Source organism: Oceanicella sp. (genome assembly GCF_056449545.1).
Genome location: NZ_JBWOMN010000009.1, coordinates 1 through 47,051, shown reverse-complemented (window position 1 = coordinate 47,051; position 47,051 = coordinate 1). Strand labels below are relative to the sequence as shown.

The following is a 47,051-nucleotide window of genomic DNA, read 5'->3' as shown; positions in this document are numbered from 1 at the left end:
AGCCCATTTCATGGGTGACGCAGATCATGGTCATGCCGTCGCGCGCGAGGTCGGTCATCACGTCGAGCACCTCGGAGATCATCTCCGGATCCAGCGCCGAGGTGGGTTCGTCGAACAGCATGATCCTGGGCTCCATGCACAGCGACCGGGCGATCGCCACCCGCTGCTGCTGGCCGCCGGACAACTGGCGGGGGCGCTTGTCGGCCTGTTCGGGGATGCGCACCCGTTCGAGATAGCCCATGGCCAGGTCGCTTGCCTCGGCCCTGGTCATGCCGCGGGCGCGAACCGGGCCGAGGGTGAGGTTTTCCAGCACCGTCAGATGCGGGAACAGGTTGAACTGCTGGAACACCATGCCGACATTGGCGCGGATGGCGTCGAGGCTGGCGCGGCTGTCGTCGAGGGTCACGCCGTCCACGGCGATGGTCCCGGTTTCGTGTTTCTCCAGCCGGTTGATGCAGCGGATCAGCGTCGATTTCCCCGATCCCGAAGGGCCGCAGACCACCACGCGTTCGCCCAGTCCCACGTCGAGGGACACGTCGCGCAGCGCCTGGAAATCGCCGAACCGCTTGGATATCCCGGCGATCGAAATGATCGGCGGCGCCGTGTCGTCCTGCATGTGGCCTCCGTCCCTGATGATGCGCAGATGATCATCTTGTTGCGCGTCAAGCAATGACTTTAGTTTCTTGCAAATATCAAACACCCACGCGATGATGCGTTGAATGCAGGAACAGGGGTGGAACAGATGAAATTTCTCAAGACGATCGCGACCGGGCTTCTGGTGTTGGGGCTGGCCGCGCAGGCGCAGGCGCAGTCGGCGCTTCAGGACATTCTCAACTCCGGCGTGCTGAAGGTCGGGACCACGGGCGACTGGAACCCGATGACCATGAAGGACCCGGCCACCAACACCTACAAGGGCTACGACATCGACGTGATGACCGAACTGGCCAAGGATCTGGGCGTGAAGGTGGAATTCGTGCCCACGGACTGGAAAACCCTGGTGAGCGGCGTCACCTCGGGCAAGTATCACCTCACCGGGTCGGCCTCGATCTCGCCCTCGCGGGCCAAGGCGGCGGGGTATTCGACCAGCTATTTCTCGCTGGCGACGGTGCCGCTGATCCTGGTCAAGAACGCCGACCGGTTCAAGGACTGGGGCGATCTCGACAAGGCGGGCGTGACCGTGGCGGCGACGCTGGGCACCACCCAGGAAAAGCAGGTGAAGCAGTATTTCCCCAATGCCGAGCATCGCATCGTCGAGGCCCCGGCCCGGGATTTCCAGGAGGTCCTGGCCGGGCGCGCCGACGCGCATATCACCTCCAATGTCGAGGCCAACAAGCTGGTGGCCAAATATGCGCAGATGATGATCGTGCCGGTGTCGGCGCCGCGCTCGCCGACGCCCATCGCCATGCTGCTGCCCCAGGCCGATCAGGTGTGGATCAACTACGTGAACACCTGGATCGCGCTGAAGACCGAGCGCGGCTTCTTCGCCGAACTCGGCAAGAAGTGGCAGTTGCTGAATTGACCGCGACGGGGGGCGGCGCGCCGCCCCCCGAGCAGGGGGTGACGGTCCGCGCGATCCCGGTCGGCCTGCATTGCGCCAGGCGGCGCATCCTGCGGCGCCGCAAGCGGCTCGCCTGGCGCGAAATCATGCTGCCGGGGGCTGTTGCGGGTCGGCGCAATGCCGCCGAACCTGCCGAATGGGCGCCGCGCCTGCGCGACCGGCTCGGGCCCCGTCATGCGGCTTGATCTGGCGACATGGCCCGAGGTCGAGGCCTGTCTGGATCGCGGCGCGGGGGCGATCCTGCCCGCCGGCTCGATCGAGCAGCACGGCCCCATGGGGCTGATCGGCACCGACGCGTTCTGCGCCGAGGCGGTGGCGCTGGGCGCTGGCGAACGTCTGGGCGCCATGGTCGCCCCGACGCTGCGCTACGCGCCGGCGCCGTTCAACACGGCGTTTGCGGGCACGCTGTCGATCTCCGAGCCGCTGTTCGAGGCGCTGGCGCGCGAGGTGGTCGAGGGGCTGCTGGCGCAGGGGTTTCGCCGGGTCTACGTGATCAACGGCCACGGCGCCAATCTGGCCCCGCTGGCGCGGGTGGCGGCGGCGGTGGCGGACCGGCGTCCGGGCGGCGCGCTGCGGCTGCGCAGCTGGTGGGACTATCCGGCGGTGAACCGGCTGCGCGACGCATATTACGGCGACTGGGAGGGCATGCACGCCACGCCCTCGGAAATCGCCGTCACCCAGGCGACCCGGCGCATCGTGGCGCCGGGCGCGGCGCAGGATCCGCCGGCGCCGCTGCCGCCGGGCTACGCGCGGGCCCATGCCGGGGATCGTCACGGGCCGCCCGACGCGCATCGCGCCCGGTTTCCCGACGGGCGGGTCGGGTCGCATTCGGCGCTGGCGCGGCCCGAACACGGGCGCGCGCTGCTTGACGCCGCCATCGCGGCGGCGGCCGAGGATTGCGCCGCCTGGTTCGCCGGCTAGATCCCGGGGGCGGGGTCTGCCGGGGGCCTGCCGGGCGGGGGCGCTCAGCCGCGCCCGACGAAGGGCATCTTGGTGGCCATGATGGTGACGAACTGCATGTTGGTTTCCAGCGGCAGCTCGGCCATGCGCAGCACCATGTCGGCCACATGGGCCACGTCCATCAGCGGTTCGGGCTTCATTGATCCATCGGCCTGGGGCACGCCGCCGGCCATGGCCGCGGTCATCGCCGAGGCGGCGTTGCCGATGTCGATCTGGCCGCAGGCGATGTCGAAGGGCCGCCCGTCCAGCGACAGGGTCTTGGTCAGCCCGGTGATGGCGTGCTTGGTGGCGGTGTAGGGGGCCGAGCCGGGGCGCGGGACATGCGCCGAGATCGAACCGTTGTTGATGATCCGCCCGCCCTGGGGCGCTTGCGCGCGCATCGCCCGAAACGCCGCGCGGGCGCAGAGGAACGCACCGTCGAGATTGGCCCCCAGCACCTTGCGCCAGTCCTCGACGCTGATCTCGTCGATGGGCGCGCCCGGGGCGTTGGTCCCGGCGTTGTTGAACAGCGCGTCGATGCGCCCGAACCGGGCGATCGCCGCGTCAAACAGCGCGTCCACCGCCGCCGGGTCGGTGATGTCGGCGGGATGAACCAGCGCGCGGGCGTGGCCGTTAGCGGTGTCCTCCAGCGGGTCGCGCCGGCGCCCGGCCAGCGCCACGTTCCAGCCGGCTTTCAGGAATGTCTCCGCCGTCGCCTTGCCGATGCCGGTGCCGGCGCCGGTGATCACGATGGTTGCGCTCATGTCTCAGTCTCCCCAGATGCCGCGCGCGTCCCGCGCTTGCCGCGCACTCTGGCGCCTGCGCGGCGATCTCTCAAGACGCGGCGTGATCGGGGGGCTCGATCGCGGGGCCTGATCGGGGGGCGCCGTCAACGCGCGCCTTCACGGTTCGCCCGGCCACCTGGCTGAGCACCACCTCCACCGCCAGCGCCAGCGCGAAGAAGAAGACGATCCAGACCAGGATCATCGGCGAGGTCCCGGACAGGTAATAGGCGCCGAGCCCGACGGCGCCGCCATTGGCCCCGATGGCGAGCAGCAGCACCGGCAGCGAGGCGCCGGTTTCGCCCCGCAGCCGCAGATGCCCCACATGCACGCTCAGATGGATGAGCAGCATCGACAGGGCGCCGATGGAGGCGATCGCCGACAGGTCGAAGAACATCGCCATGGCGGCGATCAGGATCGAGGAGATCACCAGCCCCTCGCGGCTGTGGGCGATGGGTTCGGCGAAGGCGCGGGGCAGTTCGCCCATCTTCGCCAGCTGGTAGGTGACGTTGGTCACCGCGTAGAGCGCGGCGTTGATCGCCGAGGCGGTGGCCAGCAGCGCCGCCAGCGCCACCACCTGAAAGCCGCGTTCCCCGAACACCGGCTTGGCGGCCTCGGCCAGCGCCAGATCCTGCGCCGCGACGACCTCTGCGGGGGTCAGGTTGCCGAACACCACCACGGCGATGGCCACGTAGGTGAGCATCACCAGCAGGATCGCGGTCATGATGGCGCGGGGCAGGGTGCGGGCCGGGTCGCGCATGTCCTCGGCGGCGTTGGCGACGACGCGAAAGCCCTCATAGGCGAAGAAGGTCACCGCCACGCTGAAGAAGATCATCGAGGCCGGCGGGTAGGTCTGGGGGGACAGCCGTTCGGGCGTCACATAGGCCAGGCCGACCAGCGCAAAGCCCAGCAGCACCGCCATCTTGGCGGCGACCACCAGGTTTTCGATGGCGGTCATGGCGCGGGCGCCGTTGAGGTTGATCAGCATGAACGCGCACACGATCCCGGCGGAAAGCGCCGGTGTCGCCAGCGGCGCGGAGTCGAGCGAGAACAGCGCCGCGGCGTAGGATCCGAAGGTGCGCGCCACCAGCGCGGTGGAGACCAGCGCGCCGATATACATCATCACGCTCATGGCGCCGGAGAACCGCCCCGGCCCGTAGCCCTGCACCAGATATTCCACCAGCCCGCCCGCCGCCGGGTAGCGCGCCCCGAGCCGGCCCATGGAATAGCCGCTGAGCAGGGCGATGACGCCGCCGATGACGAACGAGATCCACACCGCGCTGCCGGCGATCGACCCCGCCTGCCCGAGCAGCGCGAAGATGCCGGCGCCGACCATGGCGCCGATGCCCATGGCCACGGCCGACCAGAATGTGACTTCGTCGCCGGAGCGATGCATGCGCGGTTCTTTCGGTCAGGGCGCCGGGGGCGCAGGGGTTGAAGGCGCAGGGGTTGAAGGCGCGGGGGTTGAAGGCGCAGGGGTCGGCGGCGTCGCGCGGCCGCGCCAGGCGTCGAATCGCCGGCGGCCGGATTCAAGCAGGTAATACAGCACCGGCGCCACCAGCAGGGTCAGGAAGGTGCCGACGATCATGCCGGCGATGGCGACGATGGCCAGCGGCGACAGGCGTTCCAGCCCCACCGCCCATTCCAGCGCCACCGGGGTCATGCCCACCGCCGCGGCGCTGGCGGTCATCAGGATCGGGCGGGTGCGCATCTCCACCGCCTGCAGCAGCGAATCGCGCAGGTTCTTGCCGCTGTCCTGCGCCCGGCGGGCGAAGTCGATCAGCAGGATGCCGTTGTTCACGGCGATGCCCATCAACAGGATCAACCCCATGAAGGCGGGCAGCGAATTGTGCTTGTCCGCCAGCATCAACCCCCAGGCGGCGCCGATCACCGCCAGCGGCAGGCTGGCGAACACCGCGATCGGGTCGAGAAACGAGCGGAAGGTGATGATCAGCATCAGGAACAGCAGCGCCAGCCCGATCCCCAGCGCCCGGATCATGCGGCCGAAGGATTCCAGCGACTGCTTGTATTCGCCCTCGTAGCTGAGCGCATAGCCGCGCGGCAGCGTCAGATCGGCCAGCGCCGCGACGACGTTGTCGTGCAGATGCACGAGGTCGATGTCGCCGCGATAGCCGAGCAGGTTGATCGTCGGAATCATCATCTGGTGGGTTTCGGAGGTGGGGGCGAAGATGATCTCCGGCGTCGCCATGGTCGACAGCGGCACGAAGCGCCCGCCGCCGACGCGGATCGGCAGGGCGGCGATGTCCTCGGTCGCGACGCGCTGGTCGGCGCGCAGGCGCACCTGCACCGGCACGGCGTTTTCGCCGGGCACCCGCAGGGCCCCGCCGGAGACGCCCTTCACCTGCGCCGCGACCTGGGCGGCGATCTCGCCGGCGGTGATGTCGTAGAGCCGCGCGCGCACCGCGTCGATATCGAGATTGAGCCGCGCGCCGCCGCCCTGCCAGCTGCGCTCGACCCCGGTCAGCCCGCGCACATGGCGCAGCCGCGCCAGCGCCGCGTCGCCGATGCGGTCAAGCGTCAGCGGGTCCGGGCCGGAGATCATCACGTCGACGGTGGCGCGGATCGATGACACCGGGGTGGCGCCGAATTCGAAGACATTGACATGGGTGAGCCCGGGGATGCGGTGCAGGCGGGCGCGCAGCGCCGCCTCGATGTCGTAGATGCTGCGATCGCGCCGGAAGCGGTTCACCAGGTTGACCGTGGTCGCGCCTTTCTGGAACACCTGATCGCCGCCGATGGATTTCACCCCCGGCTCGGCGCCGATGGCGGTGGCGGTGTTGAGGATCCAGTCGGCGGGGATTTCGGCGCGCAGCGCGGCTTCGATGCGCTCGGCGATCTCGGCCATGCGGGGGGCGTCGGTGTCGGGCTCGGCCTCGAAGCTGATCTTGAACACGCCGGTGTCCATCAGCGGCATCAGTTCGCGCCCGAGGGTCTGCATCTGGGGCAGCGACCCGGCGAACATCAGCGCGAAGAAGGCCAGCACCGTCAGCGGCCGGCGCAGCGCCGCGGCCAGCAGCCCCACATAGAAGCGTCTCACCGGCGAGATGACGAAGCGGTCGAACGGGCGCAGCAGCCAGCCCAGCGGGTCCCGACGCTTTTCGCCGCGCATCAGCCACGGGACCAGCAGCGGGATGATGGTCACCGACACCAGCAGCGACGCCGCCAGCGACACCGCCAGCGTCACCGTCAGCGGCCGCAGGATCTGTTGCGAGAACCCGCCCACGAACATGATCGGCAGCAGCACCGCGATGGTGGTGAGCGTGCCCGAGGCGTCGGCGCGCAGGATTTCCGACGTGCCGTTCACGGCGGCCCTGAACCCCGCCTCGCCGGTTTCGCGCATGCGCCGTTCGATGTTCTCGATCACCACGATGGCGTCGTCGGCAAGCAGCCCCACGGCGATGATGACCGCGGTCAGGGTCACCATGTCGAATTCGAAGCCGATCAGGCGCATGACCAGGAAGGTGATCAGATAGGTGAAGGGGATCGACAGCGCGGTGATGAAGGCGGCGCGGGTGTCGCCCAGAAACAGCAGGATCACCGCCAGGGTCATGAACAGCGCGTCGCGCAAGGCGCTCAGCATGTTGTCCACGGTCAGGTTGATCAGCCGTCCCTGGGTGTCCGCGATCCCGATGCTGAGCATGGGGAAATCGGCGCGCAGCCCCGGCAGCGCCGCGCTGACCGCGGCGATGGTGGCCTCGGCGGTGCCGCGTTCGCCGCGCAGGATCGCCAGGGCCACCGCCGCGCGCATGTTGCCGCGAAACAGCGAAATCGGGTCGGCGGCGCCCCAGCCCACCGCACCCAGATCGCGCACCCGCACATGGGCGCCGCCGGGCAGGGGGACCAGCGCCTCGCCCAGATCGTCGGGCAGCGCCGCCAGCCGCCGCGCGGTCAGCAGCAGCCGCATGCCGTCGCGCTGCACCAGCCCGGCCGGAAACGACAGGTTGGAACGGTTCAGCGCCGCGGCGACCTGTTCGACGCCCAGCCCGTAGGCCTCGAGCTTGTTGCGGTCGAGATCGACCGTCACCCGGCGCTGATCGCCGCCGAACACCTCCGCCTCGGCCACCGAATCGATGCGCAGCGCCGCGTCGCGCAGCGGGTTGGCGACGATGCGGCGGATCTGCCCGAGATCGAGGTCGTAGCCCTCGGCCGCGGTGACCGCGAGGGTGATCGCCGGGCGCGCCGCTTCGGTGATGCGGAACACCAGCGGCGCCCGGGCGCCCGCGGGCAGGGCGCCGGTGACGCGGGGCAGTTCGGCGATGACCCGGTTCGCGGCCTCCTCGATGGACACGCCGTAGTCGAATTCCACCCGCACCGCCGACACCTCGTCGCGCGAGGTCGACGTCACCCGCCAGGCGCCGTCGATCGCAGCCATGCGCACCTCCACGGGGTGGGTCGTCTCGCGCGCCACGTCATCCGCCGCGGCGCCGGGCCATTGGGTGACCACCGAGACCATGGGCCGGTTCACGTCCGGGAACAGGTTCAGGGGCATGGTGACGTAGCTGTAGATCCCGGCGAGGATCACCAGCAGGTAGAAGGTCAGGATCGCGTGACCCTGGGACAGCAGCTGTTTCATGACCCTAGCGCCCCGCCGCGGCGTCGGGCGCGGTCAGGTTGGGCGCGGCGGGGCTGGGCGCGTAGGCCGGCTGCACCGGGTCGCCGTCGTGCAGGCGCAGCAGCTGGGTTTCCTGGGCCACCGCCACCAGATCGTTCTCGGCGATGTCGCCGGCGACCGCGACGCCCTCACGCCCGCTGGCGATGATCTTCACCTGCAGCCGTTGCAGCCGCCCCGGCCCGTCATCCGCCGCCGGCACGATGCGAAACACCGTGGCGCCGGTCCCGTCGGGGGTCAGGATCAGCGCGCTGCGCGGCAGCACCAGCGCCCCGGGCCAGCGGTCGAGGATCACCCGCCCCGGCGCCCGCGCGCCGCTGGGCAGGCCGAAGGGGATGGCGTCGAGATCGGCTTCCGCGGTGCCCATGGACAGCGCGTCGAGCGACGGAAACACCCGGCTGATCTTCACGGTGACGGTCTGGGCGCCGTGGGCGACGACGATGTCGCCGCCCTCGCGCAGCCGTTCGGCCACCGCCTGGGGCACGGTGACGCGGATCTTGGCGCCCGTTGCGGCGGTGATGCGGTAGATCGCCCGCCCCGGGGTCGCCAGATCGCCCGGTTCCTGCAGCCGCGCGGCGATGATCCCGTCGCGCGGCGCCAGGATCGTGCCGTATCTGAGCCGGGTCTTCAGGGCCTCGATCTGGCCGCGCAGCTGGTTGACGCGCTGGGTGGCGGTGCGCAGCGCGGTGCGCACCCGGTCCACCCGTTCCTGCGTGGCGAAGCCGCGGGTCAGCAGGGTCTCCTGACGCTTGAATTCCTTTTCCTGCAGCGCCTGTTCGTCCTTGGCCGCCTGATGGCTGGCCTTGAGCGCGGCGATGTTGTCGTCGATTTCCTGGGTGTCGAGCTGCGCCAGCAGCCAGCCTTTCCTGATCGCCTGGCCCTCGCGCGGGCCCATCTGGGTGATGACGCCGGTGATCTGGGGGGTGATCGCGATCTCGGACCGGGAGCTGAGGGTGGCGAGCGCCGGGAATCCGTTGGTGAGGTCGCGCTTTTGCACCCGGGCGCTGCGCAGCGCCCAGGGAAACAGCGTCGGCGGCGCGGCGTTTTCAAGCGCCGCGACCCGTTTGGCGTGCAGCGTGACGCCGCCGAACGCCAGCCCGCCGAGGACCGCGAGCGACAGGATGACGGCGAGCGCCTGTTTCGCGCGATCTGAGGCCATGGCGTTGTTCTCCGGCGAATTCACGGGCGATTCGGGGTCGGTTTCGGGCGTGGGCATGGGCCCGCGATGGGGCTGCGGCCACGCTTCTAGCCGACCGGGGCGCCAGCATGCCATGTTCTGGATCAAGTGTCGCGCACAGGATGCGCGAACCGGTTTTCCGGGGCTGGGCGCGCCGAAGACCGGCGTCGCCGCGGCCTCAGCCGAACAGGAAATCCCCGGCGTCGAGGTCATCCGCGTCGATTCCGATCAGCTTGATGACGTCGCCGGAGTCGCCGTAGACCACCAGCGCATGCGCGCCCCGCTGGGTGATCTGGATCTGGCCGAAGCGCTGCGCGCCGCTGTCGACGACGATCCTGTCAAGGCCGTCCTGCCAGCCGCGCAGCGTGTCGCGCCCGTCGCCGGGACGGAAATGGAATTCATCCGCCCCGTCGCCGCCAACCAGCGTGTCGCCGCCGGCGCCGCCGAACAACGCGTCGCGCCCCGCGCCGCCTTTCAGCCGGTCGCCGCCGGCGCCGCCGTACAGCCTGTCGTCATCGGCGCCGCCGACCAGCAGGTCATGGCCCGCGCCGCCCTTCAGCCGGTCCTCGCCCGCGGCGCCGAACAGCTGGTCGCCCCCGGCGCCGCCGAACAGCAGGTCGTGGCCCTCGCCGCCGAACAGCGCGTCCTTCCCCTGGCCGCCATACAGCCGATCGCCGCCGATTTCGCCGAACAGGCGGTCGCGCCCGGCGCCGCCCCTGATCTCGTCTTTTCCCTGGCCGCCGAAAAGCCGGTCGTCGCCATCGCCCCCGAACAGGGTGTCCTTGCCGCGGCCGCCGCGCAGCAGGTCGTCGCCGTCATCGCCGAACAGCTGATCCCCGCCGGCGTCGCCGAACAGTTCGTCATCGGCGCCGGCGCCGCGGATCACGTCCCTGCCGCCCAACCCGTGCATGCGTTCCGCATCGCCCCCGCCCAGCAGGCGGTCGTCCAGATCGCCGCCGCGCAGATCGCGAAAGCCGTCCGCATTGGCGCGATATCCATACAGCGCCGCGCCTGCGGCGATGTCCCTGGGGGTCAGGCCCAGCCGTTCGGACATGACGGCGTGCATGACGGTGTTCGGGTCGCGATCATGTTCGAGTCCGATCGCGTGGCCGATTTCGTGCAGCGCCACGGCATACATGCTCGAACCGGCGATGAAGCCGTCGCCGCCGCGGCGGGCGTTCGAGCCCCAGCTTTCCTCCGCGTCAAAGCGGATGGCGGCGCGCGAGAGTTCGCCGGATTGAGACCTCCAGACCGCCTCGCCAAGCGTGTTTCCGGGGCCGTCGATGCGCTTCCAGCCGATCTGGATTTCGGCGTTGGCGTTGGCGTCCGACACCTCCCTGAACCGGATGTTCAGCACGGAATCCCAGGATTCAAAGGCCTGACGCACGAGCCGCATGTTCTCGGGTCGGGTGAAGCGAAAGTCGAGTTCGTTGAATGCATTGGAAAAACGGCTGAAATTCCACGTGATCACGCCTGTCCATTTCAGCATGTCATTCGCCGTCATCCGTGGTCGCGCCCCGATCCGGGCGATCGCCGATCATCGAGGCCGCAATGCGTGGCCCTGACAGGGCATATGCGCGCATTTTGCCAGGGGGCCAGAGTGGTGGAGCCTTGGCGCGTTGTAAATGGGCCTGCGCGAATTGCGAAACAGGCGCCGCCATGGCCCTGCGCGCCCGAGGTGGTTTGCGCCGCGCCGGAAGGTCTGGACATCGCGGACGCGGTGCTGTTCATCGGGAATGTCGGCAATCTGCTCCGCCCCGCCGGTTTCGACCTTGGCGACGCGCGCAAGGTGGTGTCCTGTCGATGACCGAGAGCGAGGACAAGCCGATCAGATATTCCGACATGGTCCACGCCGCCGACCTGACGCCGCCGACCGGGACCGACCCGCCGCCCTATCTGGATTTCGACGTGGAACGAGGCATGGATTGCGCGCGGCGGTTGAACCCGAAGACCAGGATTTCGCAGCCGCCGGCGATCGCCGGCGACGCCAGGCTGGCGGGGCGGGGCGAGGGCGACGGCGCGCTCGCCCCCGTCAGACCTCGCGGCGATCGGCGAAGCGGCGGAGGACGATCCGGGCTTCGTCGTCGGGAAGACCGGTTTCGGCGGCATGCGCGGCGTCGATGGACGGGCGGGCGGGCCATCGCCCCGCATTCGCCAGGCATCTGGTAGGGACCTCATGGAAAGCTTTCTGATTCTCGGGCTGCTGGTGGGCATGAGCCACGCCTTCGAGACCGACCACCTGGCGGCGATCGGGGCGCTGGCCTCTTCGGGGGGGGCCTCGCCGAAACGGCTGGCGCTGCTGGGGGCGAGCTGGGGCATGGGCCACGCCACCACGCTGCTGCTGATATCCCTGCCGGCGATCCTGTTCGGGGCGATCCTGACCGATCGCATCGCCGCCGGGCTTGAATTCGGCGTCGGGATCATGCTGATCGGGCTCGGCGCGCATGTGGTCTGGAAACTGCGCCGCGCGCGCATCCATTTCCACCTGCACGACCATGGCGACGGGCGGCGGCATTTCCACGCCCACAGCCATGCCGGGGCGCGGGCGCCGCATCGCGACAACCCCCATGACCACAGCCACAGCGCCCGGTTTTCGCCGCGCGCCTATCTGATCGGGCTGGCGCATGGCGCCGCCGGTTCGGCCGGGCTGGTGGCGCTGGCGGCGGCGGCGACCCAGAACGCGGTGACGGCGATCGCCTATGTGCTGGTGTTCGGGGTCGGGTCGATCCTGGGCATGGCGGCGCTGACTTTCGCCGCCAGTTGGCCGCTGGGCAAGGCCGAGACCGGCGCGGCGCGGCTGTTCGGGCTGCTTCAGGCGGGGGTGGCCTGCGTGGCGATCCTGGTCGGGGTCGCGGCCATGGTCGCCGCCTATCCGATCATTGCGGGGCTGGCGTGACTTGCGCATCCTGCGGCAATTGCGTGCGCAAGGTCTGCAAGCCCCGCGTCCCGGCGCCGCTGGCGCGCGTCTGAGCCCGGGGGCTCAGAACCATGGCTGATCCGGATCGGGCAGCGGGATCGCCGCCAGCAATTCCTTCGCATAGGCGCTGCGGGGCGCGTCGAACAGCGTCGCGGTGTCGGCGGTTTCGACGATCTCGCCGCGATGCATGACGATGATGCGCCGGCACAGGCGGCGGATCACCGACAGGTCATGGCTGATGAAGGCCAGGGTCAGACCCAGCTCGCGCACCAGGTCCTCCAGCAGGTTGAGCACCTGCGCCTGGCTCGACACGTCGAGCCCGGAGACGATTTCATCGGCGAGGATGAAATCCGGGCGCAGCGCGATGGCCCGGGCGATGCCGACGCGCTGGCGCTGGCCGCCGGACAGTTCGTGGGGATAGCGCCGGGCGAAGCCGCGCGCCAGGCCCACATGATCGAGCGCGTCGCCCACCCGCTCCGCGACGCGATCCATGCCGTGCAGGCGCAGCGGCCCGGCGATGATGCCGCCGATGCGACGGCGCGGGTTCAGCGACGACATGGGGTCCTGGAAGATCATCTGGAACCGCTTGCGGGTCGGGCGCAGCGCGGTTTCGTCCAGATGCGTGATGTCGCGCCCGTCAAAGCGGATGGCGCCGCTGTCGGGTTCCAGCAGCCGCAGCAGCGCGCGGCCCAGCGTCGATTTCCCCGATCCCGAGCCGCCGACGATCCCCAGGATCTCGCCCCTGGGGATGTCGAAGCTCAGGCCCTTGAGCACCTCGACGCGCGGCGCCGCGCCAAGCAGCGGCTTGCGCGCCATATCCGCGAAGGACAGGCGCAAATCGCGGATTTCATAGAGCGGCGCGGTCATGGCGCGGCCCGATCGAAGGCGGCGATCTCGGCCCTGACCGCGTCGATCACCGCCTGGGGCACCGGGCGCAGGCTGCTGGCCGGGTCGGTGTATTTGGGCGTGGCCGCCAGCAGCGCCGCCGAATAGGGATGCGCGGGGCGGGCGAAGAAGCTGGCGATGTCGGTTTCCTCGATCACCTTGCCGGCGTAGAGGATCGACAGGCTCTGGCAGATCTTCGACGCCACGCCCAGATCATGGGTGACGAACAGGATCGCGGCGCCGTGGCGGCGCTGCATCTCGCGGATCAGGCGCAGGATCTGCTTTTGCACCACCACGTCGAGCGCCGTCGTCGGTTCGTCGGCGATGATCAGTTCGGGTTCCGCCGCGAAGGCCGAGGCGATGAGAATGCGCTGGCGCATGCCCCCCGACAATTCATGCGGGTAGGATCGCATGGCGCGCGCGGGGTCGGGGATATGCACCTCGTCCAGCAGCTCCAGCGCCCGGGCCTGCGCGTCGCCGCGCCGCCAGCCGAGGATGTCCACCAGCCGGTCGGTGATCTGGGGCCCCACCCGGCGCGAGGGATTGAGCGCGGTCAGCGGATCCTGCGGGATCAGCGCCGCGCGGGCGCCGATGCGCTTGCGCCACAGCGCCGGGGGCAGGGTCAGCAGGTTCTCGCCGCCGAGCCAGATCTCGCCCGAGGTGATCTGGATCGCCCGGGGCAGCGTGCCGAGCACCGCCTTGCCGATCATCGACTTGCCGGCGCCGCTTTCGCCCACCAGCCCGCGCGCCTCGCCCGGGTCGAGGTCGAGCGACACCGCGCGCAGGATCCGCGGGCCGTGGCGCAGCCGGGCCGACAGGTTGCGGATGCGCAGGAACGCTTCGGTCATCGCAGCACCGGATCGAAGCGGTCTTTCAGCCCTTCGCCCAGCTGCGAAAAGCTCAGCACCGTCAGGAACAGCGCCAGCAGCGGAAAGGCCAGCACCCACCAGGCCTGATGGATCGACAGCCGCCCCTCGGCGATCATCCCGCCCCAGGTGGGGAAATCGGTGGAGATCGACAGGTTGACGAAGGACAGGATCGCCTCGACGATCACCGCGACGCCCATTTCCAGCGTCAGCATGGTGACGATGGTGGACAGCACGTTGGGCAGGATCTCCGCCAGCATGACGCCGGGCCGCGAACGCCCGGCAACCTGGGCCGAGGCGACGTAATCCATGGCCGACTGGTTCATCGCCTCGGCGCGCACCACGCGGGCGAAGCGGGTCCAGTCGATGACCACGATGGCGATGACGATCGACCACAGCCCGGGGCCGAGCACGGCGATCAGCAGGATCGCGAACAGCACCGGCGGGAAGGCCATCCAGATCTCGATCAGCCGCGACACCGCCAGATCCACCCAGCCGCGGCAATAGCCGGCGACCAGCCCCAGCGTCGCGCCCACGATGCAGGTGGCGGCGCCGGCGACCAGCGCAACCGTCAGGGCCACGCGGGCGCCGTAGACGATGCGCGACAGCACGTCCCGGCCCAGCGAATCCGCGCCCAGCCAGAATCCGGGTTGCGCGCCGTCGGCCCAGAACGGCGGCAGGCGCATGGCGAACAGGTCCTGGGCCAGCGGGTCCTGCGGCGCGATCCACGGCGCCAGCAGCGCCGCCAGCGTCAGCAGCGCCAGCCAGCCCCCCGACAGCCACAGCCGCAAGCCCAGTCCCCGGCGCGGGGGCGATTGCGGATCAGCCATGCCGCAGCCGCGGGTTCAGCAGCGCATAGGTCATGTCCACCGCCAGATTGACCCCGGTGAAGATCAGCGCGAACAGGATGACGATGCCCTGGATCAGCGGCAGGTCGCGGTTGATGATGGCGTCGATCGCCATGTTGCCGAGCCCCTCGTAGGAAAACAGCCGCTCGATGATCACCGTGCCGCCGATCAGAAAGGTGAACTGCACCCCGACCAGGGTCAGGGTGGGCAGCAGGGCGTTGGGCAGGGCCTCGCGGATGATGACGTGGTTCTCGCCATAGCCCTTGGTGCGCGCCAGGGTCACGTAATCCAGATGCATGGTTTCCTTCAGGGATTGCTTGAGCAGCTGCGCGACGATCGCCGCCAGCGGGATCGCCAGCGCCAGCGCCGGCATCAGCATGTGGCTGACCAGATCCAGCCAGATGTCAAAGCGCAGGCGGATGACGCTCTCGAACAGGTAGAACGGGGTGAGGAATTCGAAATCCAGCCCCGGCGACACCCGGCCCGAGATCTGGAACACCGGCCACAGCACCCCGAACAGCAGGATCAGCGCCAGCCCCCACAGGAAATCCGGCGTCGACAGCGCCATGCCGTTGGCGATGTCGATGGCGGCCTCGGTCTTCGTGCCGCGCATGCGGGCGCCGGTCAGCGCCAGCGCGCCGCCCATGACCAGCGCGATCACCAGCGCCATCGCCGACAGCTCCAGCGTCGCCGGAAGCCGGCCCAGCACCAGCGCCGCCACCGGCTGGCGGGTGGAAATGGACATGCCGAAATCCCCCCGCAAGACGCCGCCCAGCCAGATCACGAATTGTTCGAAAATGGATTTGTCAAAGCCGTAGAGCGCCTTGAGCCGCAGGATGTCGTCCTCCGACGCCCCCGGCGGCAGCATCATGGCGATGGGGTTGCCGGGGGCCACGCGGATCACCACGAACACCACCACCGCCGCCCCGAACAGGGTGACCAGCGTGCTCAGCAGGCGCAGCAGGATGCGTTTCAGGATCAGCATGGGGTCTTTGCGCAAATGCGGGGGCGCGGGCGCGCCGCGGCCCCCGGGGTTTCGGCGGCGTCAGGCGCGGGTCATCAGATGCGGCAGCAGCGCGCCCGAGGCGTGCGGCGTCACCTTCACCCCCGCGGCGTGCAGGATCGGCTGCACGTATTGCAGCAGCGGAATCACTTCGGCGTCCTCGGCGATCCAGCGATCGACCGCCTTCCAGCCCTCGATGCGCCTGGCCTCGTCCTTCTCGCCCCAGAGCGGCAGGATCATGTCGAAGGTCTTCTGCCCGTCCCAGACCGAATGCGGCGAGGGGCCGAACATGGCGAAGCCGGTCGAGGTGGTCGGATCGCCCACCGCGTTGCCCCAGTTGTAGAAGGCGGCGGGGGCGAGCGCGTCGGCGGCGCGCAGTTCGTAATGCTTGGCGACCTCGTAGATTTCGATCTCGGCCTCGATCCCGACCTTGCGCCAGAGCCCGACGATGGCCTGGACGATCTCGTAATCCTTGGGCTTGAAGCCCTTGGTGGTCTGGATGACGAAGCGCACCGGATTGTCCGTTGAATAGCCCGAATCCGCCAGCAGCTTTCTGGACAGCGCCGGGTCGTAGGGAACCTTGACCGAAGGATCATGGGCGGCGTATTCCGGGGTCTGCAGCGTGTCGATGGCGACCCCGTAGCCCGACAGCAGGCGGTCGATGATCAGTTGCTTGTCGATGGCGTGGGCGGCGGCCTTGCGCACGTTGGGGTCGGTCATGACCTCGATGTCGTTGATGAAGATCATGCCGATGTCCGACACCGGATGCGCCACGCCGCCAAGCCCGGCCCGGGTCTTGAGCCGGTCGTATTCCTCATAGGCCATTTCCAGGGTGACGTGGGAATTGCCGGATTCGATCTCGGCCACGCGGCTGGCGGCGTCGGTGACGAACTTGATGGTCACGGTCTTGAAGTCCGGCGCGCCGCCCCAGTAGTTTTCGTTGGCCTTCAGGCGCACATAGGCGTTGCGCTCGAACGCCTCGACCATGTAGGGGCCGGTGCCGATCGGGGCGGCCTCGAAGCCCTCGGCGCCGACCTTCTGGTAATAGGCCTTGGGCAGCACGTAACCGGTGAGAAACGCCATCCACTTGAAGATGGTGGGTTCGTATTCCTTGACCTTGGCGGTGATGCGGTTGCCGTCGATGGCGAAATCGCCGATCTTTCCCCAGATGAACTGGATCGGGTTGCCGCTTTCGGGATCGCCGGCGCGTTCCAGCGACCAGACCACGTCCTCGGGCGTGAAGGGCGCGCCGTCATGCCAGGTCACGCCCTCGCGCACCACCATGTAGATCTGGGTCGCGTCGTCGTTCCAGCCCCAGTCGGTGATCAGCCCGGGGGCGAAGGACAGGTCCGGGTTCTGGTGGATGAACATGTCGAACACCGACTGGAAGATGCCCTGGATCGTCGGGTTCACCGCCGACAGGCCGACGGTGGGATCCCAGCTTGGCAGGTTGACGTTGTAGGCGATCACCAGGTCGTCGATCTTCTGGGCGAAGGCGGGCGGCGCGAAGGCGGTCAGCGTCAGGCTGGCGGCGGACGCCATGAGCAGGCCGCGGCGAGAGATGTTGGTCATGAGTCTGGGCTCCCTGTGGTTTTGTCTTGGTTTGCTTTTCATTTTCCGGCCAGTTTCCGGGCGAGCAGAAAGCCCGGCCCGGCCCCGGTTCCGGCGCCCGGCCAGACGGCGGCGCCGGTGTGGAACAGTCTTTTTATCGGGGTGGTTCCGTCGGCGTGGCCGCGCGCCGGGCGGAACAGGAAATGCTGCGACGGGTGGTGGCTGCCGCAGATCTGGTCGCCGCCCACGAGGTTGGGGTTGTCGGCCTCCAGATCCAGCGGCGTGACGATGCGCCGCCCGAGGATCTTGGCCCGCGTGCCCGGGGCGTGGGTTTCCAGAATGTCGAGCGCGCGGTCGGCGAAAGGCGCCGCGGCGCCCGCCCAGTCGGCGGCGGCGATGGTTCCGCCGGCGTCGCCCCTGATGTCGCCCGGCGCCATGCGGATCTGCAGCCAGAGCACATGCTTGCCGTCGGGCGCGCGGGACGGATCGACCGCGGTGGGCTGGCCGCACACGATCACCGGTTCGTCGGGCAGCAGCCCGGCGCGCGCCTGCTGGTAGACCCGCGCCATCTGATCCATCGAGGGCGCGATATGCACATAGGCGAAATCGCGCAGCGCCGGCCCGGCGGTCCAGTCCGGCAGGTCCGACATGGCCAGATGCAGCATCATCGTGCCCGGCGCATGCCGGAACGTCGCCAGCGCCGCGTCGTAGCGCGGGACGCCGGCGCCGCCGGTCAGCCGGGCCAGCGCCCCGGGCGCCACATTGGCGATCACCGCGCGGTCGGCGGCGATCCGTCGCCCGTCGGCCAGCTCGACCCCCGAAGCGCGGCCGTTTTCGTGCAGGACGCGCGCCACCGGCGCGTTGCATTCGAGGGTCCCGCCGCGGGTCTCGATCATGCGCTGCATGGCGGTGACGATCGTGTCGGCGCCGCCCTTGCCCAGCACCATGCCGAAGGCCTGGTTGGCCATGGCCTCCAGATACGGGAACATGGCGCCGCCGGCGATGTCGGGGGCGAAGTCCAGATGCATCCCCCAGGCCGCGAGCATGGCCTTGACGCGGTCCGATTCAAAGGTCTCGTCCAGCCAGTCGCGCGGCGAACTGATCAGGAACCGCATCAGGTCGAGCCCGCCCGCGAGCCCGGGTCGGCGCAAGTATCCCGCGGCTAATAATGCTAATGCATGTAAATTCATCGGACCGTTGAGCAGCTTGAAGATGCTCTCGCCCCTTGCCGGGAACCCGGCGCCCAGCGCCTGCCAGGCGGCGGCGTCGGCGGCGGACAGGGCGGCGATGCGCGCGGTGGTGGCGGCCGCGTCATGGCTGACGCCAAGCCAGGACCCATCGGGGAACACGCTGGCGAAAGGGTGCGCGGCGGGGGCGAATTCCAGCCCGTGGCGGGCCAGTTCCTCGCCATATTCCTTGTGAAACGCCGATCCCGCGAACAGCGACAGGTTCATCGCCGCCCAGTCATGGCGGTAGCCGGGCAGGGTCAGTTCGCTGGTCTTGACCGCGCCGCCCGGCGCGTCCGCGGTTTCGAAGATCGCCACGCGCCACCCCTTGACGGCAAGATGCGCCGCGCAGGCGAGGCTGTTATGCCCCGCGCCGATGAAAATGGCGTCTGCGTGGTCCGTGGTCATGTTTTCGCGCCCCCCTCTTCACTGGATAATTGCAAATGCATATAAACTTGTCTAGTGTTGAGTCGAAGGCGGACACCCCGCTTCGGGACATCAGCCAGCACGGGAGAGGGCGCATGAAGGCATCGGACATCGTAGGGGATCTGGGCAATCTGCTGTTGTCGGGTCAGGTCGAGGTGGTGGATTGCACCGGGGTGCTCGGGCCGCGCACGCCGATCATCCAGCTGCCGCCGGATTTCGCCAGGAACACGCCGAAGGTCGAGATCCACAAGATCTCGGAATACGACGAGGACGGGCCGTTCTTCGCCTGGAACTGGATGGTGCTGGGCGAACATTCCGGCACCCATTTCGACGCGCCCCATCACTGGATCACCGGCAAGGACCATCCCGACGGCTTCACCGACACGCTGGACGTGCAGCGGCTGGCGGCGCCGGTCAACGTCATCGACTGTTCGGCGCAATCCGCCGCCGACCCCGACTTTCTGCTCGACGCCGCCGGCGTCAGGGCCTGGGAGGCCGAACACGGCGAGATCCGCGAAGGCGAATGGGCGGTCATGCGCAGCGACTGGGATTCGCGCGGCGACGACGAGGCGGCGTTCCTGAACGCCGACGAGGCCGGCCCGCATTCGCCGGGGCCGACCGTCGACTGCATCGAATACCTGATCGGCAAGGGCGTCGTCGGCTGGGGCACGCAATGCATCGGCACCGACGCCGGGCAGGCCGGGGGCATGGACCCGCCCTATCCGGCCCATAACCTGCTGCACAAGAACAACCGCTTCGGGCTGGCCTCGCTGGCCAATCTGCGCAGCCTGCCGGCCAAGGGCGCGATCCTGATCGCCGCGCCGCTGAAGATCGAGCACGGCACCGGCAGCCCGATTCGGGCGCTGGCGCTGGTCCCCAAGGGCTAGGGCGCGGTGGCCGACCCCGAGATCATCTTCATCGGCGCGGGCGTCAATTCGCTGGTGGCCGCGGCGATGCTGTCGGCCAGGGGGCGGCGGGTGCTGGTGCTGGAGCGCGCCGCGCGCCCCGGCGGCTGCATGCGCAGCGACGAGCTGACCCTGCCGGGGTTTCGCCATGACGCGATGGCGGCGACTTTCGTGCTGTTCCTGACCTCGCCCGCCTTTGGCGCGCTGGGCGCCGATCTGGCGCGCCACGGGCTGGAGTTCTGCCGCACGGCCCAACCCACGGCGGTGCTGCGCCCCGATGGTCGCGCGCTGGTTCTGAGCACCGATCGCGAGGCCAACCGGCGGGCGATGAACGCGCTGGCGCCGGGGGACGGCGACGCGCATGTGGCGGATGTCGCGGCGATCGAGGCGGACGCGCCGTTCCTGTTCGCGCTGCTCGGCGGGGCGCTGTGGTCCTGGCCCACGGCGCGGCTGCTGGCGGCGCAGGCGTGGCGGCGGGGTCTGCGCGGGCTCGCCGCCTGGGGCGGGCGGGCGCTGGCGCCGGCGCGGGGCTGGCTCGAAACCAGCTATCGAAGCGACGACGTGCGGGCGCTGTGGGCGCCTTGGGCGCTGCATGTGGGGCTGACCCCGGAAAGCGCCTGTTCGGCGCAGATGGGCAAGGTCGTGGCCTTCGCGCTGGAGGCCGCCGGCGCGCCGGTGGTCAAGGGCGGCGCCGGGCGGGCGGGCGACGCCTTCCGCGCGCTGATCGAGGCGAATGGCGGCGAGGTTCGCTGCAACACGGATGCGGACCGCATTCTGGTGGAAAACGGCCGCGCCGCGGGGGTTGTGACCGCCGGGGGCGAGGAGATCCGCGCCAGGCATGTGGCGGCCTCGGTGGCGCCGGGGCAGCTTTACGAGCGGCTGCTGCGCGATTCGGCCGGCCCGGACCAGCGGCGCGCGGCGCGGGATTTCCGCCACGGGCGCGGTGATTTCCAGCTGCATTACGCGCTGGACGGCGACCCGGACTGGATCGCCGAGGGGCTGGCGGACGTGGCGCTGATCCATCTCAGCGACGGCCTCGACGCGGTGTCCAAATCCGCCAACGAGGCCGAACGCGGCATGCTGCCCGAAACCCCCACGATCTGCGTCGGCCAGCCGCACCGGCTGGATCCGTCGCGCTGTCCCGCGGGCAAGGCGATCCTGTGGCTGCAGATCCCCGACGCGCCGCGCGCGATCAAGGGCGACGCGGCGGGCGAGATCGCATCCGGCCCCGATTGGGACGAGACCGTGCGCGAGGCCTTCGCCGATCGCATCGAGGCGATCCTGGCGCGCCATATTCGCAATTTCCACGCCATCAAGCTGGCGCGCCGCGCCCTGTCGCCCGCCGATCTGGCGGCGATGAACCCCAATCTGGTGGGCGGCGACCCCTATGGCGGCGCCTGTTCCATAGATCAGTTCTTCATCTGGCGGCCCTTCGCGGATTCAGTGAACGACGCCACGCCGGTGCGCAACCTGCACCATATCGGCGCCTCGACCCATCCCGGGCCGGGGCTGGGCGGCGGATCGGGGTTCAATCTGGCCAAAAGGCTGGGGGCATGAGCGCCAGGGGGGAACGGCTGGCCAGCCCGGCGGCGGGCGCGAACGCCGCGGCGCCGCGCCTCGGCGAGATCGGGCTGGACAATTTCGCGCCCTATCTGATGAACCGGATCATGGGGCGCTACAACGCCAGCCTGCGCGACGAGATGGCCAAGCTGGGGCTGACCACGCCGCAGATGCGATCGCTGGCGGTGCTGTCGGTGATCGACGGCCTGCTGATCCGCGACCTGTCGGTCTATGCGGTGGTCGAGCCCTCCACCCTCAGCCGCGCCGTGGATGCGCTGTGTCGCGACGGGCTGGTGCGCCGGGAAACCGACGCCGAGGACAGCCGCGCCACGCGCCTGTTCCTCACCAATGCCGGGCGAAATGCCTATGAGCGCCTGTGGCCGCACATGTCGGCGTTCTACGAACAGATGTTCGATGGCATCGGGCGGGACGAGCGCCGCGCCTTCGTCGGCACGCTGCAGGCGATTCTGGCCAACATAAGAAAACACGACTTCTAGGGAGACGACACCATGACGAGAACCAAGAAAAGCTTGATGCGAAGGGCCGTTCTGGTCGCCGGCGCCGCGGCGCTGTCGATGGCGGCGGTCGCGCGGGCCGAACCGGTCCCGGGGATGCGGGGCATGGACCATGTGGGGCTGACGGTGCCGGATCTGGCGCAGGCCGTCGATTTCTTCACCGGGGTTCTGGGCTGCGTCGAGGCCACCAGCTTCGGCCCGTTCCGCGACGACGAGGGCACGTTCATGCAAGACCTGCTGGACGTGGACCCCCGGGCGGTGATCAACCGCATCACCGAGCTGCGCTGCGGCAATGGCGCCAATGTCGAGCTGTTCGACTACGCGGCCCCCGACCAGGCCAGCCCGACCTTGCGCAACAGCGACATCGGCGGCCATCATCTGGCGTTCTATTTCGATGACATCGCCGCCGCAAAAGCCTATTTCGACGCCAATGGCATCCGCACCCTGCTGGGGCCGCTGCCAATCGAGGAGGGGCCGGCGGCGGGCCAGACGATCCTGTATTTCTTCGCGCCCTGGGGATTGCAGATGGAGGCGATCTCCTATCCCGACGGCATGGCCTACGAGGCCGGCGGCGGCCCGGTCCTGTGGTCGGCGCGCGACCCGGCGAAGTGAGGTAGCGGGCGCGTGGCGGAGCGGTCATTCAAGGCGGAGGTCGAACACCTGCGGCTCGGCGCCGGCGAAACCTTCACCGGCGAGGGCATCCTGGCGATCACCAAGGCGCTGCTGGAAAGCGGCGTCGGCTATGTGGGCGGCTATCAGGGCGCGCCCATAAGCCACCTGATGGATGTGCTGGCCGACGCGCAGGACCTGCTGGGCGAACTGGGCGTGCGCTATGAGGCCAACGCCTCCGAAGCCGCGGCCGCGGCGATGCTGGCGGCCAGCGTGCATTACCCGATCCGCGGCGCGGTCACCTTCAAGGGGCCGGTGGGGGTCAACGTCGCCTCGGACGCGCTGGCCAACCTGGCCTCGTCGGGGGTCACCGGCGGGGCGCTGATCATCGTCGGCGAGGATTACGGCGAGGGCTCCTCGATCATGCAGGAGCGCAGCCACGCCTTCGCGATGAAATCCCAGTTCTGGCTGCTGGACCCGCGCCCCAACCTGCCTTCGATCGTCAGGGCGGTGACCCGGGGTTTTGAATTGTCCGAGGCTTCGAACACCCCGGTGATGCTGATGGTGCGCATCCGGTCCTGCCACGTCACCGGCAGTTTCGAGACGCGCGACAACCGCCGGCCGCCGCTGAGCGTGCGCGACGCGCTGGCCGCGCCGCGCCGGGATTTTTCCCGCGTGGTGCTGCCGCCCATGTCCTACGCCCACGAACAGGACAAGGTGAAGACCCGCTGGCCGGCGGCGCAGGATTTCATCGCCGAACACGGGCTGAACGAGGTGTTCGGCCCGGCGCGCGCCCCGGTGGGGATCGTCATGCAGGGGGGCATGTATAATGGCGTGATCCGGGCGTTGCAGCGCCTCGGGCTCGCCGATATCCATGGCGCCAGCGATCTGCCGCTTTACGTGCTCAACGTCGCCTATCCGCTGGTGCAGGACGAATTCCTCGATTTCTGCAAGGGCAAGGAGGCGCTGCTGGTGGTCGAGGAGGGCCAGCCCGAATTCATCGAGCAGGCGCTGGGCGCCATGCTGTATCGCGCCGGCGCGGCGACGCGGCTGTTGGGCAAGGACCTGCTGCCCCGGGCCGGGGAATACACCGGGCAGGCGATGCTTGACGCGGTGACCGGTTTCCTGCGCGACAACGCCCCTGACATGCTGCCCGGACGGGTGCGCGCCCCCAACGCCGCGGCGCCCGGGATCCCGGACCTGTCTTCGGTGGTGCCGATCCGCCCGCCGGGGTTCTGCACCGGCTGCCCGGAACGCCCGATCTTCGCGGCGCTGAAGCTGGTGGAGCAGACGCGCGGCCGCCACCAGATCACCGGCGATATCGGCTGCCACCTGTTCGCCTGCCTGCCGCCGTTCGAGATCGGCGGCTCGACCATGGGCTACGGGTTGGGGCCGGCCTCCAACGCGGCCTTCGACGGGGGCGGGGCGCGGCGCGCCATCTCGATCATCGGCGATGGCGGGTTCTGGCATAACGGCCTGTCATCCTCGATCGGCAACATGGTCTACAACCGTTCGGATTCCGTGGCGATCATCGTCGACAATTTCTATTCGGCGGCCACCGGCGGGCAGGACGTGCTGTCGTCGCGGGCGCGCAACCCGAGCAAATCCACCAACAACCCGATTTCCAAGGCCCTGGAGGGCGTCGGCGTCAAATGGGTGCGCCAGATCGACCGCACCTATGACGTGCCCGCCATGCGCGCGGTGATCGAGGAGGCCCTGAGCACCGATTACGACGGGCCCAAGGTGATCATCGCCGCCTCGGAATGCATGCTGAACCGCCAGCGCCGGGAAAAGCCCCAGCGCGCCGCGGCGATGCGCGAGGGCCGCCGGGTGGCGGTCCCGCGCTTTGGCGTGGACGAGGACATCTGCACCGGCGATCACGCCTGCATCCGCCTGTCGGGCTGCCCCTCGCTGTCGCTGAAGCGGCTCGACGATCCGTTGCGCGACGACCCGGTGGCCAGCATCGACCAGACCTGCGTCGGCTGCGGCAATTGCGGCGAGGTGGCGGATGCGGCGATCCTCTGCCCCTCCTTCTACCGCGCCGAGGTGGTGCATAATCCCGGCGCGCTGGAACGCTGGTGGGGCGCGGCCCAGGCGCGGCTGATCGGCTGGCTGCAAACGCGGCGCGGCGCGGCGCGGCTGAATTTCGGAGACACGCGGATTTGACCCGGCATGACCGCAGTCAGGCGGGCGCGGACGACCGCCCGACGCCCGGGTTCGACGGCATCCTGAAGCTGGCGGTGATGGCCGTGGGCGGGCAGGGCGGCGGCGTGCTCACCAACTGGATCGAATCCATGGCCCGCGCCGCGGGCTGCGCCTGTCAGGCGACCTCGGTGGCCGGGGTGGCGCAGCGCACCGGGGCGACGATCTACTATGTGGAGATGGCCGCCGCCGGCGGGGGCGGCGCGCCGGTGTTTTCGCTGGCCCCGGCGGCCGGGGACGTGGACATCGTCATCGCCGCCGAGATGATGGAGGCCGGGCGCGCGGTGATGCGCGGCTTCGTCACCCCGGACCGCACCACGCTGATCGCCTCGACCCACCGGGCGCTGGCGGTGTCCGAAAAGACCGCGCCGGGGGATGGCATCGCCGATTCCGACGAGGTGCGCGCGGCGCTGGAACTGGCGGCGCGCCAGCTGGTGCTGCTGGATCTGGAGCAGGTGGCGCTGGACAACGGCTCGGTGATCTCGGCGAGCCTGTTCGGGGCGCTCGCCGCCGCCGGGCGGCTGCCTTTCGCGCGCGAGGCGTACGAGGCGGCGATCCGCGCCGGGGGGCGGGGCGTTGAGTCGAGCCTGAAAGCTTTCGCCGCCGCCTATGATCTCGCCCGCGCGACGGCGCCCGACGCGCCGGCGCGCCCCGACGCGCCGGCGGAGGAGACCGCGCCCGGCGTCACCGGTCCGGCGGCGCTGCTGGACGGCTGGCGGGCGTTGTGCGCGCGGGTCGCGACCCTGCCCGAGGCAGCCCGGCCCATGGTGGAAGCCGGGCTGCGAAAGGTCGTGGATTTTCAGGATGTCGCCTATGGCGCCGCCTATCTCGACCGGATCGAAGGGGTGCTGGCGCGGGACGACGCCGCGCGCGGGCATGTCCTGACCCGCGAGGCCGCAAAGCACCTCGCCAACGCCATGGCCTATGACGATCTGATCAAGGTCGCCGACCTCAAGACCCGCGCCGCCCGCTTCCGCCGCATCGACCGGGAGATGGCGCTGCGCCCCGAACAGCAGTTGCGGCTGACCGAGTATTTCCACCCCCGGGCCGAAGAAATCATCGGCCTGATGCCGCCCCGCCTCGGCGCCTGGGTGGAGGCCGACGCGCGCCGCGCGGCGCTGATCGGGCGGTTGCTTGGCGGCGGGCGTCGGTTGCGCTCCAACCGGATTGTCGGGTTTCTGGCGCTGCACGCCCTGGGCGGGCGCCGGTCCTGGCGGCTTAAAACCCTGCGCCATGCGCGCGAGACGGCGCATATGGAGGCCTGGCTGGCGCTGGCCATGGGTCATGTCGCCGAAAACTACGATCTGGCGGTGGAACTGCTGCGCTGCCGCCGGCTGATCAAGGGCTATTCCGACACCCACGCCCGCGGGCTGTCGAAATTCGACCGCGTCTGCGGGGCCGCCGCCCTGCTGGCCGGGCGCGAGGACGCCGCCGACTGGATCCGCCGCCTGCGCGACGCGGCGCTGCAGGACGAGGCCGGCGCGGCGCTGGACGGGGCCCTGCGCACCGTGGGCTCGTTCGTCGGGGAGGGCTGACGCGGCGATCGCGACTCCGGCGCGGTTCGCGCCGCGCCGGCGGTCAATCGGCGCGCGCGTCCAGCAGGGTCAGGATGCGGGCGCAGTTCTCGACCTGCCCGTTGCAGCAATCCTCCAGCATGAAGCCGATCAGATCGTTCATCGCCGAAATATTGGCTGAATGGAGGATTTCGCGCTGGCGCCGTTCGGATCCCAGCAGGCCGGCGCGGCGCAGGATCGCGAGATGCCCCGAAAGCGTCGAGGGCGGGATGGCGAGCCGGCGGGCGATGTCCCCGACCGGCAAGGCGCGCGGCGACTCGCGCACCAGCATTCTGTAGATCGCCAGGCGCGTTTCCTGCGCCAGCGCCGCGAAAGCCTCGATCGCCCTGTTCTGATCCATAATTTGACATTACCCGAAATATCGAAACTTGACAATGCGCCGGGTTTGTTCGATATTTCGGCGAATACCGAATTGAATTGCAGCCGGGACGCCGCCGCCATGACCGACAGTGCCAGCGATCAGTGGGCGTGCGCCCCGCGCATCGACGATGTGCGGGACGCGGCGGCGGCGCTTGGCGGGGTGGCGATCCGCACGCCGTTGCTGGAAAATCCCGATGTCAACGCCATGCTGTCCGCGCGGCTGCTGATCAAGGCCGAGACCGCGCAGCGCACCGGCGCCTTCAAGTTTCGCGGCGCCTATAACCGCATGCGCCAGCTGACCGACGACCAGAAGGCGCGCGGCGTCATCGCCTGTTCCTCGGGCAATCACGCGCAGGCGGTGGCGCTGGCGGCGCGGCTGCTGGGCACGACGGCGCTGATCGTCATGCCCGCGGACGCGCCGCGAACGAAAATGGCCCGCACCCGCGAATTGGGCGCCGAGATCGTCACCTATGACCGCGCCGCCGAAACCCGCGAGGCGGTCGCCGAGCGGGTTCATGCCGCATGCGACAGGGTCATGACCCCGCCCAACGAGGACCTGCGGGTGCTGGCGGGGGCGGGGACCGTGGCGCTGGAGGTGCTGGAACAGGGCGCCGCGCCGGACATGATCCTGACGCCCTGCGGCGGCGGCGGCCTGACCGCGGCGAGCGCGATCGTCATGGCGGCGCTGTCGCCCGCGACCCGGGTCTTCGGCGTCGAGCCCGAAGATTTCGACGACACCGCGCGGTCGCTGAAGGCGGGGCGGCGGCTGGCCAATCCGAAGGGCCGGACAACCATTTGCGACGCGATCATGACCGACATCCCCGGGGCGCTGACATTTCCGATCAACCAGCGGCTGCTGGCCGGGGCGCTGACCGTCAGCGACGACGAGGCGCGCATGGCCATGGCCTTCGCCTTCACGCATTTCAACGTCGTCATCGAACCGGGCGCGGCGGTGGGTCTGGCGGCGGTGCTGGCCGGTCGGGTCGATGTCGCGGGCAGGACCGTCGCCGTGGTCGCCACCGGCGGCAATGTCGACGCGGACGCCTATTGCGCGGCGCTGCGGCGGGCGCCGGGGTTTTCGGGGGACGGGCGATGATCCGACGATTGACGGCCGAATGGCTGGGGACGTTTTCGCTGCTGGCGACGGTGATCGGGTCCGGCATCATGGCCGAGCGGCTGGCGGGGGGCAACGTGGCCATCGCCCTGCTGGGCAACACCATCCCCACCGGGGCCATCCTGGTTGTGCTGATCCTGGTGTTCGGCCCGATCTCCGGCGCGCATTTCAATCCGGCGGTGACGCTGGCCTTCGCCATCCGCCGGGAGATCGCGGCGCGAGAAGCGGCGTTCTACGGCGCCGCGCAGATCGCGGGCGGCGTCGCCGGGGTGCTGGTGGCCCATGTGATGTTCGACAACCCGCTGATCGACCCCTCGACCACGGCGCGCGGCGGCCTTGGCCAGTGGGTCGGCGAATTCGTCGCCACCTTCGGGCTGATCGGCGCCATCCTGGGCTGCCTGAAGGCGCGGCCCGAGGCGGCGCCGCTGGCGGTGGGGCTCTACGTAACCGCCGCCTACTGGTTCACCTCGTCGACGTCCTTCGCCAATCCGGCGGTGACCGTCGCGCGGGGGTTTTCGAACACCTTCGCCGGGATCGAGCCGGCCAGCATCGCCGCCTTCGTGGCGGTGCAGCTGGTCGCCGCCGTGCTGGCCACGCTGTTCTTCAACTGGCTGCTGGACGAAAAGCCGCTTTGGGCGCGGGCATGAGCGCCTCGCCCTTCGACGCCGAGATCGACCGCCGCCGCGTCCCTGCGCTCAAGACCCATGCGAAGCTGCTGGGGCCGGGGGGCGACGACCTGTTCGCCGCCGGGGTGGCGGACATGGATTTTCGCGCGCCGCCGCCGGTGCGCGCCGCCTTGCAGGCGCGCCTCGATCACGGCGTGTTCGGCTACGAGGCCGTGCCCGACGGGCTGGTTCCGGCGCTGCTGGGCTGGCTGGAATCGCGCCATGGCTGGCGGGTCGAGGCGGCGCATGTGCTGCGCGCGCCCAACGTGCTCAACATTCTCGCCATCGCCGCCGCGCTGTTCACGCGGCCCGGCGACGGCATCATCGTGCAGCCGCCGGTCTTCTTCGATTTCTTCGACGTGGCGCGCGAGAACGGCCGTCGGACGATCGCCAACCCGCTGATCCTGCGCGACGGGCGCCATGCGATGGATTTCGACGGGCTGGAGCGGCTGGCCGCCGCGCCCGACGCGCGCATGATCTATCTTTGCAACCCGCATAATCCGGTTGGGCGGGTCTGGAGCCGCGAGGAATTGCTGCGGCTCGGCGAGATCTGCCTGCGCCACGGCGTGCTCGTGGTCGCGGACGAGATCCATGGCGATCTGGCGTTTCCCGGGCGGCGCTTCACGCCGTTCGCCTCGCTCGGCCCCGCCCATGCCGCGACTGCGATCACCTGTCTGTCGCCGGCCAAGAGCTTCAACATCGCCGCCTGCTGCACGGCCTTTTCGGTGATCGCCGACCCGGCCCGCCGGCGCGCGTTTCAGGTCGAGAACAGCCGCCTGACGGTCAACAAGAACAACGCCTTCGCCAGCGTCGCCATGCAGGCCGCCTATACCGAGGGCGGTCCGTGGCTGGACGCGGCGCTGGCCTATCTGCAGGACAATCTGGCGCTGGCGCGGGCGCGCCTTGACGAGATTCCCGGCGTGAGCCTGATCGAGCCAGAGGGCACGTTTCTGGCATGGCTGGATTTTCGCGGCCTCGGGCTCGCGCCGCCGGAGCTGACGGCGTTTCTGCGCGAAAGGGCCGGCTGGGCGGTCACGCGCGGCGAGGCTTTCGGACCCGAGGGCGAGGGGTTCGCCCGGCTCAACTTCGCCTGCACCCGCGCCAGACTGGCGGCGGCGATGGATCGCCTTGCCGGCGCGGTTGCTCGACAAACAGGAACAGGCAAATGAAATCACTTACGGTTTTTGACCCCGCAATGTGCTGCAACACCGGCGTGTGCGGGCCGCAGGTCGATCCGAAACTGGCGCGTTTCGCCGGTGATCTCGACTGGCTGAAGCGGCGCGGCGTGGCGGTGACGCGCATCAACCTCGCGCATGACCCGGCCGCTTTCGCCGCCAATGACCGGGTCAAGGCGGTGCTGGAAAGCGCCGGCGTCGAGGGGCTGCCGGTGATCCTGGTCGGGGACGACCTCGCCGCCGCCGGGCGCTATCCGGCGCGCGACGAACTGGCGGACATGGCCGGCGTCGACGGCCCGTCCGCAGCGAAAGGCGCGTCGCAGGAGGCCCCGGCGCGCGCATCCGGCTGCTGCGGCGGCGAATCCCCGGCGGGCGGCGGCTGCTGCTGAGCCCGACACCGAAACCCTGACGAAAAGCGATCTGCGCCATGTTCAAAGACCTGCCTAAATTCGTGTTCTTCACCGGCAAGGGCGGCGTCGGCAAGACCTCGCTCGCCTGCGCGACCAGCGTCGATCTGGCGGCGCGGGGCAAGGCCGTGCTTCTGGTGAGCACCGATCCGGCCTCCAATGTCGGTCAGGCGTTCGAAACCGCGATCGGCGACCGGATCACCCCGATCGCCGCGGTTCCGGGGCTCGACGCCATCGAGATCAACCCCGAGCGGGCCGCCGCCAAATACCGCGAGCGCATCGTCGGGCCCATGCGCGGCGTGTTGCCCGAGGCGGCGCTGCGCAGCGTCGAGGAGCAGCTGTCCGGCGCCTGCACCACCGAGATCGCCGCCTTTGACGAATTCACCGCGCTGCTGACCGATGACCGTCTGGCGGCGCGCTACGATCATGTGGTGTTTGACACCGCGCCCACCGGGCACACGATCCGCATGCTGAAGCTGCCGGGCGCCTGGACCGGGTTTCTGGAGGCGGGCCGGGGCGACGCCTCCTGCCTCGGACCGCTGGCCGGGCTGGAGAAGCAGCGCGCCCGCTACGCCGCCGCCGTCGACCGGCTGGCGGACGGGGCGGCGACGCGGCTGGTGCTGGTGGCGCGGCCCCGGCGCGCGGCGCTGGCGGAGGTGGCGCGCACCGCGGTCGAACTGGCCGCGATCGGCATCGCCAACCAGCAGCTTGCCGTCAACGGCATGATGGCGACGGCTGCGGCGGGCGACCCGCTTGCCGCCGCGCTGCTCAGGCGCGAACGGGCGGCGCTGGCGGAGATGGCGCCGCAGATCGCCGCCCTGCCGCGCGAGGTTTTCGCGCTGCGCTCGGAAAACCTGGTCGGGCTCGCGGCGCTGAAGCGGTTCGCGGCGGGCGCGCCCGAGGCCCCGCGCGCCCCCGAGGCCCCGCGCGCCCCCGAAGCCCCCGGGGGGCGGGAATACCCGTCGCTTGATGCGCTGGTGGATGGCATCGAGGCGCAGGGCAAGGGGCTGGTGATGTTCATGGGCAAGGGCGGCGTCGGCAAGACCACGCTGGCCGCCGCCGTGGCCTGCGAACTGGCCGCGCGCGGCCATGACGCGCTGCTGACCACCACCGATCCCGCCGCCCATGTGGCCGAGACCCTGGCCGGCGATCAGCCCGGCCTGCGCGTCAGCCGCATTGATCCGGCGGCGGAGACCGCGCGCTATCGCGACCAGATCATGGCCGCCAGGGGCGGGGATCTCGACGCCGAGGCGCGGGCGATGCTGGCGGAGGACCTGCGATCCCCCTGCACCGAGGAGATCGCGGTGTTTCAGGCGTTTTCCCGGGTGATCCGCGAAAGCGCGAAACGCTTCGTGATCATGGACACGGCGCCGACCGGGCACACGCTGCTGCTGCTCGACGCCACGGGGTCCTATCACAAGGACATCCTGCGCCATGCGGACGCGACGCGTCAGGCGCGCATGGTGACGCCGATGATGCGGCTTCAGGATCCCGCCCGGACCAAGATCGTGATCGTCGCCCTGCCGGAGACCACCCCGGTGCTGGAGGCGGCGCATCTGCAGGACGACCTGCGCCGGGCCGGAATCGAGCCCTGGGCCTGGATCGTCAACGCCAGCCTGGCGGCGGCCGGGACCGGCCACCCGCTGCTGCGCCGCCGCGCCGCGGCCGAGCGGGCGCAGATCGCCGCGGTGCGCGACGGCCTGTCAAACCGGTTCGCGGTGGTCCCGATGCAGGCGCGCGACCCCGTGGGCGCGGAGGCGCTGAAGGCCCTGTGCGCGCGGCGCGACCGGCCCGCCGCCTGACATCGGGCGGGCCCCGGGGATCATTGCCAGAGCGCCGCCGTCAGGCCGATGCCGCCGACCAGGATCAGGCTGAGGGCCCAGAGCAGGTCGAGGTCGAACCAGCCCCGGGTCAGGTATTTCAGCCCGAACCAGCGATAGACGACAAAGGCCGCGCCGCCGCCCGCCGAAATCATCGCCGCGGTGTGCAGCACCGCCACCGCCAGCGACAGGCCGGCGGCGCGCGACATGATCAGCGAGGCGGCCGCATGTCCGACGTCGGTCTCGTCGGCGCCGCAGAGGCCGAGATAGATCGGCACCAGCATCAGCCCGGCGCCATGGGCCAGCGCCACCAGGAACGACCACAGCGCCAGCCGCGAGGGCGGGATCCGCGACAGGAACCGCGGATGCCGGCGGTTGAACAGGATCCAGACCCCCAGCGCGATGACGATGAGCCCGGCGCCGATGCGGATTTCGCGCTGCCATTCCACCAGCCCGAACAGGAAGGCGAAGGGCAGCAGGATCGCCAGCATGGCCAGGAAATGCCCGACCGCCAGCGCCGCCAGCGCCCGGAAAAGCGCCGATCCGCTGCGGTCCATCAGCGCCGCGGACACCGCCAGCGGCCAGCCCATGCCGGGGTTGAGGCCGTGATACAGGCCGCTCGCCGCCACGGCCAGCCACAGGCCGGCCGTGGTCGATATCAGGTCAGGCAAGGGTCAGGCTGACGGGTAGCAGAAGCTGTCGGTCGAACAGTCGCCGCCTTCGAGCCGGATCTGGTGCGCGCGGTAGCCCTCGGGGAACTCGACCCAGAAATCCTTGTCCAGCGTCAGCCCGCCATCGGCGCCCACATCGGCCTTGACCATGGCCGCGGGCACGCCGTCGGGGTAGAACTGATCGTCCCAGGTCGAATACAGCGAGTTGGTCCAGTAGACCCGCTTGCCGTCGCGGCTGATTTCCAGCATCTGCGGTCCGCCCTTGAAGTCATGGCCGCCCGGATGCTTCGCCTTGCGGGTGATCCCGCCCACCTGCACGGTCCCGGTCAGCTTCGGGGCCATGGGGTCGGTCACGTCGTATTGGCGCAGCTCGCCTGTGCCCCAGCAGGCCACGTAAAGATACTTGTCGTCCAGCGACAGGTCGATGTCGGTGACCAGCGGCGGCACCGCGCCGAACCCCTTGAGCAGTTCCGGCAGGTCGTCGGCCTCGGCGGGTTCGGGCGGGATGGCGGCGGTCTTCTTGATGTGGAACTTGCCGTCCTCGCGCCACCAGGTCCAGATCGAACCTTCGAGATTCTCGGTGTCCACCACCACGCCGAGAAATCCGTATTCCTTCACCGGATCATGGGCGGGGCGGACCTCCAGCGCCATCTGGTGATTGGCCCCCAGATCGATGGTCTGCACGTTCTTGCGCGCGCTCAGATCCCAGAAATGCAGCTTGTGGCCGTATTTGTTGGACAGCAGCTGTTCGGGCACGATGCCGTTTTCGTATTGCGGCGGCAGGCCCCATTCGCTCGACACCATGTAGTCGCGCGGCAGGTTCCACCAGAAATCGTAATGCTTGTCCTGTTCGCCGCGGTCCATTTCGTAGCGGCCGATGACGTCGAAGGTCTCGCAATCCATTATGAAGATGCCCGGGGGGCCGTCGGTGCCGTCCTCGCCGCCGCCGCCAAGGGTGGAGACATAGATCCCCTCGGGCCCGCAATGGATGGTGTGCGGGCGCGAATAGCCGGTCTTGGCGAACACTTCCTCGGGTTCGATGATCTTGTGAATCTTCGCCGCCTTCGGCCCGCCCTTCACGTCGATGACGTAGATGCGCGAGGACCGGATGCCGGGGATGATCAGGTAGCGCCGTTCCAGAAACGCGTGGCCGCTGAGCGGCGACAGCGCCGACGAACAGGCGTTCCAGCCGAAATGGTGAAATTCGTCGCCCTTGTTGGGCATGATCACCGTATGCACGACCTTGCCGTACTCCGCCGAGCCCGGATCCACGTCGATGACCGCAAGCCCGTCGGGCTGCGAGGCGTCGGGGCTGAGCATCAGCGTGTAGGCCAGGGTTTCGGCCGGGGCCTCCATGGCCAGTTTCGGCGATGGGTGAAACGTGGGGTCTGGTCTGAGGTTCATGCGAATTTCTCCCTGCGGGGCGTCGCGATTCTGGACAAATCCAATTGTGATCTTATTGGGTTGCGGCGCGCTCGACCCGTGCACCGTGTTCGATGCCGGCAATATCCGTCAAGGTGTTTCTCGCATGGATCGCGATGCCCGCAGAGCGCGGCGCGCCGGGGCGGGCGACGCTGAATGACGCGCCAGTAATGCCTGATGAACGTTTTTCGGTTTCTCGGCATTGCAGCGCGCGACATTCAGGGTTCGACTTGCCCGGCGCCGCGTGGTCGCCATGTTGCATTGCGGATCGCGGCGCCAAGCGGGGCGAATTCCGGCTTCAGCACGGCGGCGCCGTTGAAGATATGTCATTGAAACCGTTGCGCCCGGCGCGGGTTTCACCAGACCTGACCGCGCGCCGCCACGGGGACCGGGCCGATGACGGCGTCGCCGCGCAGCGCGATCACCTCGTCGAACAGGTTGCTGACCACGCAGGCGTGGTTGGGCACGATCCGCACCCGGTCGCCGACCGCCAGACCGATCGGCCCGGCCGCGGTCAGGCGCCCGTGCTCCTCGGACAGCTGGTCGATGGCGATGTCGGGGCGGCCGAGCACATGCCCGTGCCCCTCCAGCCCCAGCAGGTCGGAGGTCAGCGTCTTGGACCCGGCGTCGATGATGGCGCGGCCCGGCGCGGGGGTGGAGACCACGCTCGCCAGCACGCTCAGCGCGCAGTCGTCCCAGCCGCAGACGCCCGCCGCCGCCAGCGAGCGGTCGTTGTAGACATATGTGCCGATGCGGTATTCGCTGACCACCGGGATTTCATGGGCGCGCCACATGTCCGGCGAGCCGCCGCCCGAGACCGCGGCCACGCGCAGCCCCGCCGCCTCGCACAGCTTTTTCGCGCGCGCGAGCCAGTCCTGCAGCGCGCCGCCGCCGCCCGCCGGCGGGTAGGTCATCAGCCCGGCGAACGCCAGCCCCGGGGCCGCGGCGATGGCCAGCGCCAGATCGCGCGCCGCGTCCGGGGTCTGCACGCCGCAGCGCCCGGCGCCCGTGTCGCATTCCACCATCACCGGCAGCGGCGCGGGGGCGTCGGCGAAGGCGCCGGACAGCCCCGCGACCACCTCCGGATTGTCGGCCGTCACCGTCAGGCGCACCCGGCCCGCCAGCGCCCGCAGCCGCGCCAGCTTCGTCGCGCCGAGGATGTCGTAGGTGATCAGCACGTCGTCAACGCCGCCGTCGGCGATCATCGCTTCGGCCTCGGAGATCTTCTGGCAGGTGATCCCCACGGCGCCCGCCGCGATCTGGCGGCGCGCCAGCGTAACCAGCTTGTGGGTCTTGACATGGGGGCGCAGGGCGATGCCCCAGCCGTCGCAATAGGCTTGATAGCGGGCGATGTTGGCCTCGGCCACGTCCATGTCGATCAGCACGGCGGGGGTGTCGATTTCGGGAAACACGGGCTCAGCCTCCGGGGGTGCGCGGGGCGGCGACGATCGGCCGTATCGGGGGCGTCAGCCGCGCATGGGCGTTGGCGCGGGGGCGTTGGGACAGGGGGCCGTTCGCCGCCGCATTCGGGATGTGAGACGCGATCGCGGCGAAGCCGCCTTGGACATGATCGCCGGGTTTCACCACAAGCAGCTTTCGGGGCGGCGGGTCAAGCGCGAGATTGGACAACGCGTCGGGATTGAACGTCTGGCCGCGCATGGCGTCATGCGCCGCATGCAGCCCGTCGAGCGCGATCAGCGCGCAATCGCCCGGCGCCGCCGGGCTGGCGGCGAAGTCTTGCGCGGCCTCGGGGACCAGCCGGCGGACGGCCTCGACGCTGGCCGAGGGCGACGCGGTGTTCGCCCTATCGTCGAACGCCGCCCCGGCCGCATCACCCGACAGCGTTGCCGTCGCCCGCCCATACGGGGCCGCGACGGCGGGCTGCGCCAGGCCCTTTCTCGCCCTGCGTCGGCGCCGGATTCGGCTGTTTTTCAGGGGGATCAGCGCCTTGCGGCGTGGTTTTCGGCCGGGGCGCATTGCCCGCCGGTCCGGCGGAGCCAATCCGCGAAATCCCGTATCTCCCCGGCGCTCATGCGCAGCCCGTGCTTGGTGCGGCGTTCAAGTATGTCCTCGGGGGCGCGGGCCCATTCGGCGGCGATCAGATATTCCGCCTCGCGCTGGTGAAAATCCGGGCCGAAGCGGCGCCCGAGCCCGTCCAGCGACCCGGCGCCCGCCAGCAGCGCCTCGGCGCGCGTGCCGTAGAGCCGCGCATAATGGCCGATCAGCGTGTCCGGCGCCCATGGATGCCGCCGCGCCAGCGCGTCGCGAAAACCGGCGAAATCCGCGCCGGGGATGTCGCCGCCGGGCAGGGCGGCGGCGGCGGTCCAGTCCCGCGCCATGTCGCCGAAATACGGCCGCAGCCGGCCCATCGCCTGTTCCGACAAACGGCGGAACGTGGTGATCTTGCCCCCGAACACCGACAGCAGGGGCGCCTCTCCCGGCTGGCCGTCGAGGTCGAATTCGTAGTCGCGGGTGACGGCGCTGGGATTGGCCTCGTCGTCATCCTGCAGCGGGCGCACCCCGGAGAACGCGTGCAGCACATCCGCCCTTGTCAGCTGATTGCGAAAATAACGGTTCACCGCCGCCAGCAGATAGGCGATTTCGGCCTCGTCGGGGGCGGCGTCCTCAGGGGCGCCGTCATAGGGGATGTCGGTGGTGCCGATCAGCGCCTTGTCGCCCTCGTAGGGGTTGACGAAAATCACCCGGCGGTCGTGGTTCTGCACCAGATAGGCCTGTTCGCCCTCCCAGAATTTCCGGGTGACGATGTGGCTGCCCTTCACCAGCCGCACCTTGCGCGCGGCGTTGGCCCCGGCGACGCGGCCGATCACGTCATTGACCCAGGGGCCGGCGGCGTTGACCAGCGCCCGGGCGCGGCGCGTGGTTTCGCCCCCGGCGGCGTCGCGCAGGCGCAGGACCCACAGCCCGGCCTCGCGCCGCGCCGACAGGCAGGCCGTGCGGGTCAGCACCTCGGCGCCCCGCTCGGCGGCGTCCAGCGCGCTCAGCGCCACCAGCCGCGCGTCATCGACCCAGCAGTCGGAGTATTCGAAGGCCTTGCGGTATTCGGGCTTGATCGGCGCGCCCTCGGGGGCGCTGCGCAGATCCAGCGCGCGCGTGCCCGCCAGCAGCTTGCGCCCGCCCAGATGGTCGTAGAGAAACAGCCCCAGCCGGATCAGCCAGGCGGGCCGGTCGGCGGGGCTGTGGGGCAGCACGAAGCGCATGGGCCAGATGATGTGCGGCGCGGCGCGCAGCAGCACCTCGCGTTCGATCAGCGCCTCGCGCACCAGGCGGAATTCATAGTATTCGAGATAGCGCAGCCCGCCATGGATCAGCTTGCCCGAGCGCGATGAGGTGTGTTCGGCGAGATCGCCCTTTTCGCACAGGGTGACCGACAGCCCGCGTCCCGCCGCGTCGCGCGCGATCCCGGCGCCGTTGATGCCGCCGCCGATGACGAAGACATCAACGATGCCGGATGGTTCGGTCACGGTCTTGACTCCTCTCGCCGGGTGCGGCGCGCCGCGGGGCTTGATCAGCAGGGGTTCGCCGGGGGCTGCCCGGCGAGATGGCGGCGCACCTCCTCGGCGGCCTGTTCGGCGGCGAAGGTGACGGTGCGCAGCGACGCGCCGGCGATATGGGGGGTCAGCGTCACGTTGGGCAGCTTCAGCAGCGGCAGATCGGCGGGGACGGGTTCGACGGCGAAGGTTTCAAGCATGGCGCCGCCCAGATGGCCGGAGACGAGCGCCGCGTGCAACGCGTCATAATCGACCAGCGGCCCGCGCGCCGTGTTGACGAACACCGCGCCGGGTTTCATGCGCGCGAAGGCCGCCGCGTCCATCATGGCGCGGGTCTCCTCGGTGACGCGGGGGTGCAGGGACACCACGTCGGATTTTTCCAGCAGCGCGTCCAGCGCCACGTGTTCGACCCCGGCCAGGCGATCCTCGGGCGAGAGCTGCACATAGGGGTCGCAGACCAGCACCCGGGCCCCGAAGGCGCGCAGCAGCGTCACCACCTTCGCGCCCACGTTGCCGTAGCCGATCACCCCGATGGTCATCTCGTTGATCTCGCGCCCGGCGCGGTCGGCGCGATAGAGATCGCCGCGCCAGACCCCGTTGCGCAGGGCCTCGTGCCCGGCGCGGATCAGCCGGGTTTCGGCGATGATCGCGCCGATGGTGAATTCGGCCACCGCCGAGGCGTTGCGCCCGGGGACGTTGACCACCTTCAGCCCGCGCGCCCGCGCCGCGGTCATGTCGATATTGACCGGGCCGCCGCGCGACACCGCCAGCAGCCGCAGGCCGGGCAGGCGGTCCATCATCGCCGCCGACATGGGCGCGAGATGGGTGACGAGGATTTCCGCATCGCCAATGAAATCAACGATTTCATCGGCGTCGCCAAAGTATTCCTTCAACCCGTCCATGCCCGGGGCCGCATAGCCGTGCTCCACGGGCTCATCGGGCCAGTTCTGACGCATCTCGCGATAGCGCAGCCCGGCGCCGCAGGCCGCCTCGATCCTGTCGCGGAAGATCTCGGGCAGCATGAACAGATCGCCGATGATCGCCACGGTGGGGTTTTGAGCGGGCTTCTGGATGGTCATGCGTCGCTCCCGGCCCGATCGGCCATGGATTTCCAGACCGGACGCAGCGCGGCGCGCGCCGCCAGATAGGCCGGATAGGTTTCGTCATAGATCGCCGCCAGCGCCGGATCCGGGGGTTCCAGATCGCCCAGCAGCGGGGTCGCCCAGGTCGCGGCGCAGGGCTCGACCCCGTCGCTGGCGCCGATGGCGGCGCTGGCCATCATCGCCGCCCCCGCCGCCCCGGCCTCGGCGCGCGCCGAAACGCGCACCCCGGCCCCCAGCGCGGCGGCGAAGATGCGGCGCAGCGCGGCGCTGCGCGCGGCGCCGCCGGTGAGGCGCAGTTCGCCGGGCGCGCCGCCCATGGCGTCAAAGCAGTCGCGCGCGGCGAAGGCGAGGCCCTCGTAGACCCCGCGCATCAGATCGCCGAAGCCGTGCCCCGCGTTCAGCCCCACGAAGCCGGCGCGCGCGGCGGGCTCCACGAAGGGGCCGCGCTCGCCGGCCTCGGACACGTAGGGCTGGAACAGCATCCGCGCCGGGGCGGCGGCGGCCACCTTGTCGTCGAGCATGGGGATCAGGTCGGCGCGGGTCCGGGTCACGCCCTGATCCGCCAGCACCTCGATGGCCAGGTCCAGCAGCCAGTCGATGTTGAGCGTCGCCGCCATGTTCGACTGCATCTGCGCATAGGCCCCGGGGACGGGCAGCAGCATGACATAGCCGGTGCGTTCCGGGGTCAGCGCCACCGCGTCGGCCCCGCGCGCCAGACGCATCTGCATGCCGGTGGAGCCGACCACCGAGCAGCCGGCCCCGCCGCGCGCGCCCTCGGCGGGGGCGAGCAGCCCGGCGCCCAGCGCCGTGCAGACCACGTCCACATGGCCCAGCGCAACCGGCAGGCCCCGGGGCAGTCCGGTCGCCGCCGCGCCCTGCGCGCAAAGCGGCGCGGTTTCGCGCGCGCCGTCGATCATCGGCGGCAGCAGCCGCTTGCAGTCCCGCAGGTCAAGCGCCTCGATCACCGCGTCGCTATAGGCCCGGTCGCGATAGCCGCCAAAGGAAAAGCAGCCCTCGGACGGGTCGGTCGCGCGTTCCCCGGTGAGGTTGAAATACAGCCAGTCCTTGCAATGCATCGCGGTGGCGGCGCGCGCGATCAGCGCCGGCGCGCGGGCCCGCATCCACAGCAGCTGCGGCCCCTGCTGGCAGGCGGCCAGCCCGCAGCCGTTGATTGCGTAGCGCGCCGCGTCCGCGGGGCCGGCGCGCAGGGCGTCGACGATCCCGGCGGCGCGCGCGTCCAGCCACAGCCAGGCGGGGCCGACCGGCGCGCCGGCGGCGTCGATCAGCCATGTGCCGTCGCCCTGTCCGGTGACCGCCAGCGCCGCGGCGCGCCCGCCCAGCCCGGGATTGCGTTCCAGCAGGCCGCGCAGCACGGCGGCGGTCTCGTCCCAGGTCCAGGCCATGTCCTGCACCGCGCCGCCGCCGGGCAGGGTCCGGTAACGGTTGGGCGCGGCGTGGGCGGCGATCTGGGCGCCGTCGAGATCGAAGGCCACCGCCTTGATCATCGAGGTGCCGGCGTCGATGCCGATGATCGCGTCCCGCCCGCCGCCTTCGGTCATGTCGCCAGCTCCGGCCCATGGGCGATGGCGGCCCCGCTGGCGGCGTCGAACACGTGCAGGCTGGCGGGGTCGAGCCTGATGCTGATGGCATCGCCCCGGGCCAGATCGGCGCGCTTGTGCTCCACCAGGATCACCGGATCGTCGCCCAACGCCGCGGCGATGTGGCTCTGGTCCCCAAGCCACTGATTGGCCGCGACCCGCGCCGCCACGCCGCCGGCGTCGCGGCGCACCGCGTAGGGGCGCACGCCGATCGCCACGCGGTCGCGCATCAGCATGGCGGCGCGCACCGCCGGGGCGAAGGCGGCCTGATCATAGTCCAGCGCCGCGCCGCCGCCGAGCGCGAAGCGCAGCCTGTCGCCCTCGGCGCGCACCTCGGCGTCAAAGACATTCATCGGCGGTTCGCCCACGAAGGTCCCGGTGAACAGGTTGGCGGGGCGTTTGCGGATCGCCTCGGGGGCGTCGAATTGCTGCAGCACGCCGTCCTCCATCACCGCGATGCGATCGGCGAGCGCGTTGGCCTCGGTCTGGTCATGGGTCACCAGGATCACCGTAAGCCCGCGGTCCTTGATGAAGTGTTTCAGCCGCCCGCGCAGCACCGCGCGCAGCTGGGGTTCGAGCTGGCCCATGGGTTCGTCGAGCAGGTGCAGATCGGCGTTGCGGATCAGCGCGCGGGCGAGCGAGGCGCGCTGCTGCTGGCCGCCGGAGACCGAACTGGGAAAGCGGTCGAGAATGTCCGCGATCTCCAGCATCCGCGCCACCTCGTCGACGCGCGCGGCCACCTCGCCGGCGGGCAGCCGCGTCGATTTCAGCGCGAAGGCGATGTTGTCGCGCAGGGTCAGCGGCGGGTAGAGCGAATAGCCCTCGAAGGCCATGGCGACGTTGCGCCTGACCGGCGGCAGGCGGTGGATGTCGCGCCCGGCCAGCGCGATCGAGCCGCGCGACGCCGCCTCGAACCCGGCGATCATGCGCAGGATCGAGGTCTTGCCGCAGCCCGAGGAGCCGAGCAGCGCCACGATCTCGCCGCGCGCCACGTCCATGGACAGGTCGCGCACCGCGTGCACGCCGACGTCAACGGCGCCGTAGAACTTGTCCACGTTGCTGAGGGACAGGGCCGTGTCGGTCATGCGGCTTCTCCGTTGCGGGCCGCGCCGCCGGCGCCGGCGCCGATGCGCAGGCCGCTGTCGCGCGAAAACAGCATCGCGGCGCCGGCGTCGAACACGATATGCGCGACGCCGGTTTTCGGGCCGGGGGCGCCGGCGGGGCGGGATATCAGGATCTCGCGCCCGCCGGCGGTCAGCGCCAGGGTCACGGTCTTTTCGTTCAGCGGGGTCTCGGCCTCGATGGTCACCGGGGCCGCGCCGGGGGCGTCGGGCGGCGCGAAGCGGATCGCCTCGGGGCGCAGGCCGAGCACGCAGTCGCCGCCCAGCGCCCCCCCGCCGGCCTGCGCCGCGCCCGGCGTCTGATCAAGCCGCACCGGCGTGCCGGACAGCGTCGCGAACAGGCCCTGCGCGTCGGCTTTCGGGGTCACGTCGAACAGGTTGATGGCGGGGTCGCCGAACAGGCGGGCGATGTCGATGCTGCCGGGCGCCAGATAGATGTCGGCGGGCGTGCCGATCTGGCGGATCGCGCCGGCCTCCATCACCACGATGCGGTCGCCCAGGGCCATGGCCTCCTTGTAGTCCTGGGTGACGTAGACCACCGTCGCGCCGCGATCGGCGAGCAGGCGCGGCAGTTCCAGGCGCATCTCGAAGCGCAGCTTGGCGTCGACGTTGCGCAGCGGATCGTCGAGCAGCAGCAGCGCCGGATCCCCCACCAGCGCCCGGGCCAGCGCGGTGCGCTGCTTCTGGCCGTTGGACAGCGCGCGCGGCATGTGGTCGAGCACCTGGTCGATCTTCAGCAGCCGGGCGACGCTGTCCACCCCGGCCTTGATCCGGGCGCGCGACCGGCGGCGCGCCGCCAGCGGGCTGGCGATGTTGTCAAAAGCGCTCATGTGCGGAAACAGGGCGAAGTTCTGGAACGCCATGCCGATGCCGCGATCTTCGGGTTCGACTTCGGCCATGTCGCGCCCGGCGATGCGCACCTGGCCCGAATCCGGCTCGATCACCCCGGCGAGCAGGCGCAGCAGCACGGTCTTGCCCGCGCCCGAGGGCCCGAACAGCACGATGGTTTCCCCCGGGGCCGCGTCGAAGGACACCTCGTCGAGCACGACGTCGCCCTTGTAGCGCTTGGCGACATTGATCAGCGAGAACGCGCGCATCGCCATCATCCTTTCACGGCGCCGAGGGACAGGCCCTCGACCAGATAGCGCTGGGCGTAAAGCGCCAGCGCCAGGGTCGGCGCGATCGACAGCACGATGCCGGCGGCGATCTGCCCGTATTGAATGCCCGAGGCGGTGATGAAGGCCAGCGCCCCCACGGTCACCGGCTGCTTGTCGGCCGAGGCCAGCACCAGCGCGAAGATGAAGTTGTTCCACGCGAAGATGAAGGCCAGCAGCCCGGCGGCGGCGATCCCCGGCCCGGCCAGCGGCAGGGCGATGCGCCGGAAGGTGGCGAACCAGGAATGCCCGGCGATGCGGTAGGCGTATTCGATGTCCACGGGGATGTCCTCGAAATACCCGCGCACGATCCACAGGATCAGCGGCAGGCAGATCAGCTGATAGACCCAGATCAGCCCCAGATAGGTGTCCGCCAGCCCGATCTGCTGGAAATACAGCGACAGCGGCAGCAGCACCAGCAGCGGCGGCGCGAAGCGGAACGACAGCAGGGTGAAGGCGATGTCCTCGGACCCCTTGAACTTGTGGCGCGCGAAGGCGTAGGCCGCCGGCACCCCGAGCAGCAGCGCCAGCGCCACCGAGGTCACCGACAGGAACACCGAATTGCCCAGATTGCGCATGAAGTTGATTTCAAGCGAGGCGGCGGCGGTCTTGAGCTCGCCGGTGATCAGCGCCTGATAGTTTTCCAGCGTCGGCGCGAAGATCACCGAGGGCGGCACCTGCAGGATGGTCTCGTTGGTCTGGAACGACATCAGGAAGATCCACAGGATCGGAAACATGAAGAACAGCACGATCAGCGCCAGCGCGATCCCGCGGAACAGCCGTTCCGCGGTGGATCCGTATTGCAGGTCATTGGTCATGATCCGTCTCCCTCACGCGTCGCCGCGGGCGCGTTCGCGCAGCCGCAGCCAGTTCTTGATGAAGATCGAGGAGATGAAATAGGTGATCGCCCAGAGCACCAGCAGCAGCGCCGAGGAGCGCCCCACATTGGTGGACTGGAAGAAATTCAGATAGGCCTCCACCTGGAACACCGTCAGCGCGTCGCCGGGTCCGCCCTGGGTCATGGCGTAGATGATGTCGAATTGCTGGATCGATTCCAGCAGTCTGAACAGCGCCGCGGTCAGCAGATAGGGCGTCAGCATGGGCAGGGTGATGCGCGAAAACTGCTGCCAGCGCGGCACGCCGTCGAGCGCCGCGGCCTCGAAGGGCTGGGTGGGCAGGGATCGCAGCCCGGCCAGAAGCAGGATCATGATGAAGGGCGTGTAGACCCAGATGTCGACGATCACCACGGTCAGCATCGCCGTGTTCGGCGACGAGGCCCAGCGGAAATCCTCGACCCCCAGCAGCGTCAGCAGGTAGCTGAGGATGCCGAAACCCGGATTGGTCATCAGTTTCCACATCAGCGCCGCCAGCGCCGGGGCGGTCATCAGCGGCATCAGCAGCATGATGGAGACGAAGTTGTTGAGCGTCGAGCGCCGCTGCAGCAGCAGCGCGATCGCCAGCCCGAACAGAAGTTCCAGCGCCACGGTGACGCCGGCGTAGATCAGCGACGCCTTGAGGGTGTTCCAGAACGCCGGGTCGGAGAGGAAATTCAGGTAGTTCTCGCCCCAGTTCATCTTCTTCGCCCAGGGCTGGCTGAGCCGGTTGCGCTGCAGCGAATAATAGACGGCGGTGAAGAACGGGATCAGGATGCCGATGCAGACCAGCAGCGCCGGCAGGCTCAGCACGTAGGGCAGGGCGCGGCGGCTGATCCTGAATCGCCGCGTTCGCCTGTTCGGGTCCGGCGCCGTCGTCATAGCGGAGCGTCCATGGTCAGGGTCTCTTTCGCGCAAACCCGCCGGTTCGGCCCCTGCGGGCCGATTGCGGATGATTTTTGGTCATCGCGCCCGCCGCCGCAAGGGCGCCGGGCGCGTCAGGCGTGGATGTCCGCCGGGATCAGCCGAGATCTGCGTCCTTGAGCTGGCGGTTGACGCTGTCGGCGAGCTGGTCCAGCCCCTCGTCCACCGGCACGTCCCTGGCCACCATCTTCTGCAGCGTCGACGCCCATTCGGTGGTCAGGTCGAAGAACAGCGGCTGCGCGGTGAACTGGATCTTCGCGCCGGGGGCGGAGACGTCGTGCATCTCCACATAGCCGGGATAGCTGCTGTTGAGGCGGTCGCGGAACATCTCGTCGGCCCAGACCGATTTGCGCACCGGATTGACGAAATCCTTCTTGGTGGCGCCGAACAGCCCGTGCTCGGGGCCCGAGGCCCATTGCATGAAATGCCACGCCGCGTCCTTCTGGCGCGAGAACGACGACATCGCCAGCGACCAGATCCAGATGTTGGGGGTCGGGGCGCTGGCCTCGGGATTGGCGGCGAAAGGCGCGAAGGCGAGCTTGCCCGCCATCTTGTTGTCGCCGCCATTCATGAAATAGCCGAGGATGTCGGCGTCGTAGATCATCGCCGATTTTCCGGCCCCGAGATCGGTGCCCACCTGATACCAGGTGTGGGTGGCCCAGTCCTTGGCGCCGCTGTCCTGGATCATCTTCACCCAGTCGGCGTGGAAAGCCTTGGACATGTCGGTGTTCATGGCCGCCGACAGTTTGCCGTCCGCCGCGACATGCAGGTCCTTCTGGCCGAAATTGGCGTAGCCCGACAGGAACCCCGGGTGGATGGTCGCCCAGGACCGCGACCCGCGCACGCCGATGCCGTAGACGCCGTCCCTGGTCAGCGCGGCGGCCGCCTCCAGCAATTCGCCCATGTTGGTGGGCGCCGCCACTCCGGCGGATTTCAGCATTCCGGCGTTGTAGCTGAGGTTGTTCTGCTCATAGCCCCACGGGATGCACCATTGCTTGGCGTCGGGCGATCCCAGCGCGCCGCCGGGCTTGCCGTTCCAGGCGCAGGAGGCGCGCACCCCTTCCAGCATGTCGTCCCAGTCGTAGCCCGGATTGGTCTTGTCCGGGTCGGCGATCCATTCGTTCAGATCCTCGATCCAGCCCGCCGGGCCGTAGGTCCAGGTCATGTAGGCGCCGGTCATGAAGGCGTCGTATTCGGTGGATCCCGACGACAGCGCCGCCGTCACCTTGTCGAAATAGACGTCTTCCGGGAAGACGTCGTATTCGACCTCCATCCCGGTCATGTCCTTGAAGGTCTGGAGATTGGCGATCATCGCGTCGGTGTAGGGATGCTTGTTGAGCAGCAGCTTGAGCCTGGTCCCGGCATGGCGCTTCCAGTCGAAATCCGCCGCCAGCGCCTTGCTCGCGCCCATGTTGAGCATCATCCCGGCGGTCGAGGCGGTGACGCCCAGCGCCGCCATGCCGCGGATCAGCCCGCGACGATCAAGCTGTCCGCGCAGAAACGCGCCGACCAGATCCTTTTCTTTCTCATGCATTTCGGTTTTCCTCCCATGATCCCGCGGTCGCCGCCTTCTTGCGGGTCAGTCGTCCGACGGGGCCGAGACGAGCGCGCGTGCCGAACGCTCGTCGGTTATGAGGCCGCCCAGCAGGCGGCTCCTCAGGACAGACCTGATGGCACGGGTCTTGGTTCTGCCGCCGGCGACGGCGACAATTCTGGTTCCCCGCAGGGCGTCGCGCGACAGCCCCATGGTGCGTTCCGACAATGCGGTTTCCACCGGCGCGCCGGTCTCGTCGAAGAAATGCCCGAGCAGTTCGCCGGCGCCGCCGACGCGCTGCACCTCCTCGATCTCGGCAAGCTCGATCATGCCGGTCTCCACCAGCGAGGCCCCGGAATCCGCGGATCCGACCCCGACGAACTTGAGCGAGCTGCAGCGCGCCATTTCCAGCACCTCGCCGATGCCGCGCTGGCTCAGCAGCACCTCGCGGTCGCGCGCGGTGTTGGCGAAGAACGGCACCGGCATGACGAAGGCCTGCGCGCCGGTGCGTTCGGCCAGCCGGTGGATCACGTCATAGGGGTTGGCCGAGAACCGGCGCGAAAACCCGCCGAGCAGGGACACGAATTCGGTTTTGTTCGCGGCGATCGCCGGCAGGTTGTCGACGCAGGCGGCCAGCGTGCGGCCATGGCCGATGCCGATCACCGGCGCGTCGCCGCGTTCGACTTCGCGTTTCAGGAACCGCGCCCCGGCGATCCCCAGCGCCTTCAGCGGCAGGTCGTCGAGATCGAATTCCGGCGTCACCTCGCAATAGTCCAGCCCGTATTCGCGCGACAGCGCGTCCTCCAGCGCCACGCATTCGGACACCTCGCCGTCGATGAAGACCTTGACCATGCCTTCCTGATTGGCGCGCGTGATCAGGCGATGCGCCTTCAGCCCGGTGAGCCCGAGCCGCTTGGCCACCTGCGCCTGCGTCAGCCCGCCGGCGTAATGCAGCCAGGCCGCGCGCGTGGCCAGCGAACTGTCGAAGCTTCGGCCGCGTCTGTTTCCGGAACCTGCCATTCGCCCTGCGCCCGCCCTTGGAGATAAATTTTTCACTATAAGAAAAATTCATCAAATCACGCGAATCGTCAAGCGAAACCCGCCGCCGTCCGCTTGATCCTTCTGGGGGGCGCGCGAATCGCCGGCCGCGCCGCGCCTGGGCGGCGGCGCGGACTCCGCCGCCGCGCGCGTCGTGCAAACCGCGTTGAAAACCACGTCGCCGCAGGGCGTCCGGGTCCCTTGACGCCACCGTCTCCACGCCGTAAACACGCGCACGTTTTGGCGGAGTAGCTCAGCTGGTTAGAGCAGCGGAATCATAATCCGCGTGTCGGGGGTTCAAGTCCCTCCTCCGCTACCAAAGATTTCAAAGGGTTAGCGAGAATCAGTTGAACCCTCCACTTTGTTTAGTCTCTTTTTAGTCTCATAAAAC

42 protein-coding genes and 1 tRNA gene are annotated in these 47,051 nt (G+C 69.6%); 16 read left to right on the top strand and 27 right to left on the bottom strand.

Annotated features, from left to right (window positions below; translation table 11 throughout):
* A partial coding sequence (locus tag AC1HC7_RS00965; protein WP_479498177.1) for an amino acid ABC transporter ATP-binding protein occupies positions 1-616 on the bottom strand: 616 nt, incomplete at its 3' end.
* 126 nt (positions 617-742) lie between these two features.
* On the opposite strand from AC1HC7_RS00965, the gene AC1HC7_RS00960 reads away from it, so the two are divergent.
* Both AC1HC7_RS00960 and AC1HC7_RS00955 read left to right on the top strand, forming a co-directional pair.
* On the top strand, positions 743-1,519 hold the full coding sequence (locus tag AC1HC7_RS00960) for a transporter substrate-binding domain-containing protein (RefSeq protein WP_479498176.1): 777 nt from the start codon (positions 743-745) through the stop codon (positions 1,517-1,519).
* A 213-nt stretch (positions 1,520-1,732) separates the two neighbouring features.
* Positions 1,733-2,479, top strand: a complete 747-nt coding sequence (locus AC1HC7_RS00955; protein WP_479498175.1) for a creatininase family protein — start codon at positions 1,733-1,735, stop codon at positions 2,477-2,479.
* Positions 2,480-2,523: 44 nt separating this feature from the next.
* Here the strand turns inward: AC1HC7_RS00955 and AC1HC7_RS00950 are convergent, their stop codons facing one another.
* From AC1HC7_RS00950 to AC1HC7_RS00930, 5 genes are all read right to left on the bottom strand, one after another.
* The gene (locus tag AC1HC7_RS00950) at positions 2,524-3,261 is read right to left on the bottom strand and encodes an SDR family oxidoreductase (RefSeq protein WP_479498174.1); all 738 of its coding nucleotides are present in this window, start codon (positions 3,259-3,261) and stop codon (positions 2,524-2,526) included.
* Positions 3,262-3,331: 70 nt separating this feature from the next.
* A complete protein-coding gene (locus AC1HC7_RS00945) occupies positions 3,332-4,675 on the bottom strand; it encodes an APC family permease (RefSeq protein WP_479498173.1) in 1,344 nt (447 codons plus the stop codon).
* A 15-nt stretch (positions 4,676-4,690) separates the two neighbouring features.
* Positions 4,691-7,873 (bottom strand): efflux RND transporter permease subunit, encoded by a 3,183-nt coding sequence (locus AC1HC7_RS00940; protein WP_479498562.1) that lies wholly within the window; start codon positions 7,871-7,873, stop codon positions 4,691-4,693.
* Between the two features lie 4 nt (positions 7,874-7,877).
* Positions 7,878-9,068 (bottom strand): efflux RND transporter periplasmic adaptor subunit, encoded by a 1,191-nt coding sequence (locus AC1HC7_RS00935; RefSeq protein WP_479498171.1) that lies wholly within the window; start codon positions 9,066-9,068, stop codon positions 7,878-7,880.
* Positions 9,069-9,264: 196 nt separating this feature from the next.
* Positions 9,265-10,575: a matrixin family metalloprotease gene (locus AC1HC7_RS00930; protein ID WP_479498170.1), complete on the bottom strand. Its 1,311-nt coding sequence runs from the start codon at positions 10,573-10,575 to the stop codon at positions 9,265-9,267.
* A 314-nt stretch (positions 10,576-10,889) separates the two neighbouring features.
* Here AC1HC7_RS00930 and AC1HC7_RS00925 point away from each other — a divergent pair, with 314 nt between their 5' ends.
* Positions 10,890-11,255, top strand: coding sequence for a hypothetical protein (locus AC1HC7_RS00925; RefSeq protein ID WP_479498169.1), 366 nt, complete (start codon positions 10,890-10,892; stop codon positions 11,253-11,255).
* A 7-nt stretch (positions 11,256-11,262) separates the two neighbouring features.
* A complete protein-coding gene (locus AC1HC7_RS00920; RefSeq protein WP_479498168.1) occupies positions 11,263-11,982 on the top strand; it encodes a hypothetical protein in 720 nt (239 codons plus the stop codon).
* An 84-nt stretch (positions 11,983-12,066) separates the two neighbouring features.
* Here AC1HC7_RS00920 and AC1HC7_RS00915 read toward each other — a convergent pair whose 3' ends face one another.
* From AC1HC7_RS00915 to AC1HC7_RS00890, 6 genes are read right to left on the bottom strand one after another with little or no spacing between them, the layout of a single operon-like run.
* Positions 12,067-12,870: an ATP-binding cassette domain-containing protein gene (locus AC1HC7_RS00915; RefSeq protein WP_479498167.1), complete on the bottom strand. Its 804-nt coding sequence runs from the start codon at positions 12,868-12,870 to the stop codon at positions 12,067-12,069.
* On the bottom strand, positions 12,867-13,736 hold the full coding sequence (locus AC1HC7_RS00910) for an ABC transporter ATP-binding protein (RefSeq protein ID WP_479498166.1): 870 nt from the start codon (positions 13,734-13,736) through the stop codon (positions 12,867-12,869). Before AC1HC7_RS00910 ends, AC1HC7_RS00915 begins: the two co-directional genes overlap by 4 nt.
* Entirely contained in the window at positions 13,733-14,584 is an 852-nt protein-coding gene (locus AC1HC7_RS00905) for an ABC transporter permease (protein WP_479498165.1), read from the bottom strand. The genes AC1HC7_RS00910 and AC1HC7_RS00905 overlap by 4 nt, the downstream gene beginning before the upstream one ends.
* Positions 14,577-15,587 carry an ABC transporter permease gene (locus AC1HC7_RS00900; RefSeq protein WP_479498164.1) on the bottom strand — a complete coding sequence of 337 codons (1,011 nt, stop codon included), beginning with the start codon at positions 15,585-15,587 and terminating at the stop codon, positions 14,577-14,579. The genes AC1HC7_RS00905 and AC1HC7_RS00900 overlap by 8 nt, the downstream gene beginning before the upstream one ends.
* Positions 15,588-15,647: 60 nt before the next feature.
* Complete coding sequence (locus AC1HC7_RS00895; protein WP_479498163.1) at positions 15,648-17,177, bottom strand: ABC transporter substrate-binding protein; 1,530 nt, start codon at positions 17,175-17,177, stop codon at positions 15,648-15,650.
* A gap of 38 nt (positions 17,178-17,215) precedes the next feature.
* Positions 17,216-18,790, bottom strand: coding sequence for a phytoene desaturase family protein (locus AC1HC7_RS00890; RefSeq protein WP_479498162.1), 1,575 nt, complete (start codon positions 18,788-18,790; stop codon positions 17,216-17,218).
* Between the two features lie 113 nt (positions 18,791-18,903).
* On the opposite strand from AC1HC7_RS00890, the gene AC1HC7_RS00885 reads away from it, so the two are divergent.
* The 6 genes from AC1HC7_RS00885 to AC1HC7_RS00860 are packed head-to-tail and all read left to right on the top strand — an operon-like array spanning position 18,904 to position 26,134.
* Positions 18,904-19,695: a cyclase family protein gene (locus AC1HC7_RS00885; RefSeq protein ID WP_479498161.1), complete on the top strand. Its 792-nt coding sequence runs from the start codon at positions 18,904-18,906 to the stop codon at positions 19,693-19,695.
* Between the two features lie 6 nt (positions 19,696-19,701).
* Complete coding sequence (locus AC1HC7_RS00880; protein ID WP_479498561.1) at positions 19,702-21,270, top strand: phytoene desaturase family protein; 1,569 nt, start codon at positions 19,702-19,704, stop codon at positions 21,268-21,270.
* Positions 21,267-21,770, top strand: coding sequence for a MarR family winged helix-turn-helix transcriptional regulator (locus tag AC1HC7_RS00875; RefSeq protein ID WP_479498560.1), 504 nt, complete (start codon positions 21,267-21,269; stop codon positions 21,768-21,770). Before AC1HC7_RS00880 ends, AC1HC7_RS00875 begins: the two co-directional genes overlap by 4 nt.
* A gap of 36 nt (positions 21,771-21,806) precedes the next feature.
* Positions 21,807-22,400 (top strand): VOC family protein, encoded by a 594-nt coding sequence (locus AC1HC7_RS00870; protein WP_479498158.1) that lies wholly within the window; start codon positions 21,807-21,809, stop codon positions 22,398-22,400.
* Positions 22,401-22,412: 12 nt separating this feature from the next.
* Positions 22,413-24,563: a thiamine pyrophosphate-dependent enzyme gene (locus AC1HC7_RS00865; RefSeq protein ID WP_479498559.1), complete on the top strand. Its 2,151-nt coding sequence runs from the start codon at positions 22,413-22,415 to the stop codon at positions 24,561-24,563.
* Positions 24,560-26,134, top strand: coding sequence for an indolepyruvate oxidoreductase subunit beta family protein (locus AC1HC7_RS00860; protein WP_479498558.1), 1,575 nt, complete (start codon positions 24,560-24,562; stop codon positions 26,132-26,134). Before AC1HC7_RS00865 ends, AC1HC7_RS00860 begins: the two co-directional genes overlap by 4 nt.
* Positions 26,135-26,177: 43 nt before the next feature.
* Here AC1HC7_RS00860 and AC1HC7_RS00855 read toward each other — a convergent pair whose 3' ends face one another.
* Positions 26,178-26,513, bottom strand: a complete 336-nt coding sequence (locus AC1HC7_RS00855) for an ArsR/SmtB family transcription factor (RefSeq protein ID WP_479498155.1) — start codon at positions 26,511-26,513, stop codon at positions 26,178-26,180.
* Between the two features lie 99 nt (positions 26,514-26,612).
* Here AC1HC7_RS00855 and AC1HC7_RS00850 point away from each other — a divergent pair, with 99 nt between their 5' ends.
* From AC1HC7_RS00850 to arsA, 5 genes are read left to right on the top strand one after another with little or no spacing between them, the layout of a single operon-like run.
* Positions 26,613-27,629, top strand: a complete 1,017-nt coding sequence (locus AC1HC7_RS00850; protein ID WP_479498154.1) for a threonine/serine dehydratase — start codon at positions 26,613-26,615, stop codon at positions 27,627-27,629.
* Positions 27,626-28,294, top strand: coding sequence for an aquaporin (locus AC1HC7_RS00845; protein WP_479498153.1), 669 nt, complete (start codon positions 27,626-27,628; stop codon positions 28,292-28,294). Before AC1HC7_RS00850 ends, AC1HC7_RS00845 begins: the two co-directional genes overlap by 4 nt.
* Complete coding sequence (locus AC1HC7_RS00840) at positions 28,291-29,481, top strand: MalY/PatB family protein (protein WP_479498152.1); 1,191 nt, start codon at positions 28,291-28,293, stop codon at positions 29,479-29,481. The genes AC1HC7_RS00845 and AC1HC7_RS00840 overlap by 4 nt, the downstream gene beginning before the upstream one ends.
* Positions 29,478-29,876: an arsenite efflux transporter metallochaperone ArsD gene (arsD, locus tag AC1HC7_RS00835; protein WP_479498151.1), complete on the top strand. Its 399-nt coding sequence runs from the start codon at positions 29,478-29,480 to the stop codon at positions 29,874-29,876. Before AC1HC7_RS00840 ends, arsD begins: the two co-directional genes overlap by 4 nt.
* 38 nt (positions 29,877-29,914) lie before the next feature.
* Positions 29,915-31,696, top strand: a complete 1,782-nt coding sequence (arsA, locus tag AC1HC7_RS00830) for an arsenical pump-driving ATPase (protein ID WP_479498150.1) — start codon at positions 29,915-29,917, stop codon at positions 31,694-31,696.
* Between the two features lie 20 nt (positions 31,697-31,716).
* Here arsA and AC1HC7_RS00825 read toward each other — a convergent pair whose 3' ends face one another.
* The 14 genes from AC1HC7_RS00825 to AC1HC7_RS00760 form a co-directional block, all read right to left on the bottom strand.
* Positions 31,717-32,373, bottom strand: coding sequence for a hypothetical protein (locus tag AC1HC7_RS00825; protein WP_479498178.1), 657 nt, complete (start codon positions 32,371-32,373; stop codon positions 31,717-31,719).
* Positions 32,374-32,388: 15 nt separating this feature from the next.
* Positions 32,389-33,789, bottom strand: coding sequence for a selenium-binding protein SBP56-related protein (locus tag AC1HC7_RS00820; RefSeq protein ID WP_479498149.1), 1,401 nt, complete (start codon positions 33,787-33,789; stop codon positions 32,389-32,391).
* 52 nt (positions 33,790-33,841) lie between these two features.
* The gene (locus tag AC1HC7_RS00815) at positions 33,842-34,069 is read right to left on the bottom strand and encodes a hypothetical protein (protein ID WP_479498148.1); all 228 of its coding nucleotides are present in this window, start codon (positions 34,067-34,069) and stop codon (positions 33,842-33,844) included.
* Between the two features lie 94 nt (positions 34,070-34,163).
* On the bottom strand, positions 34,164-35,219 hold the full coding sequence (locus tag AC1HC7_RS00810; protein WP_479498147.1) for a D-TA family PLP-dependent enzyme: 1,056 nt from the start codon (positions 35,217-35,219) through the stop codon (positions 34,164-34,166).
* Positions 35,220-35,223: 4 nt separating this feature from the next.
* Positions 35,224-35,784, bottom strand: a complete 561-nt coding sequence (locus tag AC1HC7_RS00805; RefSeq protein ID WP_479498146.1) for an MlrC C-terminal domain-containing protein — start codon at positions 35,782-35,784, stop codon at positions 35,224-35,226.
* Positions 35,748-37,289: a glycerol-3-phosphate dehydrogenase gene (locus AC1HC7_RS00800; protein ID WP_479498145.1), complete on the bottom strand. Its 1,542-nt coding sequence runs from the start codon at positions 37,287-37,289 to the stop codon at positions 35,748-35,750. The genes AC1HC7_RS00805 and AC1HC7_RS00800 overlap by 37 nt, the downstream gene beginning before the upstream one ends.
* Before the next feature lie 44 nt (positions 37,290-37,333).
* Positions 37,334-38,395, bottom strand: coding sequence for a 2-hydroxyacid dehydrogenase (locus tag AC1HC7_RS00795; protein WP_479498144.1), 1,062 nt, complete (start codon positions 38,393-38,395; stop codon positions 37,334-37,336).
* Complete coding sequence (locus AC1HC7_RS00790) at positions 38,392-39,978, bottom strand: FGGY family carbohydrate kinase (RefSeq protein ID WP_479498557.1); 1,587 nt, start codon at positions 39,976-39,978, stop codon at positions 38,392-38,394. The genes AC1HC7_RS00795 and AC1HC7_RS00790 overlap by 4 nt, the downstream gene beginning before the upstream one ends.
* Positions 39,975-41,102 carry an ABC transporter ATP-binding protein gene (locus AC1HC7_RS00785; RefSeq protein ID WP_479498142.1) on the bottom strand — a complete coding sequence of 376 codons (1,128 nt, stop codon included), beginning with the start codon at positions 41,100-41,102 and terminating at the stop codon, positions 39,975-39,977. The genes AC1HC7_RS00790 and AC1HC7_RS00785 overlap by 4 nt, the downstream gene beginning before the upstream one ends.
* A complete protein-coding gene (locus tag AC1HC7_RS00780) occupies positions 41,099-42,235 on the bottom strand; it encodes an ABC transporter ATP-binding protein (RefSeq protein WP_479498141.1) in 1,137 nt (378 codons plus the stop codon). The genes AC1HC7_RS00785 and AC1HC7_RS00780 overlap by 4 nt, the downstream gene beginning before the upstream one ends.
* 5 nt (positions 42,236-42,240) lie before the next feature.
* On the bottom strand, positions 42,241-43,110 hold the full coding sequence (locus AC1HC7_RS00775) for a carbohydrate ABC transporter permease (RefSeq protein ID WP_479498140.1): 870 nt from the start codon (positions 43,108-43,110) through the stop codon (positions 42,241-42,243).
* Between the two features lie 12 nt (positions 43,111-43,122).
* The gene (locus AC1HC7_RS00770; protein ID WP_479498139.1) at positions 43,123-44,046 is read right to left on the bottom strand and encodes a carbohydrate ABC transporter permease; all 924 of its coding nucleotides are present in this window, start codon (positions 44,044-44,046) and stop codon (positions 43,123-43,125) included.
* A 139-nt stretch (positions 44,047-44,185) separates the two neighbouring features.
* A complete protein-coding gene (locus AC1HC7_RS00765) occupies positions 44,186-45,622 on the bottom strand; it encodes an ABC transporter substrate-binding protein (RefSeq protein ID WP_479498138.1) in 1,437 nt (478 codons plus the stop codon).
* Between the two features lie 45 nt (positions 45,623-45,667).
* Positions 45,668-46,642, bottom strand: coding sequence for a sugar-binding transcriptional regulator (locus tag AC1HC7_RS00760; protein ID WP_479498137.1), 975 nt, complete (start codon positions 46,640-46,642; stop codon positions 45,668-45,670).
* 260 nt (positions 46,643-46,902) lie between these two features.
* Here AC1HC7_RS00760 and AC1HC7_RS00755 point away from each other — a divergent pair.
* Positions 46,903-46,979 (top strand) — tRNA-Met (locus AC1HC7_RS00755).
* The last annotated feature ends 72 nt before the right edge of the window (positions 46,980-47,051 follow it).

Coding starts and splice junctions, on each gene's coding strand:
- AC1HC7_RS00795 (WP_479498144.1), bottom strand. CDS start 38,395: ATGACCATCCAGAAGCCCGCTCAAAACCCCACCGTGGCGATCATCGGC.
- AC1HC7_RS00905 (WP_479498165.1), bottom strand. CDS start 14,584: ATGGCTGATCCGCAATCGCCCCCGCGCCGGGGACTGGGCTTGCGGCTG.
- AC1HC7_RS00840 (WP_479498152.1), top strand. CDS start 28,291: ATGAGCGCCTCGCCCTTCGACGCCGAGATCGACCGCCGCCGCGTCCCT.
- AC1HC7_RS00960 (WP_479498176.1), top strand. CDS start 743: ATGAAATTTCTCAAGACGATCGCGACCGGGCTTCTGGTGTTGGGGCTG.
- AC1HC7_RS00935 (WP_479498171.1), bottom strand. CDS start 9,068: ATGGCCTCAGATCGCGCGAAACAGGCGCTCGCCGTCATCCTGTCGCTC.
- arsA (WP_479498150.1), top strand. CDS start 29,915: ATGTTCAAAGACCTGCCTAAATTCGTGTTCTTCACCGGCAAGGGCGGC.
- arsD (WP_479498151.1), top strand. CDS start 29,478: ATGAAATCACTTACGGTTTTTGACCCCGCAATGTGCTGCAACACCGGC.
- AC1HC7_RS00910 (WP_479498166.1), bottom strand. CDS start 13,736: ATGACCGAAGCGTTCCTGCGCATCCGCAACCTGTCGGCCCGGCTGCGC.
- AC1HC7_RS00820 (WP_479498149.1), bottom strand. CDS start 33,789: ATGAACCTCAGACCAGACCCCACGTTTCACCCATCGCCGAAACTGGCC.
- AC1HC7_RS00885 (WP_479498161.1), top strand. CDS start 18,904: ATGAAGGCATCGGACATCGTAGGGGATCTGGGCAATCTGCTGTTGTCG.
- AC1HC7_RS00915 (WP_479498167.1), bottom strand. CDS start 12,870: ATGACCGCGCCGCTCTATGAAATCCGCGATTTGCGCCTGTCCTTCGCG.
- AC1HC7_RS00955 (WP_479498175.1), top strand. CDS start 1,733: ATGCGGCTTGATCTGGCGACATGGCCCGAGGTCGAGGCCTGTCTGGAT.
- AC1HC7_RS00805 (WP_479498146.1), bottom strand. CDS start 35,784: ATGCGCCCCGGCCGAAAACCACGCCGCAAGGCGCTGATCCCCCTGAAA.
- AC1HC7_RS00775 (WP_479498140.1), bottom strand. CDS start 43,110: ATGACCAATGACCTGCAATACGGATCCACCGCGGAACGGCTGTTCCGC.
- AC1HC7_RS00850 (WP_479498154.1), top strand. CDS start 26,613: ATGACCGACAGTGCCAGCGATCAGTGGGCGTGCGCCCCGCGCATCGAC.
- AC1HC7_RS00785 (WP_479498142.1), bottom strand. CDS start 41,102: ATGACCGACACGGCCCTGTCCCTCAGCAACGTGGACAAGTTCTACGGC.
- AC1HC7_RS00945 (WP_479498173.1), bottom strand. CDS start 4,675: ATGCATCGCTCCGGCGACGAAGTCACATTCTGGTCGGCCGTGGCCATG.
- AC1HC7_RS00855 (WP_479498155.1), bottom strand. CDS start 26,513: ATGGATCAGAACAGGGCGATCGAGGCTTTCGCGGCGCTGGCGCAGGAA.
- AC1HC7_RS00895 (WP_479498163.1), bottom strand. CDS start 17,177: ATGACCAACATCTCTCGCCGCGGCCTGCTCATGGCGTCCGCCGCCAGC.
- AC1HC7_RS00815 (WP_479498148.1), bottom strand. CDS start 34,069: ATGCAACATGGCGACCACGCGGCGCCGGGCAAGTCGAACCCTGAATGT.
- AC1HC7_RS00870 (WP_479498158.1), top strand. CDS start 21,807: ATGCGAAGGGCCGTTCTGGTCGCCGGCGCCGCGGCGCTGTCGATGGCG.
- AC1HC7_RS00760 (WP_479498137.1), bottom strand. CDS start 46,642: ATGGCAGGTTCCGGAAACAGACGCGGCCGAAGCTTCGACAGTTCGCTG.
- AC1HC7_RS00920 (WP_479498168.1), top strand. CDS start 11,263: ATGGAAAGCTTTCTGATTCTCGGGCTGCTGGTGGGCATGAGCCACGCC.
- AC1HC7_RS00930 (WP_479498170.1), bottom strand. CDS start 10,575: ATGCTGAAATGGACAGGCGTGATCACGTGGAATTTCAGCCGTTTTTCC.
- AC1HC7_RS00770 (WP_479498139.1), bottom strand. CDS start 44,046: ATGACGACGGCGCCGGACCCGAACAGGCGAACGCGGCGATTCAGGATC.
- AC1HC7_RS00900 (WP_479498164.1), bottom strand. CDS start 15,587: ATGCTGATCCTGAAACGCATCCTGCTGCGCCTGCTGAGCACGCTGGTC.
- AC1HC7_RS00950 (WP_479498174.1), bottom strand. CDS start 3,261: ATGAGCGCAACCATCGTGATCACCGGCGCCGGCACCGGCATCGGCAAG.
- AC1HC7_RS00940 (WP_479498562.1), bottom strand. CDS start 7,873: ATGAAACAGCTGCTGTCCCAGGGTCACGCGATCCTGACCTTCTACCTG.
- AC1HC7_RS00890 (WP_479498162.1), bottom strand. CDS start 18,790: ATGACCACGGACCACGCAGACGCCATTTTCATCGGCGCGGGGCATAAC.
- AC1HC7_RS00845 (WP_479498153.1), top strand. CDS start 27,626: ATGATCCGACGATTGACGGCCGAATGGCTGGGGACGTTTTCGCTGCTG.
- AC1HC7_RS00875 (WP_479498560.1), top strand. CDS start 21,267: ATGAGCGCCAGGGGGGAACGGCTGGCCAGCCCGGCGGCGGGCGCGAAC.
- AC1HC7_RS00765 (WP_479498138.1), bottom strand. CDS start 45,622: ATGCATGAGAAAGAAAAGGATCTGGTCGGCGCGTTTCTGCGCGGACAG.
- AC1HC7_RS00925 (WP_479498169.1), top strand. CDS start 10,890: ATGACCGAGAGCGAGGACAAGCCGATCAGATATTCCGACATGGTCCAC.
- AC1HC7_RS00790 (WP_479498557.1), bottom strand. CDS start 39,978: ATGACCGAAGGCGGCGGGCGGGACGCGATCATCGGCATCGACGCCGGC.
- AC1HC7_RS00780 (WP_479498141.1), bottom strand. CDS start 42,235: ATGCGCGCGTTCTCGCTGATCAATGTCGCCAAGCGCTACAAGGGCGAC.